Raw genomic sequence first — 57,671 nt, 5'->3', positions numbered from 1 at the left:
GCGAATCTTCACGTGCCACCCTCGGTAGCAGAAGTCGAGTTCGGTGTCGGGAGTCATGGCAGGCAAGGCGCCGTTCGCCAAGCGGGAATAGCTCGAGATTGGATTGATAGTAAATATATCAATGAGTAGCAATTCTATCTATCCGAATCGACCCTGAGGCTCGGTCTTGCGGCGCCAGCACGCCTTTCAACGGAAGCGCTTGCTGAATTCGCGCACCACCCCGATCACGCGCGCCACGCCGAGCGGCTTGATCGGGTAGCGCGGATTGAGGGGCCGCAGGTAGAACTCGCCCCCATCCCTGACCAGCTGCTTGAAGGTGGTCTGCGCGTGCTCGTTGAGCGCGATGACGTAGTCGCCGGGCAGCACCTCGAGGTCGGGTTCGACGACGATGATCGAGCCCTCGGGAAAGGAGTCGCCCATCTCGCTGGCCATGCTGTCGCCGTGCACGCGCAACGCATAGGTGTGGCGCTTGACCGGGACCGTCACGGGGACGGTCTCGAAATTGCCGCGTGGCTTGAAGTTATCGATGACCGTGTAGTTGCCGGCTTCGACCTCGGACACGAGCGGCACCTCAGCGCGCATGACCGTGCCCTGACTGATGTTCGGCCCGCCCGAGAGCAGTTCGCCGACGGAGATGCCGAGCAGTTCGGCAACGCGCGGCTGGTTGGCGCGCTTGGGTGCGGTGCCCCCGGCTTTTTCCCATTGCTGGACTGCACCCCGACTCACACCGACGGCGTCAGCAAACTGCTGCTCGCTCATCCCGAGCCGTCGGCGCCCTTCGCGAATCAGTCTATGAATGCTCATAGTCTAGAGGCTAGGTCCTCCGATGGATGGAAAATAAATCATAGCTAGACGTTCTGGCTAGCTCGACTTTCCATTCATGGGGGAACGAACCTCCGACACCGCCTGCACCGGGCATGCGGGCGGGATGCGGACGGCGCGGGCGGGTGCCGGATCAGCCGGCCAGATCGAAGCAGCAGCCCGCGTAATAGGCCTTGTCGCCGCCATCCACGAACGGGACCTCGATCGGCTTGCCTTCGTTGCGCCAGACATCGCGGCGACGGTAGCCGGCCTGTTTGAGCTGCGCCATCAGGTCGTCGTGATGCTCGATGCGATAGGGGCAGACCGCGAAGCCGATGCTGTTGAGCGTGTAGAGGGTGCGCTCGGGATGCAGCGCCGTGGTGTTCAGCACGATGCGCCGGGGCTTCACCGCGAGCGCGGCGAGGATCTCCGACAGCCGTTGCGGCAGGTATTGCAGGCTGCCCGAGGCATACAGCACGTCGCAGCCGCTGGCGTCGGCCAGCGCCGTGGTGAAGCCCAATTGGGCCGCCGCGTCGCGCTGCAACGCCAATGCCTCGCCGGCGCGCACCACGCCCGGCACGTCGCACACGGTCCAGCGCAGGCCATCGGGATAGGGCAGCACGCGGCGGAACGCGTAGTACTTGATCCCCACGTGGCCGCCGAGGTCGAAGATCCGCGTCATGCCGTCCTCGAGCGAGCGCCCGAGCCAGAACAGCGCCGGGTAGTCGTAGAAGTAGACCTGGTGGCTGTAGAGCTGCGTGGCCGCCTGTGCGTTGTCGTAGCCCACCGCCTTGGAGGGCGGCGCGCCCGCTTCGGCCGCGGCGAAGCTCTCGAACGAGCCCATGAAGAGGTTGTCGTCCTGGTTGTCGAGGAACTTGCGCCTATAGGCGTTCGCGCGGGGCAGCCGCGCCAGCAGATTCGAGAGCATTGCAGGCCCCTTTCGAAAGAATTGTTTTTCGGGTCGAGGCCGATGCTGCTTGCGATTTCCGGAAATTACAAATCCCCGGTCGATCTTTCGATTTCGCTTACGAATCGGATGAATTAATAACGCTCGCGCCGCGGATCGGGCAATTGAAATCGCGTCGAGCCGAATTGAAGATCCGATTCGCCCTTTTCCCGCGGGCCGTGGGAGCCACTGTTCCAGCCCGCTCGCACTCGCTGCGATGCTTCGAGAAAACGCGGATTTCCCCAGGGAAACCACCCTTGGAACCGGCCCGGCATACCCATCGCGAGAGCTATCGCCAGGCTTTTTCGGCCGAAAAGCCAAATGGCTACCTCGTTTAATCGAAATTCGGTAGTTCCCATCTGAAATAAACAAGTCCAAACGTAATTGGCCTTCCAAATAGAGCCCACGCACATCTTCAAACCTCCTACTATTTCGACACAAATTCATAACAAACAACCTCTTGCGTCGTCGAATCAATAGCCGTTCGAAGCTGTTTTTTCGCTGTCTTTTGCAATTTCGAATCGGACGGTGATATGGACATTCAGACGATGTTTCCGGAGCTCCCGGAAAGCCGGAGCCTCGCATGGGAGGACCTGTTCGCGTCGCGCTCCGGGCTCGGCGCCGGTCCGAGGCTGGCGGCCACCCTGCCCTTGCCGATCGACGCGGCGCGGCATCCGGCCAACGCCCACCGATTCCCCGACGCACCGTGGGCCGCGGCCTGGGTGCTGCTGCAATCGCGCTGGCTGGGCCGGGCCGAGCCGATCCTTCATGAAGCCGCGAGCACCGGCGATGCATTCGCCTCGTCCTTCGCCTGGGATGCGGGACTGACCGCCGCCGAATGGATTGCCGCCATCGACCGCCAACGCGGCGAGGCAGGTGCGACGCCGCTGCCCATCGACCCGCCCGCCGTGCTGTGGCTGCGTGACCCCGCCGCGGCGCCCGCGCCGATCCGGCTGCGCTTCAACGCCCAGCCCCCCTGCCTGCATGCCGACGCCGCCGCCGGCTGGCTCGATGCCATCTCGCTGCAGCAACTGCTCGCGGCAGTGGCCGACACGGCGGCCGACCTCCTGTCGCGCCCCGACGCACCGATCGCCGAGATCCGCGGCCTGCCGCAGGCCGACCGCGAACGGCAGCTCGCCGAGTGGAACCGCCCCGTGGCGCCGCTGGACCGCGCGCTGACCGTGACGGGCCGCTTCCGCGCCCAGGCCGCCGCCGTGCCCGACGCCATCGCGCTGGTCCAGGGCCAGGCGCGCCTGAGCTATCGCGAACTCGACCGGCGCTCCGACGCACTCGCGCAGGGCCTGCAACAGCGCGGCGTGCAGGCTGGCGACACGGTCGCTCTCGTGCTCGAACGCTCGATCGACGCGGTGGTGGCGCAACTGGCGATCCTCAAGGCCGGTGCGGCCTACCTGCCGATCCCGACCGAGCAGCCGCGCGAGCGCATCGCCGCGATGCTGGCGCAGGCCGGTGCGCGGCTCGCGATCACGACCGAGGCGTTCGACGCGCTGCTGCCACCGTCGACCCCGCCGCTGCGCGTGAATGCATGCGCCGATGACGGCCCACGCGGCAGCTGGCGTGAGCCGGACGTCGACGGCGAATCGCTGGCCTATCTCATGTACACCTCGGGCTCCACCGGCACGCCCAAGGGCATAGCGATCTGCCATCGCGCGATCCTGCGCCTGGTCGTGGGCTCGGACTTCGCCGCCTTCGGCCATGGCCTGGTCATGCTGCATGCCGCGCCGCTGGGCTTCGACGCGGCCACGCTCGAGATCTGGGGGCCGCTGCTCAATGGCGGCTGCTGCGTGGTCCACGACGAACGGCTGCCCACCGGCGCGGGGCTCGCGCGCACCATTGCCCGGCACGGTGTGCATACGGCCTGGCTCACGGCCGCGCTCTTCAATGCGGTGGTCGACGACGATCCCGCCCACCTCGCGGGCCTGCGCCACCTGATCACCGGCGGCGAGGCGCTGTCGCTGCCGCATGTGCGGCGCGCGCTCGCTGCGCTGCCGGGGCTGGTGCTCAGCAACGGTTACGGCCCGACCGAGTGCACCACCTTCGCGGCCACCCACCGCATTCCCGCCGTGCTGCCCGACACGCTGCGCTCGGTGCCGCTCGGCCGCCCGATCCAGGACACGGTGCTGCGTGTGCTGAGCCCTTCGCTCGCGCTGCTGCCGGCGGGCCTGGTGGGCGAGCTCTGCATCGGCGGCCATGGCCTGGCGCGCGGCTACCTGGGCCAGCCCGCGCTGAGCGCCCAGCGCTTCGTCGCCGACCCCTTCGGCGCGGCCGGCGACCGCCTCTACCGCAGCGGCGACCTGGCGCGTTGGCTGCCCGACGGCACGATCGAGTTCGTCGGCCGCCGCGACGGGCAGGTCAAGATCCATGGCCACCGGGTCGAACTCGGCGAGATCGAGACCGCCCTGCTCGCGCATCCGGCCATCCAGTCCTGCGCGGTCGCCGCGCGCCCCGATGCGGGCGGCGCGCTGCGCCTGGTCGCTTACCTGGTCGCGCGTGCACAGCCGCTGCCCTGGGAGGCGCTGCGCGCCCACCTCGCGGCCCGGCTGCCCGCCGCGCTGCTGCCTTCGGCGCAGCTGTGGCTGCCCCGGCTGCCCCTCACGCCCAACGGCAAGCTCGACCGCCAGGCCCTGCCCGAGCCGGCCGGCGAACGCCCCGCGCTCGCGCAGGCCTACGAGGCGCCGCGCGATGCCGCCGAGCAGGCGGTGTGCGAGGCCTTCGCGCAGGCGCTGCAGCTCGCCGAGGTCGGCCGGCACGACAACTTCTTCGACCTCGGCGGCGACTCGATGCGAGTGCTGCAGGTATTGGCCGTGCTCCAGCGCGACCGGCGCGCGCCGCTGTCGACCAACCTGTTCTTCAGCCATCCCACGCCCGCGGCGATCACGGCCCGGCTGCGTCCGGGCGGCAAGGCGAAAGCCCGCGCCGCCATCGAGGCGCCGCGCGAACGCGCCGTGGCCGCCGACGCCGATGTCGACGCCATCGCCCTCATCGGCACCGCCGGCCGCTTTCCGGGCGCGGCCGATGTCGAGCAGTTCTGGGACAACCTCGTGGCCGGCCGCGACAGCATCAGCTTCTTCGACGATGCCACGCTCGACGCCGGCGTGAGCGAGGCGCTGCGGCGCGACCCGGCCTATGTGCGGGCGCGCGGCGTGATCGACGGCATCGAGGACTTCGACGCGGCCTTCTTCGGCATTGCGCCCAAGGAAGCCGCGCTGATGGACCCGCAGCAGCGCGTGTTCCTCGAGATCTGCTGGGAATGCCTGGAGCGCGCGGGCTACGTGCCCGATGCCGCGCCGGGCCCGGTCGGCGTGTATGCCGGCATGTACAACGCCAGCTACGCGCAGCGCCACCTGAGCACCCGGCCCGACCTGGTCGAGGCGGTCGGCGAGTTCCAGACGATGCTGGCCAACGAGAAGGACTACATCGCCACCCGCGTCGCGCACCGGCTCAACCTCACCGGGCCGGCGGTCAGCGTGCACACCGCCTGCTCGACCTCGCTGGTCGCGGTGGCCCAGGCCTTCCATGCGCTGCGCAGCGGCCAGTGCTACATGGCGCTGGCCGGCGGCGCCGCGGTCACCTGCCCGCCGCGCAGCGGCTACCTCTACAACGAGGGCGCGATGCTCTCGCCCGACGGCCATACGCGCAGCTTCGACGCGAAGGCGCAGGGCACGGTCTTCAGCGACGGCGCGGCCGTGGTGCTGCTCAAGCGGCTGGCCAACGCGCAGGCCGACGGCGACACCATCCATGCCGTGCTGCGCAGCGCCTGCGTCAACAACGACGGCGGCGCGAAGGCCAGCTTCACCGCGCCCAGCGTGGACGGGCAGGCCGCGGTCATCCGCGCGGCGCTCGCCGCGGCCCGGGTCGATGCGCGCAGCATCTCCTTCGTCGAGGCGCATGGCACCGCCACGCCGATGGGCGACCCGATCGAGGTCGAGGCGCTGGCCACCGCCTTCGCCGAGCACACCGATGCGCTGGACTTCTGCACGCTGGGCTCGCTCAAGAGCAATGTCGGCCACATGGTCACGGCCGCCGGCGCGGCGGGCCTGATCAAGACGGCGCTGGCGCTGCAGCATGAATGCATCCCGCCGACCGCGCATTTCACCGCGCCGCATCCCGCCATCGGCTTCGAGCGCACGCCCTTTCGCGTCAACCCGGATCCGAAGCCCTGGCCACGTGGCGCGCAGCCGCGCCGTGCCGGCGTGAGCTCATTCGGCGTGGGCGGCACCAATGCCCACGTCATCGTCGAGGAGGCGCCCGCGCGCGCGCCCTCGGCGCCCGACGAGGGCATGCACGTGCTGCCGCTGGCCGCGCGTTCCGAGGCCGCGCTGGCGCTGGCGACCGAGCGCCTCGCGGCGCACCTCGAAATGCATCCCGAGGATTCGCTGGCCGACGTGGCCCACACGCTCGCGGTCGGTCGCAAGGCGCATGCATTCCGGCGCGTGGTGGTGGCGTCCCGCGCGCACGACGCGGTGGCCGCGCTGCGCGACCCCGGCTCGCCGTGGCGCGCGAATGGCAGCGTGGGCGCGCGGGTGCCGCAACTGGTGCTGATGTTCCCGGGCCAGGGCGCCCAGTACGCCGGCATGGGCCGGGCGCTGCACGGTGGCGACCCGGTGTTCGCGGCCGCCTTCGACGACGCCCTCGCGGCCTTCGCGGGCGAACTCGATGTCGACCTGCGCGAGCGCATGTTCTCGGGCGATCCGCAGGCCCTGCTGCCGACCTCCGTCGCGCAGCCGGCCCTGTTCACGCTCGAATATGCGCTGGCGCGCCGCCTGCTGTCGCTCGGCGCCCGGCCGCAGCTGCTGATCGGCCACAGCGTCGGCGAGTTCGTCGCCGCCGTGCTGGCCGGCGTGATGCGGCTCGAGGAGGCGGCCCGCCTGGTCGCGCGCCGCGGCGCGCTGATGCAGGCGCAGCCGGCGGGCGCGATGCTGTCGGTGCGCCTCGGCGCGGCCGAGCTGCTCGCGCGGCTCGATCCCTCGCTGTCGCTCGCGGCGGACAACGGCCCCACGGCCTGCGTGGCGGCAGGGCCGTCGGAGGCCATCGCCGCCCTGCAGGCCTCGTTGCTGAAGGAGGACATTGCGAGCCGCGCGCTGCAGACCTCGCATGCCTTCCATTCCTCGATGATGGACGAGGTGGTCGCGCCCTTCGAGGCGCTGGTGCGGCAGGTGGTGCTGCGCGCGCCGCAGATTCCCATCGTCTCGACGCTCACCGGCCAGCCGCTCGGCGAGGTGGAGGCCACCAGCGCCGCCTACTGGGCCCAGCATGTGCGCGGCACCGTGCGCTTCTCGCCCGCGCTGCGCGACACCCTCGCGCGACTGTCGCAGCCGCTGTTCGTCGAGACCGGGCCGCGCAACACGCTGGCCACGCTCGCGCGCCAGCACGCGGGCACGGCGGTGTCGCTGCTGCATGGCGATCCGGCCGACGAGGTGGCGCTGCTGCGGCTGGCCTGCGCGCGGCTGTGGACCTGCGGCGCCGAGATCGAGCTCGCGCGCCTGTCGAACCGAACCGATGCGCGGCGCGTGCGCTTGCCGACCACGCCGTTCGAGCGCCAGCGCTGCTGGGTCGACATCGCACCCCCTCTTTCCGCTTCCGCCACGGCCGCCACGCCAGCCGCCGCACCCCTCGTCCCCCCGATCGCCCTGGAGTCCACCGTGACCGTTGCAACGCCCTCGCCTCTTCCTCCCGCTTCCGCGTCCACGCTGGACGCCCGCCTGCGCGCGCTGTTCGAGGACATCTGCGGCCTCGACATGGCGCAGGCCGACGGGCATGCGCCGTTCGCCGAACTCGGGCTCGACTCCTTGACGCTGACGCAGGCCGCGACGCAGATCCGCAAGCACTTCAAGGTCGAGCTGAGCTTCCGGCAATTGATGGAGAAGCACCGCAGCTTCGACGCGCTGGCCGCCTTCCTGCGCCAGAGCCTGCCGGACGAGGCGCCGAGCGCCGCCGCGATGCCTGTCATGCCCGCGATGGCGGTCCCGCGGCTCGATGAAAACGCGGGCGCATTCCAGCTATCACAACTGATTGCGCAGCAAATGGAAATCATGCGCCAGCAACTCACGCTGCTGTCCGGCGCCGCCTCGATCGCGCCTGCTCCCGCCGTAGTCCCGCAGCCCACCGCCGAGGCGGCCCCGACCGCGACCCCGCCGCAACGCTACGACGTGGCCAAGGCCTTCGGCGCCATCGCGCGCATCCACACCCAGCGCACGGCCGAGCCCAGCGCGCGGCAGCAGGCGCGGCTCGCGGCCTTCGTGCGCCGCTATGTCGAGCGCACGCGCCGCAGCAAGCAGTTCACCGAGGACAACCGGCCCCACATGGCCGATCCGCGCGTGGTCAACGGCTTCCGGCCGCTGACCAAGGAGATCGTCTACCAGGTCGTGGTCGAGCGCTCCAAGGGCTCGAAGCTCTGGGACATCGACGGCAACGAGTACGTCGACGCGCTCAACGGCTTCGGCATGAACATGTTCGGCTGGCAGCCCGACTTCGTGCAGGAGGCGGTGCGCCGGCAGCTCGACGCCGGCTACGAGATCGGCCCGCAGCACCCGCTGGCGGCCGACGTCGCCGGCCTGATCTGCGAGCTCACCAGCAGCGACCGCGCCGCCCTCTGCAACACCGGCTCCGAAGCAGTGATGGCGGCGCTGCGCATCGCGCGCACCGTCACCGGCCGCAGCACGGTGGTGGTGTTCACCGGCTCCTACCATGGCACCTTCGACGAGGTGCTGGTGCGCGCGGGCCGCAATGCCAAGGGCCTGTCCGCCGCGCCCGGCGTGATGAGCGGCATGTTCGGCGACATCCGCGTGCTCGACTACGGCACGCCCGAGGCGCTGGCCTTCATCCGCGAGCACGCCGGCGAGCTGGCGGCCGTGCTGGTGGAGCCGGTGCAGAGCCGGCGGCCCGATTTCCAGCCGCGCGAGTTCCTGCACGCGCTGCGCGCCATCACCGAGCAGCAGGGCTGCTGCCTGGTCTTCGACGAGGTCATCACCGGCTTTCGCGTCGCGCTCGGCGGCGCGCAGGCGCTGTTCGGCGTGCGCGCCGACCTCGCCACCTACGGCAAGGTCATCGGCGGCGGCTTTCCGATCGGCGTGGTCGCGGGCCGGCGCGCCTACATGGACGCGCTCGACGGCGGCGCCTGGCAGTACGGCGACGATTCCATCCCGGGCGTCGGCGTCACCTACTTCGCGGGCACTTTCGTGCGCCATCCGCTCGCGCTGGCCGCGGCCAAGGCCGCGCTCACGCACCTGAAGGAAGCCGGCGCGGCGCTGCAGGAGGGCCTGAACCAGCGCACCGGCGCCATGGCCGACGAACTGAGCGCCTGGTGCCTGGAGGTCGGCGCGCCGATCGCCATACGGCACTGCGGATCGCTCTGGCGCGTGCACTGGCTCGAGGAGCATCCGCTGCAGGACCTGCTGTTCGCCATGATGCGCAGCCGCGGCATCCACATCCTCGACAACTTCCCCTGCTTCCTGACCAGCGCCCACGGCGCACAGGACATCGCGGCCATCCAGGCGGCGTTCAAGGCCTCGGTGGCCGAGCTGCAGGAGTCGGATTTCCTGCCGCGCCGCGCGCCCAGTCCCTTGAGCTTCGACGTGCGCAAGAACGCGCAGGACGGCTCGGTGCTCGCCCGCGACGTCGACGGCCAGCCCTTCTGGTACGTGCCGGTCGCCGACGGCGGCGCGGTGCCCGCGGTGGCGGACCAGTCCCCGGCCGGTGGCGCGAACGCCAAGGCGGTCGCATGAACGCCGTGCTTCGCCCCACCCCCGATGCCGTCGACGCCATCGACACCGCGCTGGCCCGCGGCAGCGTCGAGTGCGTGATTCCCACCACCGAATCGCAGCGCGAGGTCTGGCTCGGCGCCATGCTGAGCGCCGAGGCCTCGCTGGCCTACAACGAATCGGTGCTGCTGCGGCTGCGCGGCACGCTCGATGCGCAGGCCCTGTCGCGCGCGCTGGCGCGGCTGGTGCAGCGCCACCAGTCGCTGCGCGCCACCCTCTCGCCCGACGGCCGCAGCATGCTGGTCGGCGGCGGCGACGCGCCGGTCCTCGAGCTGCGCGACCTGCGCACGCTCGATGCGACGGGCCGCGCGCAGGCGCTCGACGCCGCGCACCGAGACGCGGTGTGCACCCCGTTCCCGCTCGAGCACGGTCCGTTGTTCCGGGCTGCGCTGTACCGGCTCGGCGATGCCGAGCATGAACTCGTGATGTCGGCCCATCACGTGGTGTGCGATGGCTGGTCGTGGGCGGTCATCGCCGAGCAGCTCGGCCATCTCTATGCCGACGAGATCGGCGAAGGCCTGCCGCTGCGCGCCGCGCCGAGCTACGCGGCCTTCGCGGCCGAGGAAGCCGCCGAGGCGGCCGGGCCCGCCATGCAGGCGCATGTGGACCATTGGCTGGCGCGCTTCGCCGGCACCCTGCCGGTGCTCGAGCTGCCGACCGACCGGCCGCGTCCGGCGGTGCGCGGCTTCGATTCGCAACGCATCGAGCGCGGGCTCGATCGCGCGCTGGTGAGCGCGATGCGCGCCGCGAGCGCGAAGTCCGGCACCAGCCTGTTCGCGGGGCTGCTGGCCGCCTTCGCCGCCACGCTGCACCGCCTGAGCGGGCAGGACGACATCGTGATCGGCATTCCCGCCTCGGGCCAGCTCTCGCGCGACATGCCGGGGCTGGTCGGCCATTGCGTGAACCTGCTGCCGCTGCGCCTCGCGGTGGGCGGGCAACTTCGCTTCGACGCGTTGATGGGCGAATGCGGCACGGCCGTGCTCGATGCCTTCGAACACCAGTCGCTGACCTATGGCGCGCTGCTCGGCAAGCTCTCGCTCGAGCGCGACGCGAGCCGCCAGCCGCTGGTGAGCGTGATGTTCAACCTCGACCCCGACGTGGCCGGCAGCGCGCAGAACTTCGCCGGCCTCGCGGTCACGCAGGACACGGTGCCGCGCCGCTACGAGAACTTCGAGCTGTTCCTCAACCTGCGGCCGGCCGAGGGCGGCCTGGTGGTCGAGGCCCAGTACAACACCGGCCTGTTCGACGAGGCCAGCGTGCGGCGCTGGCTCGACATGTTCGAGTGCCTGCTGCGCTCGGCCGTGCAGGCACCGGACCAGCCCATCGGCCGGCTGGCGCTGCTCTCGCCCGAGGCGGCGCGCGAGCTGCTCGCGCTGCAGCCCGCGCCGAGCCCGCTGGCGGGCCTGCCGTTCGCGCATGCCGGCTTCGAGGCCAGCGCGCTGCTGCAGCCCGATCGCCCCGCGATCCGCGACGGCGCGCGCCGCTGCAGCTACGGCACGCTCGACGCGCAGTCGAACCGGCTCGCGCATGCGCTGCGCGAACGCGGCATGGGCCGCGGCCAGCGCGTGGGCCTGTGCCTGGAGCGCGGCATCGACATGGTCGTCGCGCTGCTGGCGGTGCTGAAGTCGGGCGCGGCCTACGTGCCGCTCGACCCGGGCTTTCCGCAGGCACGGCTCGATCACTACGCCGAGGATGCCGGCCTCGGCCTGCTGCTCACCACGTCCGACATCGCGACCGCGCCGCGCGGCTGGCGTGCCGATGCGGCCGAGCGCGTGTTCGAGCTCGACCGCGACACCGCCTGGCAGCGCGCGCCCGCGGGCGCGCTGCCGCCCAGCGGCGACGATGCCGGCCCCGAGGACGCGGCCTACGTCATCTACACCTCGGGCTCGACCGGCACGCCCAAGGGCGTGTGCGTGCCGCACCGCGCGGTGGCGAACCTGCTGCAGTCGATGCGCAAGGCGCCGGGCCTCGGCGAGGGCGACCGGCTGGCCGCGGTCACCACCTTGTCCTTCGACATCGCCGTGGCCGAACTGCTGCTGCCGCTGGCCGCGGGCGCCGAGATCGTGATGGTCCCGCGCGAGACCGCGATGGACGGCCGCCGCCTGCGCGCGCTGCTCGAGGAGGAGGACGTCACCGTGCTGCAGGCCACGCCCGGCATGTGGCAGCTGCTGCTCGACGCGCAGTGGCCCGGCGCGCCCGGCTTGCGCGGCTGGATCGGCGGCGAGCCGGTGCGCGGGCGGCTCGCGCTCGAGCTGCTCGAGCGCTGCGCGCAGCTGTGGAACGTCTACGGCCCGACCGAGACCACCGTCTGGTCCACGGCCTGGAACATGCGACGCGACACGATCGCCGCGCATGGCGTGTCGATCGGGCAGCCGATCGACAACACCAGCGTCTGGATCCTCGATGCCGCGCTGCAGCCCTGTCCCGTCGGCGTGCCGGGCGAGCTCTGCATCGGCGGCGAGGGCCTCGCGCTCGGCTACCTCGAGCGGCCCGAGCTGAGCGCGGAGCGCTTCGTCAGCGCGCGCATCCTCGGGCAGGCCACCGCCATCTACCGCACCGGCGACCGCGGCCGCTGGCGCAACGACGGCCTGCTCGAGCACCTGGGACGGCTGGACTTCCAGGTCAAGGTGCGCGGCTACCGCATCGAGCCCGGCGAGATCGAGGCGCGCTGCAACGAGGCGCCGGGCGTCTCGCGCAGCGTGGTCGTGGCGCGCGAGGACCGGCCCGGCGACGTGCGGCTGGTGGCCTACCTGGCGCTGCAGCCGGGCGCCGCGGGCGCGGCCTTCGAGCTCGGCGCGCTGATGCAGCACCTGCGCGAAAAACTGCCGGCCTTCATGCTGCCGCAGCACGTGGTCACCCTGCCCGTGCTGCCCACGCTGCCGAACGGCAAGCTCGACCGCGTCGCGCTGCCGCCGCCGGGCGCGCTGCCGCGCGCGGCGGTGCAGCGCGGTGCCGGCCCCGCCAACGAGGTCGAGCGCAAGGTGCTCGCGGCGATGGAGCAGGTGCTGAGCCTGCCGGGCATGGACATGGGCGACGACTTCTTCACCCTGGGCGGCCATTCGCTGCTGGCCGCGCGGCTGGCCACGCTGCTGAGCCGCGAGTTCGATCTGGCGCTGCCGCTGCGCACCTTGTTCGAGGCGCCGACGGCGCAGCGGCTGGCCGACGCCATCACCGCCCTGCGCGGCGCGGGCGAGACACGGCAGACCGCGCTGCCCTGCCGCTTCGAGCGCGAGCTGGCGCCGATGACGCCGTCGCAGGAGCGCATTCGTTTCATGGAGGAGCTGCACCCGGGCCGCTCGGTCTACAACGCGCCCTCGGCGCAGCGGCTGCTCGGCGCCTTCGACGCCGCGCGCTTCGAGGCCGTGCTGCGCGAGATCATCCGCCGCCAGCCCGCGCTGCGCACCTGCATGGGCGTGGATCCGGCCAACGGCGCGCCAGTGCAGTCGATCGCCCGCGCGGTCGACTTCTCGCTGCCGGTGATCGACCTGCGCGAGCTGCCGGCCGACCAGCGCGAGGCCGAGCTCGCCGAGCGCATGCAGGAGCTGGCCGACCGCCCGATCGACATCCACCGCGCGCCGATGCTGCACGCCGCGCTGTTCCGCATCGACGAGGACGCGCATGTCTTCGTGTTCGTGCCGCACCACCTGGTCTGGGACGGCTGGTCCTTCGACCTGCTGCAGGCCGAGCTGGCCGCGCTCTACGACGCGGCCGAGCGTGGCCGCCCGCACGCGCTGCCTGCGCTCGCGACCACGCACGGCGACTATGCCGAGTGGCTGGCCGGCTGGATGGCCACGCCCGATTTCGAGGCGCAGCGCGCGCTGTGGCGCGAGCGCGCCGCCGCCGTGGCCGCGCCGCGCCTGCCGCGCACCGACATGCCGCGCCGCGCCGGCAGGAGCGGCCAGGGCGGTTCGCAATGGATCGCGATCGACCTGCCCGCCACCCAGCGGCTGCGCGAGACCGCGCGCGAACTCGACGTGACGCTCAGCATGTTCACTTTCGCGATCCATGCGCTCGCGATGGGTTGCACCATCGGCAGCGACACCCTCGTGGTCGCCAACCCGGTGCGCGGCCGGCAGCAGCCCGAGACCGAGAACGTGATGGGCGTCTTCAACAACATGCTGCCGGTGTCGCTGCGCATCGACCTCGGCCTGACGCTGCCCGCGTACCTGCGCTACGTGAAGCAGGAGCTGCTCGCGCTGATGGCCTGCCAGCAGGTGCCGTTCGAGCGCCTGGTGGCCGAGCCCGGCGGCCCGGCCCGGGCGGCCGGCGCCTACCAGACGATGTTCTCGTTCCAGGATGCGCGCGAACGCGGTTCGCGCATCGGCAGCCTGCGCACGCAGCAGATGCACCTGCTGCAGCGCGGCGCCACCGACGACATCGGCGTGTGGCTGCTCGACACGCCGCACGGGCTCGAGGGCGCGCTGATCTACAACGCCGACATCTACCTGCGCGAGACCGGCGCCCGGCTGCGCGAGCGCTACCTCGAGCTGCTGCGCCGCGCGGCCGACCGCCCGCACGCGACGCTCGCGCAACTGGCCAGCGAGGAAGGCTCGCCCAGCGCCGCCTACCTGCGCAAGCTCGCGGCCGAGCCGCCGGAAGCGTTGGCACCGCAGGCCGCCGCGGCGGCGCTGCCGCTCGCCGACGTGCTGCCGCCCGAGCATGCGCGGCTGGCGCAGATCTGGGCCGACGTGATCGGCATCGACGTCAACGAGATCCGCGCCAGCGACAACTTCTTCGACCTCGGCGGCGATTCGCTGCTGGTGCAGCGCTCGGTCGAGCGGACCGCGCTGACCCTGGGCCACCGTGTCGAGCCGCGCCGCTACCTGTTCGAGAACCTGGCGCAGCTGGCGGCCTCGCCGCCCTCCGCGGATATCACGCCGGCCGAGGCCGGGGGCCCGAAGCGCGCGCCGACCCCCGGCCGCACGCTCGGCTTGCTGGGACGCACCCTCAGCGGCTGGCTGCGCGGGGACCGGGCATGAGCGCCGCGCCGGGCCGCCCCAAGCAAGCTCGCACCGCAGTGCGAAGCACGAAGGTACTTCGATGAACGGCTCCGGCTACGCCCTTTCGATCGACGCACCCGTGTGCCGCTACGTCGACCTCGACCTGCGGCTGGACCCGGACTGCGAACGCGAGCTGTCCGAGGAGGAGCGCGTGCGCGCCTCGCGCCTGCACTTCGGCATCGACCGCGAGCGCTTCATCGCCGCCCATGTCGCGCTGCGGCGCGCGCTGGCCGAGCAGAGCGCGCTGCGCGCCGACACGCTGTGCCTGGTCTGCGGACCGTTCGGCAAGCCGTGGATGCCCGAGCGCCCGCGCATCCGCTTCTCGCTGAGCCACAGCCATGCGCTGGCGCTGATCGCGGTCGGCACGCGCGGCCCGCTGGGCGCCGACGTGGAACACCTGCGCCCCGTGCCCGACGCGCTGACGCTGGCCGAGCGCCACTTCACGCCCCGCGAGTACGAGGCCTTGCTCGCGCTGCCGGCCGCCCGGCGCGGGCTCGCCTTCCTCACCTGCTGGACACGCAAGGAAGCCTGCCTCAAGGCCATCGGCCTGGGCCTGCGGGTGCGGCCCGACACGGTCGAGGTGGGTCTGTGGCCCGAGCTGCGCAGCGTCGAGGTCCCGCTGGGCGGCCGCATCCTGTGGCTGGTGGTGGGCCCGGCGCCCGCGCGGGCCGGCAGCGTGGCCTCGCTCGCCGAATGGCGCGCGCCCGAGACGCTGTTCGACACGCCCGAGGCGCTGTCGCAGATGCTCGCCATGCAGGCCCTGCGCGCCAACCCGGGCGCGGCCTTCGCCGGCGACCCGGTCCGCGGCGTGGAGGTGGCGCGATGATGGCCCGCCCGCTCATGTTCGGGCCGGCCTCGCGCCAGCTCTTCGGCCTGTTCCATCCCGCCGAACAGGCGCACCCGGGCGACACCGCGGTGCTGCTGTGCCCGCCCTTCGGCCAGGAAGGCCTGCGCACGCACCGCTTCTTCAAGGTGCTGGCCGAGCGGCTCGCCCGCTCGCGCATCGCCACCCTGCGCTTCGACTTCCACGGCACCGGCGATTCGCCCGGCGACGAGCGTTCGGGCGAACTCGACGGCTGGCGCCGCGACCTGTGCTCGGCGCACGAGACGCTGCGCGGGCTGGCGCCCGACGCGCGCATCGTCTGGGTCGGCGCGCGCCTGGGCGCCACCCTCGCCGTGCTCGCGGCGCGCAACGGGCGCTGCGACCCGGCCCGGCTGGTGCTGTGGGAGCCCGTGATCGACGGCCCGCGCTATGCACGCATGCTGCGCGAGCGGCACGTGGAGGCGGTCGACACCAGTTTCTGCATTCCCGACCTCGGCTGGCGGCGCGGCTACCTGCGCGATGCCCAGGCCGTGCCCGAGGAGGCGTTGGGCGTGTCGCTGTCGACGCAGCTGCGCGCCCAGCTCTCGGCGCTCGTACCGGCCTCGCTGCCGCTGACCGCGCTGCACGACACGCTGGTGCTCGCGCGTCCCGACGAGGCCCACACCGCCCAGTGGGCGGCCGAGCAGCAGTCGCGCCACATGCCGGTGCGCCTCGCCTACTTCCAGCACCGGCTCGACTGGACCGCCGATCCCTATCCCAACAGCGCCATGGTTCCGGCCGATGCGCTTCACCGCCTGCAAGGGGCCCTCCATGAGTGACATGACCCAAAGCCCGGTGCGCTTCGGCCACGGCGACGGCCTGCTCGGCATGCTGACCGAGCCCGTGCAATGCCAGCCGCTGCCGGTGTGCTGCCTGATGCTCAACATGGGCGCCAACCACCGCGTCGGGCCGCGGCGCATCAACGTCAAGCTGGCCCATGCGCTGGCCGCCCAAGGCATGAGCAGCCTGCGGCTCGATCTCGGCGGCATCGGCGACAGCGAGGCGCCCGGCGGCGCGAGCGCGGTGCCGCTGGCGCTGCGCGCGGTGCACGACCTGCAGGCGGCCATGGACCTGGTGGAAGCGCGGCTCGGCATCCGCCGCTTCGTGATCGTCGGCATGTGCTCGGGCGCCGAGCACGCGATGAGCGCCGGCATGGTCGATGCGCGCGTGATCGGACTGTCGCTGTTCGACGGCTTCGCCTTCCCGCAGCGGCGAGCGCGCTGGGAACGCACGCTGCGCCGCGCGCTGGCCGCGCCCGCCCACCCCGCCTTCGCGGGCAAGGTGCGGCGCTGGATCGGGCGCGGCCTGTCGCGCTGGCTGTCGCGTTCCGGCGCGGCGCGACCGCTGCCGGGCTTCTTCAGCGAGGAGCTGCCGCCGGTCGTCGCCGAAGCCTGGTTCCGCGCCACCATGCGGCGCCTCTGGGCGCGCCAGGTGGCGCTGCACTTCCTCTACTCGGGTTCGTTGCATGTCAGCGACCGCGGGCGCGACCAGCTCGGCGCGTTCCGCGACGAACCCTTCCTGCAGGCCGCGCAGTACGACTTCCTGCGCGACCTCGATCACACGGTCTGCACGGCCCGGGGGCAGCAGCTGTTCCTCGGCGCCGTGGGCGACTGGGCGATCGCCCGCGCCCGCGGCACCGCCGCCGAGCGCCGCAGCCCCGGCACCGCCGCGGCCCCGCTCGAGCCACCCATCGCGGGCGCGCTCGCGCCGCAGTAACCCCTCACGGAATTCCAAGGACTCCCCATGACGCCCCTCGTTTCAACCGCCCCCGCCGCACAGCCGGGGCACCGCGCGCGCCTCGGCGTCGCGGCCGTGGCCGCACTGCTCGCGCTCGGCCTGGCCGGCTGCGGCATCCCGGGCTTCAGCTCGCCCGACAGCGGCACCTGGCGTAGTTCGGGCAGCACGGGCGGCAGCGGGCCGACCGGCGCGCGCGGCGAGCCGCGGATCGTGCCGATCACGCCCGCGCTGGTGCGCGAGCTGGCCGCGCGCCAGCCGACGGGGCCGTCGCCCGAGGTCCGCGAGCTGTTCGGCAAGTCGCCGGCCTACACGATCGGCGCCGGCGACGTGATCGGCATCGTGGTCTACCGCCATCCGGAGCTGATGCCCAGCCAGGGCGCCGTGATCTCGCAGCAGACCGACGCCACCGGCGTGAGCGTCGCGCCGGGCTTCATCGTGGACGGCGAAGGCGAGATCAGCTTTCCCTACATCGGCCGCACCAAACTGGAAGGCCTGACCGAGAGCGCCGCCTCGGAGATGATCGCCAGGCGCATCGCGCCCTTCGTCAAGGACCCGCTGGTCAGCGCGCGCATCCAGACCTTCCGCAGCCGCCGCGTCTACGTCGAGGGCGACGTGCGCATGCCGGGCCTGCAGATCTTCACCGACGTGCCGATGACGCTGGCCGAGGCCCTGAGCCGCGCGGGCAGCACCAACGCCAGCGCCGACCGCTCGCGCATCGTGCTCACGCGCGGCGGGCGCGCGCTGACGATCGACCTGCCGGCGCTGCAGGTCCAGGGCTACGACGCGGGCCGCATCCCGCTGCGCAGCGGCGACGTCGTGAACGTTGGCACGCGCGACGACAGCCGCGTCTACGTGATGGGCGAGATCCTGCGGCCCTCGGCCCTGCTGATGCGCAACGGCCGGCTGAGCCTCAACGAGGCGATCGGCGACGCCGGCGGCCCCGAGCTGCAGACCTCCTCGCCCGGGCAGATCTACGTGGTGCGCAACGCGAGCGGCGACGTGCCCGACGTCTACCACCTCGACGCCAAGAACCCGGTGGCGCTCGCGCTGGCCGACCGCTTCGAGCTGCGGCCGCGCGACGTGGTCTACATCGACCCGGTGCCGCTGGTGCGCTGGAACCGCGTGATCAGCCTGATCCTGCCCGCCGCCCAGGTCGTGAACCTCGGCGGCACGGCGAGCCGCCGCTGATGGCGCGCCGCTCGCCAGGCTCCCCCGCTCCCGCCCCCGACAGACCACGAGGTGAACCCATGAATGCCCGATCGCTCATCGCGGCCCCCGCGCCCGCGGACCCGCCGGCCGATGCTCCCCTGGCGCGCTCGCGCCTGCGGGAACACATCGACCTCTTCCTCGACAACCGCTGGACGATCGCGAAGTTCGTCGCGGCCGCGCTGCTGCTGGGCGCGCTCTACACCCTGTTCGGTCCGCGCGTGTACGAGGCCAACGTGCTGCTGCAGGTGGAAGACGCCGAGCGCTCGGGCGGCACCCTGCTGGGCGAGTCGGCGAGCAGCGCGCTCAACGCCAAGACGCCGACCGCGGGCGAGGCCGAGATCCTCAAGTCGCGGCTGGTGCTGGGCCAGGCCATCGAGGACACCAAGCTCTACATCGAGGCCCGGCCGCTGTACCTGCCGCTGATCGGCGCCTGGCTCGCGCGCGGCACCAGGGAACTGTCGCAGCCCGGCCTGCTGGGCATGGGCGGCTACGTCCATGGCGCCGAGCGCATCGTCGTCGCGCAGATGGACGTGCCGCCCGAACTCGAGGGCTCGCGCTTCCTGCTCACGGCGGGCACGCGCAGCAGCTTCACGCTGACGCATCCGAAGCTGGCCGAACCGATCGTCGGCACGGTGGGGGCGCCGCTCGACGTGGAGACCGCGCTCGGCCCGCTGCACCTGCTGGTGGGCTCGATGGCCGGCCTGCCGGGCGCGCAGTTCGAGCTGGTGCGCCAGTCGAAGCAGCTCACGCTGCTCGCGCTGCAGCGCGACCTGCGCGTGATCGAGAAGGGCAAGCAGTCCTCGGTGATGGACCTGAGCTGGCAGCACGGCGACCGCATGCAGCTGGCCACCCTGCTCAACGAGGTGGCGCGGCTGTACGTGCGGCTCAACATCGACCAGAAGACCGCGCAGGCGCAGCGCGCGCTCGACTTCCTGGGCGGCGAGCTGCCCAAGCTCAAGTCGCAGCTCGAGCAGTCCGAGGAAGCCTACAACCAGTACCGCAACCAGAACGGCACCATCAGCCTGGACGACGAGGCACGCAATGCGCTGACGCAGAACGTGACCCTGCAGGCCAAGCTCTTCGACGCCACCCAGAAGCGGCTCGAGCTCACCGAGCGCTTCACCGCGCGCGATCCCAGCGTGCAGACCATCGACGCGCAGATCGCCGCGTTGCGCAAGGGGCTCGGCACGGTCGAGCTCAGCATCCGGCGCATGCCGCAGCTGCAGCAGAACGCGCTGCGCATGCAGCGCGACATCAAGGTCAACACCGACCTCTACGTGGCGCTGCTCAACAGCTCGCTGCAGATGCGGCTCGCGAAGGAAGGCCGCATCGGCAACGTGCGCGTGCTCGACCCCGCGCTGCAGCCCGAGAAGCCGATCCGCCCCAGGGCGGCGATCGCGATGGGCCTGGCGCTGGTGGCGGGGCTGTTCGCGGGCCTGGGCGCGGTGCTGCTGCGCCGCGCGTGGCGCGCCACGGTCGCGAGCCCGGCCGAGATCGAGGCCCACACCGGCCTCGAGGTCTACAGCACGGTGGCGCTGAGCCGGCATCAGCGCCTGCTCGACCGCGCGGCGCAGCACGGCCTGCCCGGCGTGCACGTGCTGGCCATGCAGCACCCTGAAGACCCGGCGCTCGAGGGCGTGCGCCGGCTGCGCACCGCGCTCAAGTTCGCGCTGCCGGGCGCGCGCAACAACCGCATCATGGTGTCGAGCGCCACGCCGGGCGCCGGCAAGAGCTTCGTCTCGGCCAACCTGGCGGTGGTGCTCGCCGCCGGCGGCCGGCGCGTGCTGCTGATCGACGCCGACCTGCGGCGCAGCAGCCTGGGGCCGTACTTCGGATTGGCGCCGCAGGACGGCCTGGCGGAGCTGCTGCTCGGCGAGATCGACGAACGGGCCGCGATCCACCGCGCCGTGCTGCCGCAACTCGACGTGATGGCCAGCGGCGTGCCGCCGCGCGACCCCACCGGCCTGCTGTGCGGCGATGCCTTCGCGCGGCTGCTCGATCGGCTCTCGCAGCGCTACGACACGGTGATCGTCGATGCACCGCCCACGCTGCTGGCCTCGGAGGCGCCCGAGATGGCCGTTCACATGGGCACGCTGCTGATGGTGGCGCGCGCCGGCGACAACGAGCTCGGCGACCTCACGCAGAGCATGAAGGAGCTGCGGCATGCGGGCGCGCGCTTCCAGGGCGTGGTGCTCAACGCGCTCGATGCGCGGCAGCGCTACTACGGCAGCCATGCCTACCGCTATGGCGCCTACCGGGTGCGCGCGCACGAGTATCCGGCCCTCACGCCGCCGCTGGCCGTGCCGGGCGCAACGGGGGCGGCCGCATGAGCCTGCTGCAGACCGCGCCGGCCGCGCCTTCGCTCGAGGGGCGCGCGCTGATGGCCGCCAAGCGCGGCGTCGACATCGCCATGGCGGGCAGCTTCTTCCTGCTGTTCGGCTGGGCCTATGCGCTGGTCTGGATCGGCGTGCTGCTGAGTTCGGGCCGGCCCGCGATCTACATGCAGCCGCGCTACGGCAAGAACGGCCGCGTGTTCCGCTTCTACAAGTTCCGCTCGATGGTGGCCGACGCCGACGGGGTGCTGGCACGCCACCTGCGCGAGGACGCGGCGGCGCGGCTGCAGTGGGCCAAGTACCAGAAGCTGGACCGCGACCCGCGCATCACGCCCTTCGGCGCGATCCTGCGCAAGTACAGCATCGACGAGCTGCCGCAGTTCTGGAACGTGCTCAAGGGCGACATGAGCATGGTCGGCCCGCGCCCCTGCATGTTCTCGCAGAAGGACCTGTACGGCGGCTACTGGGGCCACTACTGCGCGGTGCGCCCCGGCATCACCGGCCTGTGGCAGATCAGCGGCCGCAGCGAGGTGAGCTACCGGCGCCGCGCCGCCATGGACGCCGACTACGTCGCGACGCTGTCGCTGCGCCACGACGTGGCCATCCTGTTCAAGACCTTCGCCGTGGTGGCCGGCGCGCGCGGTTCGGGCTAGCGAAGCCGCCGCAGTCATCGATCCCGGATTTTGAACTTCACGAAAGAACCTATGCGTATCTACGTTGCAGGCCATCGCGGCATGGTGGGCCAATCGCTCTCGAGGCGCTTGCGCGCCATGGGCCACGAGGTCGTCACGCGCGACCGCGAGGCACTCGATCTGCTCGACCAGGAAGCGGTGCGCCGCTTCTTCGCGAGCGAACGCATCGACCAGGTCTACCTGGCCGCGGCCAAGGTCGGCGGCATTCACGCCAACATGAGCTACCCGGCCGAGTTCATCTACCAGAACCTGATGATCGCGGCCAACGTGACGCACCAGGCTTTCCTCGCGAACGTCACGCGGCTGCTGTTCCTCGGCTCGAGCTGCATCTACCCGCGCCTGGCCGACCAGCCGATCGCCGAGGAGGCGCTGCTCGGTGGCCGGCTCGAGCCGACCAACGAGCCCTACGCGATCGCCAAGATCGCCGGCATCAAGCTGTGCGAGAGCTACAACCGGCAGTACGGCGCCTCGCACGGCATCGACTACCGCAGCGTGATGCCGAGCAACCTCTACGGGCCCGGCGACAACTACCACATCGAGAACAGCCACGTGGTGCCGGCGCTGATCCGGCGCTTCCACCTCGCCAAGTCCACCGCCGCGCCCAGCGTGCTGATCTGGGGCACGGGCCGCGCGCGCCGCGAGTTCCTCTACGTCGACGACATGGTCGACGGCTGCATCGCGGTGATGAACCTCTCGCGCGCCGTCTACGACACGCACACCGAGCCGATGCGCGCCCACATCAACCTCGGCACCGGGGACGACCTGTCGATCGCCGAGCTGGCCGATCACATCCGCGAGGTGGTCGGCTACCGCGGGCGGATCCAGTTCGACACCTCGCAGCCCGACGGCGCGCCGCGCAAGCTGCTCGAGGTGTCGCGCGCCGCCAGTATCGGCTGGCACGCCACGATGCCGCTGACCGACGGGCTGCGGCGCACCTATGCCGACTACAGCCGCGCGGTGCGGCCGGTCGAGACCCTGGCACCGGCCTGAGCGCCGCCGCCCTCGAACGAACGAACGGCGAGACGCCCATGAGAACCCTGTGCTTCTGGTGCGGCCTCGCCGCGGCGATGCTGTGCGGCCTGCTCGACCCGGTGTGGGGCTACGCGGCGGTGTTCCTGCTGTCGCTGCTGCAGCTCGCGCTGCTCGGCGGCCCGGGCGCGAGCGTGTTCCTGCTCGTGCACTACACCACCCTGCTGACCTACTTCTCGCTCGCGCCGGCGATCCAGATCGCGCAGGACCTGAGCTTCTGGGAAGCCGGCGTGATCGGCACGGTGGCGCACACGCAGGCGCTGATGCTGCTGCTGCTGTACATGGCCGGCGTGGAGGCGGCGCGCTTCGGCGTCGTCGATCCACCGTTGCACCACATCGCGGGCATCGCGGGCACCGCGCCGGCGCCCGGCGCGGCGCATCCGCTGCTGCTGCTGGGCCTGCTGGGCGCGGCCTTCGCGGTGCTGCTGGCGCGCGCGGACCTCAACTTCGTGGCGCGCGGCCTGCCCGGCGAGATCGAGAACCCGCCGCTGGACTTCATCGTCTACTCGACGCTGCCCAAGCTGGTGGTGCTGATGTGCTTCGTCGCGCTGGCGATCCATGCGCTGCGCCAGCGCACGGCCACTGCCTGGTGCCTGGCCGCGCTGGCGCTGGCCGCGGCCGCCATCGCGGCGAACCCGGTCAACACCGCGCGCCAGATCCTGCTGATCGGCCTGCTGCCGCTGTTGATCCACTGTCTCGGCCGCTCGCGGCGCTGGACCCTGGCCTTCGTCGTCTTCGCCGCCATCGCGGGCCTGGGCCCGGTGTTCAACCTGCTATCGCGCGGCAGCATGTGGGGCGAGTCGCTCGCGACCTTTCCCTACAGCCCCGACTTCGATGCGATGTACGTGGTGGCCGCCCTGCTGGAGCGCGCACCGTCGCCCGATCTCGGCTTCGGCCGCTACCTGCTGTCGGGCTTCTCGTTCGTGCTGCCGCGCGACATGAAGCTGTTTCCCGACTTCGACCCGCTGGGCTGGCCCGCCGTGCTCGGCAACTTCTCGCAGAGCAACCTGTCGCTGGCGCAATTCGCCACCGTCTTCTTCGACTTCGGCCTGCCGGGCCCGCTGGTGTTCGGCTTCCTGCTCTCGAGCCTGTTCCGCCGGGTCGACCGCGCGATCGACACGCACGGCCCGCTCTCGCGCGGCTACTTCGCGGCACTGGTGCTGCTCGCGGCCTACGTGCCCTTCATGCGCGGGCCGATCCTGGGCTGGGGTCCGTTCGCGGCCTCGGGGCTGATCGCGGCGCTGCTGGTCGGTGCCCTGTGCACCGGCTTCGGTCCCGCGCGCCGCGCGCTCGTACCCCGTCCTGCCGCCAACACATGAACTCCTCGATGCCCGACTACCTCTTCTACGACACGCTGCGGCTCAACCGCGGCGCCGGCGGCGTGCTCAACGTCTGCGAGGTGCTGCTGCGCAGCATGCGGCTGTCGGCCGGCGAGGCGATCGCCTCGGCCAGCGAGCGGCACCCGCGGCTGTTCGAGCTCGCGCGCCGCAGCGGGCTCAGCCGCTTCGTGCTCGAGACGCTGCTCTACAACCTCCACCAGCTGCATGCCTGGCGCGCGGAACGGCGGCTGTGCTCGCTGTTCCCCAACTACTTCCTGCCCTTCGCTCTGTTCGGCCGGCACCGCGACGCGATCGTGATCGTGCACGACCTGCAGTACAAGGCCCATCCCGAGCATTTCAGCCGCGCCAAGCGGCTCTGGCTCGACTGGAACCTGCGCCGGCTCGCGCGCAGCCACGCGCAGGTGGTGTTCATCAGCCGCAGCAGCCAGCAGGACTTCGAGCGCCATTTCGGGTCTTGCGCGCATTCGACGGTGATCTTCAACCCGGTCGACGCGGTCGCCATGCAGACCCCGCCCGAGGCCGCGCCCGCGGGCGAGCGCTACCTGATCGCGGCCTACCACTACTACCCGCACAAGAACTTCGGCGGCACCTTGCGGCTGTTCGAGCGCATGAAGCGCGCGGGGCTGGTCGACCGGCTCGACATCACGGGCAACGGCGCGGCCGAGGTGGCGCGCATGGTCGCGGCCGAGGTGCCCTCGCTGCGCGGCTGCGTGCGCCACCGCGGGCTGGTGTCGCGCGAGGAGCTGATCGGCCTCTACCGCGGCGCGCAGGCCTTCATCTCGCTGTCGCGCTTCGAGGGCTTCAACCTCTCCGCCGCCGAGGCGGCAACGCTGGGCGTGCCGCTGCTGCTGTCGGACATCCCCGTGCACCGCGAGCTGTTCGGCGGCTATGCCTTCCTCGTCGACGAGCAGTGCTGCGACCTGGACGCGCTGGCGCGCCACCTCGCGGCGCACCGGCAGGCACGCCCGGCATGGGCGAATGCGCCGGCCTGCGCGCCCGCGGCGGTGGCGGCGCGCTATCTCGGGCTGCAGCGCACGGCCGCTTCCCTGGAGGGCGTACTGCCATGACCCGCACGCTTCGCTTCTTCCTGGCTCGGATCGTGGCGGCGACGCTGTTCGCCTCCACGGCGGCCGTCGCCCAGACCACCGTTCCCGCAGACCCGAGCCTCGCCGCGCAATGGCCCGCGCTGGCACCGCCCGGCTTCGGCGTGATGGTCCACTACCTGCCCGACCGCCGCTCGATCGCCGACATGGCGCGCTTCGACGTCGAAGCCTTCGCGACCCAGTTGGCCGAGATGCGCGCCTCCTACCTGGTGCTCACGCTGGGGCAGAACAGCGGCCAGTACATCGCGCCCAATGCCGCGCTCGAGGCGCTGTGCCCGGCCAGCGCACGCGACCGCCCGCCGCGCGACCTGCCGCTGGAGATCGGCCGCGCGCTGCGCCGCCGCGGCATCGCGATGGTGCTGTACCTGCCGTTTCGCGCGCCGCAGGACGATCGCTACCTGATGGGCTGCCTAGGCGACGTCTCGGAACAGCAGCCGCCGCCCGCGCGCTTCATCGCCGGCTGGTCGCAGGTGATCGGCGAGTGGTCGCAGCGCTACGGCACGCTGGTGCGCGGCTGGTGGTTCGACGGCACCTACAACACGCGCGACATGACGCCCTCCGACTGGAACGCGCTGTGCGGCGCCGCGCGCAGCGGCGCGAGCGACCGCTGGCTCGCCTTCAACGCGGGCGAAGGGCCGCAACGTTTCAGCCTCAAGGCCGCGCCCTGCCAGAACCTGATGGCCGGCGAGTTCATGGACCCGCCCGCGCAGCTGGCCGCGCCGCCCTCGGACCTGATGTTCCACGTGCTGACGCCGCTGGCCGCCTCGTGGGGCCGCGTCTCCGCGCCGCGCTTCGCCGCGGCCCAGCTGCGCGGCTGGATCGCCGAGGCGGTCGCGCGCAAGGGGCTGTTCACGCTCGACCTGCCGCTCGACGCCGACTTCCGCTTCCTGCCCGCGCATGTCGCGCTGGTGCGCAGCGCGACGGCGCCCGCTCCCTGAATTCACCGCTCCCGCCCCAGGCCTCGCCGACCATGACCCAACCGCTTCTTTTCATCGTGGTGGAAGACCGCCAGAACAAGACCCTGGCGCTGTGCCGCGAATCGGCGGCCCGCGCGCGGGAGAACCTGCTGGTGCTCGCGGGCACCGAGGCCGGCGCGGACTACGAGCGCCTGTGCCGCAGCTACGTGCACCTGTCGAGCAACACGCCCGCGTTCGAGAAGATCTGCTTCCGGCGCTACTTCCTGCTGGCGGCCCACCTCGAGGCGCGGCCCGAATGCCGCGAGTTCGTGCTGCTCGACAGCGACGTGCTGCTGTTCCGCGGCCTCGGTGCGCACGTGCGTCGGCTGGTCGGAGAGGCTGACTTCTCGGGCTCGTTCATCGAGCCCCTCGATGGCTGGGACCCGTGCCAGATATCGCCGCACGTGAGCTACTGGAGCGCCGCGGGCCTCGCGGGCTTCGTCGCCTTCGTGCTCGACACCTACACGAGCCGCGCGGGGCGCGCGACGCTGCGCGAGATAGCCGCGCGCTTCGCGGCCCGGGGCGAGCGCGGCGGCGTGTCGGACATGACGCTGCTGCATCTGTGGGCCCAGGCGAGCGGCAATGCGCGGCCGATCAACCGCGTGTTCGGCGGCTGCGTGATCGACCACAACATCAGCAGCGCCCACAACCTGCGCGCCAACGAATTCCGGCTCTTGGGCGGTGCCAAGCACCTGACCTACCGCGACGGCCAGCCCTGCCTCACGACACAGGCCGGCGAGACCGTGAACGCGCTGGCCCTGCATTTCCAGGGCCGCGCGAAGCTGGCGATGGCGCATGCGCTGCGCGGCGGCACGCGCCGGGTCGCGCTGCTGACCTACGGGCTGCAGTTCGCGCGCCGGGCCAAGAACCGGGCCTTCGGCATGGGCCTGCTCGCGCGGCGCGCCCCCGCCGCGGATCGGCTCGCCGACCTGCCGCCCTCGAAGTAACGCGCCGATCGCGACACCCGCCATGCCGATCCGACCGCTCCGCCTGCCGCCCGTGCTGCGCAGCCTGCCCGCCGCGGGGCTGCTGCGCGCGTTGCCGCTGCACGGGCTGGGCGCGCTGGCGTCGCGCTTCTATGTCTATCTCTCGGGCTTCCTCGCCGTCTTCCTGCTGGCCGCCCACGTGGCGCCCGCGCGCTTCGGTGCCTACTCGATCTACCAGTCGGTGCTCGAGGCAGCGCTGGTGATCGGCACGCTCGGCAGTTCGCTGCTGTTCTCGCGCCACGCCGCCGGCCCGGGCCCGCGCATCCAGCGCGGCGACCTGGTGCGCACGCTCGCGATCGGGCTGCCGATCGCGCTGCTGCTGGCGCTCGGCATGCTGGCGCTGCAGCGCGTGCCCGCGTCCGCCACGGCGCTGGTGCTGGTCGCCGCCACGCTCGCCGTCTTCTCGTTCAACAGCCTGCGGCTCGCCTACAGCCGCGGGCTCGGCCACGCGGGGCTGCTGAACCTCGAATCCGGTGTGCGCTCGAGCATCCTGGTGCTGGGCGTGGCGGGCCTCGCCGCGCTGGGCCACGCGGGCGACGCCCTGGACGTGCCGCAGCTGCTGGCCATCAACCTGTTCGCCTTCGTGCTGGTGGCCGCGGCCATCGTGCGCGCGGGCCGCGCCGGCCGGCCACCGCGCGGGGCCGCCACCTTGGCGCTCTCGGCCCAGGGCGGCGCGACCGTCTATTCGCTGCTGCTGTTCCTGCTGCGCAAGTCCGACCTGCTGGTGGTGGCCTTCTTCATGCCGCTGGGCTACGTGGGCGCCTTCAAGCTCGCGTTCCTGCTGGCCGAGGCGCCCTCGCAGTTTGTGCAGGCCTTCCTCTACACCAAGACCCCGGCGATGCGCACGGCGAGCGCCGAGGCGCTCGATGCCTCGGTGTTCAAGCTCGCACGGCAATCCTTTCTGCTGGGCTGCGGCCTGTTCGCGGGGCTGGCCGCGCTGATCGTGCTGGCCGCGCCGCTGCTGAAGGTCGGCCGCGAGGCGCTCGAGATCTTCCTGTGCATCGCGCCCTACTTCCTGCTGCGCACCTACACCGTGCACCACGAGATGCTGCTCGCGCTGCGCGTGCCGGTGGCCTCGCTGGCACGCTGGGCGATGCTCGAGGTGGCGCTGCGGCTGCTGTCGTACGCCGTGGTGATCCGGGCCTTTCCGGGCCAGCCGCACTACGTGTTCCTGCTCGCCTGCGTCAGCGACTTCGTGCTCTACGAGCTGCGCATGCGGCTGGAGTTCGGCATATTTCCCATCGTGCGCATGGCGCGCGGCGCATGGCGGAGCCGGCCATGAAGATCCTGCTGCACTCGATGAACTTCGCGCCCGAGCTGGCCGGCGTGGGCAAGTACTCGGGCGAAATGGCGCGCTGGCTGAGCGCGCGGGGCCACGCAGTGCGCGTGATCGCGGCGCCGCCCTTCTTTCCGCAGTGGCAGGTGGCCGAGGGCCATTCGGCCTGGGCCTACCGCCGCGGCGACTGGCACGGCGTCGATGTCTGGCGCGCGCCGACCTGGGTGCCCGCGCGTCCGCGCACGCTGGCCCGCCTCGCGCACCTCGCGTCGTTCATGCTGTCGAGCCTGCCGCTGCTGCTGGCGCAGGCGCGCTGGCGGCCCGACGTGGTGATGGTGGTGGAGCCGCCGCTGTTCTGCGCGCCCGGCGTGCTGCTGCTGTCGAAGCTGTTGCGCTGCAAATCGTGGCTGCATATCCAGGACTACGAGGTGGACGCGGCCTTCGGCCTGGGCCTGGTGCGCGGTGGCCGCGTGCGGCGCATGGCGCTGGCGGCCGAGCGCTGGTTGATGGGCCGCTTCGACCGCGTCTCGACGATCTCGGCCGCGATGCTCGCCAAGGCCCGCGACAAGGGCGTGGCGCCCGAGCGGCTGGTGCTGTTCCCGAACGGCGTCGACCTGCGCGCGATCCGGCCCGCGCCTCCACGCGGTCCCGAGGCACCCAACCCCGCCGGCGGCTACCGCGCCGCGCTCGGCATCGCGCCCGGCGCGGTGCTGGTGCTCTACGCGGGCAGCCTGGGCCACAAGCAGGGCATCGAGCTGCTGGCCGAAGCCGCCGCGCTGCTGGCGGATGCGCCGGCGCTGCACTTCGTCATCTGCGGCAACGGACCGAGCCGCGCGGCGCTGATGGATGCCTGCCTGCGGCTGCGCCACGTGCACTTCCTCGACCTGCAACCGGCCGAGCGGCTCGACGAGCTGCTCGGCAGCGCCGACATCCACGTGCTGCCGCAACGCGCCGACGCCGCCGACCTGGTGATGCCCTCGAAGCTGACCGGCATGCTCGCGAGCGGCCGGGCCGTGATCGTGACCGCGCATCCCGACACCGAGCTCGGCCGCGCCGTGACGGGCCGCGGCGTGGTGGTGCCGCCGGGCGACGCGCGCGCGCTCGCCGACGCGATCGCGCAGCTCGCGGCCTGCCGTTCGCGGCGCGAGGCCCTGGGCGCGGCCGGCCGCGCCTTCGCCGAGGCCGAGCTGGACCAGGACGCGATCTTCCGGCGCCTCGAGGCCGAGCTGCTGCGCTGCCTCGCGAACCGCAGCGAGCAGCCCGCATCGCCATGAACGCCGCCTTCTCCCCTCCCAAAATCCTCGTGACCGGCGGCGCGGGCTTCATCGGCAGCCACGCCTGCGTGGCGCTGATCGCGGCGGGCTACCTGCCGGTGGTGCTCGACACGCTGGTCAACAGCAGCGCGCGCTCGCTGGAGCGGATCGCGGCCATCACGGGCGTGGCGCCGCTCCTGGTGCGCGCCGATGTGCGCGACGCCGCGGCGCTCGAACGGGTGTTCGCCGCGCATGCCTTCGGCGCGGTGCTGCACCTGGCGGGGCTGAAGGCGGTCGGCGATTCGGTGGACGACCCGCTCGGCTACTACGAGGTCAACGTGGCGGGCACGCTGGCGCTGGTGCGCGCCATGGACGGCGCCGGCGTGCGCCGGCTGGTGTTCTCGTCCTCGGCCACGGTGTACGGCGACACGGCGCGCTCGCCGATCCCCGAGAGCGCGCCGCACGCCGCCGTCAATCCCTACGGCCGCACCAAGGCCATGGTGGAGACGGTGCTGCTCGACCTGGCGCACGCCGACGCGCGCTGGGGCATCGCCTGCCTGCGCTTCTTCAATCCCGTGGGCGCGCACGAGAGCGGCCTGATCGGCGAACACCCGAACGGCCGCCCCAACAACCTCATGCCCTACATCTCGCAGGTGGCGGTGGGCACGCGCGCGCACCTGGTGGTGCACGGCACCGACTACGACACCGCCGACGGCACCGGCGTGCGCGACTACGTGCACGTGATGGACGTGGCCGAGGGCCATGTGGCCGCGCTGCGCCACGTGACGCGCGAGCCGGGGATCCTGATGGCCAACCTCGGCACGGGGCGCGGCGCCTCGGTGCTCGAGGTGGTCTCCGCCTTCGAGCGCGCCAGCGGCCGCGCGATCGCGCTGCGCCTGGGGCCGCGGCGCCCCGGCGACGCGCCGGCCTACTGGGCCGACGCGGGCAGCGCCCAGGCCCGCTTCGGCTGGCGCGCGCGCCGCAGCCTCGACGACATGTGCGCCGACAGCTGGCGCTGGCAGGTCGGCAATCCGCACGGCTTCGACGAGGCCGCGCCGCCGCCGCCGCCGCCGTCACCCCCAACGCTCCCGCTACCCAGAACGCCTTCCACTCAACCAGGGATCTCTTCATGTCCGATACCGTTCCTTCCTCTCTAGAGACGCCGGAGTCCGGCCGGACCTTCGCGCGCCGCGCGAGCTACACCACGGGCGTCTGCCCGCCGGCCGAGCCGCAGTGGCCGCACTTCCTGACCGGGCAGGAGAACGCACCGGTGCGCGTGCTGCTGGTGGACGACGACGAGTTCATGCGGCGCGTGATCGCGCAGGAGCTGCTGTCGGACATGCGCATCCAGCTGCAGGCGCAGGCCGGCAGCGTGCGCGAGGGGCGGCGCCTGCTGGCGTCGCAGGAGTTCGACGTGCTGATGCTCGACCTGCACCTGGGCGACGGCACCGGCTTCGACCTGATCCGCGAGGCACGCAAGCAGCACAGCTACTGCGAAATCATCGTGGTCTCGGCGCTCGAGGACGATGCCCACGTGATGCGCGCCTTCGAGCTCGGCGCGACCGGCTACCTGCTGAAGAACGCCTGGCTGCAGAGCTTCGCGCAGGCCGTGCTGCAGGTGGTCAACGGCGGCGCGGCGATCACGCCGCGGCTGTCGCGCCGCCTGCTCGCGCGCCTGAGCCAGCAGGCCGGCGATCCACCACCCGATGCGCCGCAGCGCGAGGCCACGCTGACCACGCGCGAGCGCGAGGTGCTGCGCTGCGTGGCGCGCGGCTGCGTCTCCAAGGAGATCAGCGAGCGGCTGGGCATCTCGGGCCAGACCGTCAATGCCCACATCAAGAACATCTACAAGAAGCTGCAGGTGCACTCGCGCGCGCAGGCCGTGAGCTTCGCGACGCACACCGGCCAGCTCTGAGCCGCCTCCCTTCTCTTCCTCTCCCTTTCCTTTCATCGGACACGCCATGACCACTTCCATCATCCATCCCGTCGTGCTGTGCGGCGGCAGCGGCACGCGCCTGTGGCCGCTGTCGCGCAAGGCATTGCCCAAGCAGTTCGCGCCGCTGGTGGGCGGCAAGAGCCTGCTGCAGCTCACGCTGGAGCGCCTGCGCGGCCTGCATGGCGAGATCACCTGCATCGCCGCGGAGGAACACCGCTTCCTGGTGCGCGAGACGGTGGATGCCGCCCGCGTCGGCGGGTGCCAGATCCTCGAGCCCGTGGGGCGCAACACCGCGGCCGCGATGGCGGTGGCGGCGCTGCAGGCCGGGGCCGACGAGCTGCTGCTGTTCGCGCCCGCCGACCATCACATCCCCGATGCCGAGCTGTTCGCGCACACCGTGCGCGCCGGCGTCGAGGCCGCGCGCGCCGGTCGCATCGTGACCTTCGGCGTGGCGCCGACCTTCGCGAGCACGGCCTACGGCTACATCGAGGTGGGGACCGCCTCGGCCGACGGCCGCAGCCATGCGGTCGCGCGCTTCCTCGAGAAGCCCCAGGCCGAGGTGGCGGCGGCCTTGCTCGCGCACGGCGGCTTCTGCTGGAACGCGGGCATCTTCCTCGTGCGCGCCGGCACGCTGGTCGCGGCCCTGCGCGCGCATGCACCCGACGTGCTGCTCGCCTGCGAGCGCGCGCTCGCGACCTCGTCGATCGACGGCAGTTTCCGCCGCCTCGGCGCCGAGGCCTTCCAGGCCTGCCGCAGCGAGAGCATCGACTACGCGGTGCTCGAGAAGCACCCCGACATCGCGATGGTGCGCTTCGAGGGCGCGTGGAGCGACGTGGGCAGCTGGAACGCGGTCGCGACACTGCACGCCGCCGACGAAGCAGGCAACCGCACGAGCGGCAAGGGCCGCAGCCTGCGCGCGCGCAACACCTTCATCCATGCGCCGCACCGCCCGGTGGTGGCGCTGGGCACCGAGAACCTGATCATCGTGGACACGCCCGATGCGCTGCTGGTCGCGAGCACGGGCTGCGTGGAGCAGGTCGCGGAGGTGGTGCGCATGCTGGCGCTCGAGGGCCGGCCCGAGGCCACCGAGCACCGGCGCACGGTGCGGCCCTGGGGGGCGTACGACAGCATCGACAACGGCGAGCGCTTCCAGGTCAAGCACATCACGGTCAAGCCCGGCGCCAAGCTGTCGCTGCAGATGCATCACCACCGCTCGGAGCACTGGATCGTGGTGCAGGGCACGGCCAAGACCACCTGCGACGGGAAGGTCAGGCTGGTGCGCGAGAACGAATCGATCTACCTGCCGCTCGGTTGCGTGCACCGGCTCGAGAATCCGGGCAAGACCACGCTGGAGGTGATCGAGGTGCAGACCGGCAGCTACCTGGGCGAGGACGACATCGTGCGTTTCGACGACAGCTACGGGCGCTGCGGCATCGTGGCGGATCGCGGCGATGCGCAGAACCAGGCGCTGCTGTCGGTCGCCGGCGAAGGCGCCGTCGCGACGCCGACGGTGGAGTGGAACAGCCCGCGTCCCCTGCCCGAAGCGCAGCCGGCCTGAGACGGCGCGGCGCTCAGAACGAGAAGCCGGCCTCGTTGCGCCGCAGGTCGGCGTCCACCATCATCTGGCAGAGTTGCTCGAGCGTGGTCGTGGGCGCCCATCCCAGCTGGTCCCTGGCCTTGCTGGGGTCGCCGATCAGCAGGTCGACCTCGGCGGGGCGGTGGAATTTCGGATTCACGCGCAGCACCGTCTTGCCGGTGGCCGTGTCGACGGCGGTCTCCGCCTCGTCGACGCCCCTGAATTCCACCTCGATCCCCGCGCCCCGGAACGCCAGGCGAACGAAGTCGCGCACGGTCACGGCACGGTTCGTCGCCAGCACGTAGGTGTCGGGCTCGCTCGTCTGCAGCATGCGCCACATGCCCTCCACGTACTCCCGCGCAAAGCCCCAGTCGCGCTGCGCATTGAGGTTGCCGAGCTCCAGCACGTCGAGCTTGCCCAGCTTGATCCGGGCCACGGCATCGGTGATCTTGCGCGTCACGAACTCGCGCCCGCGCAGGGGGCTTTCGTGATTGAAGAGGATGCCGCAGCTGCCGAAGATGTCGTAGCTCTCGCGGTAGTTGACGGTCATCCAGTGCGCATAGAGCTTGGCCACGCCGTAGGGGCTGCGCGGATAGAACGGCGTGCCCTCGACCTGGGGCACGGCCTGCACCTTGCCGAACATCTCGGAGGTCGATGCCTGGTAGAAGCGGATCCGCCGGTCGATGAGGCGGATCGCCTCGAGCAGGTGCAGCGCCCCGATGCCGGTGATGTGCGCCGTGGCCACGGGCTGGTTGAAGCTGACGCCGACGAAGCTTTGCGCCGCGAGGTTGTAGATCTCGTCGGGCTCGGTCTGCTGAACCAGGCTGAGCGAGCTTCCCTGGTCGGTGAGGTCGTACTCGACCAGATGCAGATCGGGATGGTCCTGGATGCCGAGCTCCTGGATGCGCCAGAAATTGACCGAGCTGGTGCGGCGGTAGGTGCCATGGACCACATAGCCCTTGGCCAGCAGCAGTTGCGCCAGATAGGCGCCGTCCTGGCCACTGATGCCCGTGACGATCGCAGTCTTCTTCTTCATCACGGTTCCTTGGTTGACTCGTGATGCAGCGTACAGGAGTTCCGCCGTCGCGGTGGGCAACTTGGGCCTTTCGACTACGTACCCATCACCCCTCGCTTGCGGTATCGACAGCGCCCTGGCCTACATTCAAAGCAATTAGAAAGTACTCCATTCGTGGATTCCGCGACCCCATAAAACATTCAGGTCGCTTTGACACAAGGGAGTTACTCATGACCGACGAAACATCGTCCGATTCCGAGACGTTCGCCAGGCTCGACGGCGGCCGCATCACCCGCTACCGAACCCGTGACGGAACCGGGGTCTGCCGGCCCGGCGAGCCGCAGTGGCCGCATTTCATGACCGGGCAGGACGACGCCCCCGTGCGCGTGCTGCTGGTGGACGGCGACGAGGGCATGCGCCGCGTCATCGCGCAGGAGCTGCTGTCGGACATGCGTATCCGGCTCCAGGGCCAGGCCGGCAGCGCGCGCGACGCGCGGCGCCTGCTCGCGTCGGAAGAGTTCGACGTGCTGATGCTCGACCTGCGCCTGGCCGACGGCTCGGGCTTCGAACTGATCCGCGATGCGCGCAAGCAGCAGAGCCACTGCGAGATCATCGTGGTCTCCGCGCTCGAGGACGACGCCCACGTGCTGCGCGCCTTCGAGGTCGGCGCCACGGGCTACCTGCTGAAGAACGCCTGGCAGCAGAGCTTCGCGCAGGCCGTGCTGCAGGTGGTCAACGGTGGCGCGGCCATCACGCCCAGGCTGTCGCGGCGGCTGCTGGCGCGCATGGGGCGGCATTCGGTGGACGGGCCCGCCCCCGAACCCCACCCCCTGGACATCGTGCTCACGACGAGGGAGCGCGAAGTGCTTCATTGCGTGGCGCGGGGGCAGGCATCGCGGGTGGTGAGCCTGGCGCTCGGCATCTCGATGCAGACCGTCAATGCCCACATGAAGAACATCTACAAGAAGCTCAACGTGCATTCGCGCGCACAGGCCGTGAGCCGCGCGACCCTGACGGGGCTGCTGTGAGCCGGGCGCCGGCGAGAACGCCTGGCCGGCGGCTCAGGCGCTCATGCGCTTCCCGATCCGCACCACCGCCTTCGCGGGCAGCGCCTGCCAGTCGATCCAGTCGCCCTCCACCGCATGGTGGGTGGCGGCGGCAGCGCCCTGCGGCGCGCCCCATTGCAGCGTGAACGCGCGCTCCCCGAGCCGCAGTTCGATCTCGAAGGCCGGCCAGTGCGCGGGCACGCGCGGCGCGAGCGACAGCGCGTGCCCCTTCACCGTGAGGCCCAGCAAGGTCTCGACCGCCGCGCGGTGCAGCCATGCGGCCGAGCCCGTGTACCAGCTCCAGCCACCGCGTCCCACGTAGGGGGCGGCGCCGTAGATGTCGCCGGCCATCACGTAGGGCTCGAGTTCGTAGGCCGGACCGCGCCGCGGATCGCTGGCGCGATGGGCCGGGCTCAGGCCTTCGAAGCTCGCCCAGGCCGCCTCGCGGTCGCCGAGCAGCGCCTGCGCCATCAGTCCCCACACGGCGCCATGCGCGTACTGCCCGCCGTTCTCGCGCACGCCCGGCGGATAGGCTTGGATGTAGCCGGGGTTGTTGGTCGACTGCACGAACGGTGGCGCGAGCAGGCGCAGCAGCCCGGCCGTGTCGTCGTGCAGATGCGTCTTCGCGGCGGCCATCGCGGCGTGGGTGTGGCCCTCGTCCGAGGCGCCCGACAACACCGACCAGGCCTGCGCGATCAGGTCGATGCGGCACTCGTCGTTGGCGGCCGAGCCCAGCGGCGCGCCGTTGTCGAAGAAGGCACGGCGGAACCAGGCGCCGTCCCAGCCCGCGTCGTGCAGCGCGGCGATCCAGCCCTCGCGCGCACGCAGCCAGCGCGCGCTGCGTTCGGTCTCGCCGCGGGCCTGCGCAATCGGCGCATAGCGCTCGACCACGCTGCAGAGGAACCATGCGAGCCAGACCGATTCGCCGCGGCCCTCGTGGCCGACCCGGTTCATGCCGTCGTTCCAGTCGCCGGTGCCCATCAGCGGCAGGCCATGCGCGCCGGTCGCGAGGCTGCGGTCGATGGCCAGCGCACCGTGCTCGTACAGGCTGGCGACACGGCCGGCATGCTGCGGCGTGTAGTAGGCGTCCTCGGCGCCGGCCGGGATCGCCGCGCCCTCGATGAAGCCCACGCTCTCGTCGAACAGCGTGGTGTCGTCCGTCACCTGCGCATAGTGCGCGGCCGCGAAGGGTAGCCACAGCAGGTCGTCGGAGAAATGCGTGCGCACGCCGGCGCCACCGGGCATGTGCCACCAGTGCTGCACATCGCCCTCGGGGAACTGGCGCGCCGCGTTGAGCAGGATCTGCGCACGCAGCCGCTTCGGATCGGTGAGCGCGAAGGCCATCGCGTCCTGCAGCTGGTCGCGGAAACCGAAGGCGCCGCCGGCCTGGTAGAAGCCGGCCTTCGACCACAGCCGGCAGGCCAGGGTCTGGTAGACCAGCCAGCGATTGACCATCGCATCGAACAGCGGATCGGGCGTGCGCACCCGCAGCCGGCCCAGCAGCTCGTCCCAGAAGCCGCCGACCTGCGCGAGCGCGGCCGGCACGTCGCGTTCGCGCCAGCGCCGCGCGAGCGCGATGGCGGCCTCGGCGCTGTCGGCATGGCCCAGCACGAAGGTAAAGCTCGCGCCCTCGCCCGCGGCCAGCCGGAATTCGCCATCGACGGCCGCGCAGGCATCGAGCCCGCTGCCGCCGCGGCGCCCGAGGCTGTCGGGCACCTCGACGATGCCGCGGCCGCGGAAGAACTCGTTGCGGTCGCAGGTCCACTGGGTGGCGCCCGGCAGGCCCGCGAGCATCAGGAAGGCGGTGCCGCCGCCGAAGCCGCCGCTCGATTCGCGCTGCTCGCCGAACACGGCCGGCAGGTCGTCCTGCTTCCAGGTCCGCACGCTGCGGCGCTCGCCGCGCGCGGCGCCCAGCTGCCATTCGGCCATCGCGAGCGCGCGCAGCCGGCGCGTGCCGCTGCCTTCGTTACGCAGGCGCACGTGCACCAGCTTCACGGCATCGTCGCGGTCGGCCAGGAAGGTGGTGCTCAATGACAGCCCGCCCAGCCGGCATTCGAAGACGGTGTAGCCCTGGCCATGGCGAACGCGGTGCAGCAGGTCGTCGGGCGCACCGTCGCCACCACCTCGTCCAGCCGGCGTGAGCGGCAGCAGCTCGCGCGTCGCCAGGTCCTGCAGCAGGTAGTGCTCGAAGGCCGGGTCCTGCACCGGGTCGTTCGACCACGGCGTGAGCTGGTGCATGCGGCTGTTGCCGGCCCAGGTGAAGCCGTTGCCCCACTCGGAGACCTGGAAGCCGAAGCCCGCGTTGGCGATCACGTTGATCCATGGGCGCGGCGTGCGGCGCGCGAGGCCCACCTCGAAGCGGAACTCGCCGCTCGCGGCATCGAACTCGCCCGCGACGGTTTCGGTCGGCAGGGTCGACGCGACGCCGGCCGCCAGCGGCACGGCCGGCGGCAGCACGGCCTCGGGCGCCCACGGCCCCATGCCGCGCGCCTCGCGCAGCGCGGCCACCTGCACGTCGAGCGCACGCCCGTCGGCGGTGAACACCACGCGCGCCATGCTCGACAGCGCCGCGCGCTCGGCGGCCGACACCTCCTGCTCGTGCAGCAGGTAGAAGCCGGCCGTGTCGTTGCGCGGAAAGCTGTTGCGGGTCTGCTGCAGCACGCGCTGGCGCAAGGTCTCGATCTCGCGCTGTAGCGACAGCAGGTAGGAGGCCGGCTCGCCGTTGATCACCACCAGGTCGCAGGCCACGCCGCCGAAGCCCCACCACGGCTGCGCGCGCAGCAGCGCGTTGACCAGGCCCATGCCGCTCACCGAGTGGATCAGCACCAGCACGATCGGCTTGTCGCCCGAGATGCCGAAGCGCCAGATCTGCCGCAGGTCGAACAGGCCGCGCTCGCCTATCGGACGCGGCGTGGTGTAGGTGAGGATGGTGGTGAGGTCCTGCAGCGCCACGTTCTGCGCCGGCGTGATCGTCAGGTCGCGCAGCCGCACCTGCGCCAGCGTGGCGGCCATGCGCTTCGTGCGTTCCACGTGCATCGGCTCGAGGTAGCGGTCGATGGTGGGCATCAGCGCCTCGATGCTGTCGTCGGCCGCGGTGGCGAAGCCCAGCCGCGCGGTGGCGCCCGGCGCGATCGACAGCCGCACGCGCAGGCAGGCGATGGGATCGAGGCCGTTGATGGGCGCGCCGGTGGCATCGAGCGGCTGCATGTCGATCGCCGGCGCCGCCAGCGTGCGGTTGCGGCCGACGAAGGCGCGCCGGTCGGTCATGCAGTCGATGGCGATCACGTGGGCATCGACCGAGGCCACGAAATGCACGGCCGCCACCGCCGGATCGCCCTGCAGCCGCGGCCGGCGCGACATCAGCAGCGCGCGCAGGTCCGGACGCCAGCGCGACTCGACGAACAGGTTGGCGAAGGCCGGATGGGCCTCGTCGGCCTTGGGGTTCGAGAGCACCGGCTCGAAGTACGAGAACAGCTCGAGCGTGCGCGTGCGGTCACTGGTGTTCTGCAGCGTGATGCTGCGCAGCTCGGTGTCGTCCTCGGGGCTGATCAGCACCGTGGTGCGCACCTGCAGGCCCGGCCCGCTGGCATCGAACTGCACCTGGTCGGCGAGGAAGCGGGTGCGGTAGTCCCAGTCGATGCCGGGTGCGGGCAGCGCGGTCAGCGAGATGGGCGTGTCGTTCGCGTCGTCGCGCAGGTAGAAGAAGGTGCCGTAGCCGTCGCGCAGCGGGTCGTCGCGCCAGCGCGTCACGTTGAACGAGCGCCAGCGGCTCACGCCGGCGCCGCTGGCGCGCAGCGCCACCGTGTAGCGGCCGTTCGACAGCAGGTGCGTGGGCTGCGGGCCCGGTGCCAGCGGATCGACCAGCCGCGGCTGGAACATCGGCGGCAGCTCGCCGCGGCTCGGCTCGGGCGGCGAGCGCGGGTCGGCGCTGCCGATGATCTGGCGCGGCGTGCGCTCGTGCAGCAGCGAGAGATGCGCCTCCACCACGGCCGCGCTGCCGAACCAGCGGCGCGGCGCGTCGTCGCGCAGCACGTTGCACAGCGCCACCAGGGTCATGCCCTGGTGGTGCGCCATGAAGTTGCGCACCACGGTGAAGGCCTGGCCCTCGTGCTGGCGCGAGGCGGTGAAGTCGACCGCGTCGTGGAAGCCGTAGGCGCCGCGCGCGCCCAGCGATTCGAGCAGCCGCAGGTTGTCGGTCGCCTCGGCCGGCGCGAGCACCGCGGCCAGCGCGCTCGCATAGGGCGCCACCACGCGGTCGGTGGGCGGCGTGCGGCGCAGCGCGAGCCGCGGCACGCCGAAAGGCGCGTACTGGTAGGCCAGCGAATGGTCGCGGCCGTGATAGGCCGACTCCGACACGCCCCAGGGCAGGTCCTGCGCGCGCGCGAAGGCCCGGTGCTCGGCGATGGCGGCGGCGTTGGCCACCTGCAGCAGGCCGTCGTCGGGCTCGGGCATCACCAGCGAGGGCATCAGGTACTCGAACATCGAGCCCGACCACGACTTGAGGCCGGGCCGGAAGCCCACCAGCAGGAAGGGCCGGCCCAACGCCATCCAGTGGCGCCGCGGCACGTCGGCCTTGGCGATCGCGAGGAAGCTCAGCAGCCGCGACTCCGAGGCCATCAGGTCGTAGTAGCTGGCGTCGAGCACGTCGTCGTCCACGCGCAGCCCGATGTGGAACAGGTGCCGCTTCGGGTCGTAGAGGCCGCGGAAGTCCATGCCGTCGCTGAGCGCCTCGCAGCGCCGCGCGAGCGCCTCGAGGGCCTCGCCGTTCGGTGCCCCGGCCGCGCCGCCGCCGGCCGCATCCTGCGCCGCGAAGGCACGGCAGGCCTGCGCCACCGCGATCAGGTGGCCGGCCAGGTTGCCGCTGTCCACGCTCGAGACATAGGCCGGCGCCAGCCGCTCGAGCGTCTGCGTGTCGTACCAGTTGCACAGGTGGCCCTGGTGCTTGTGCAGCCGGTCGACGCTGCCGAGCGTGGCCGTCAGCCGCGCCACCAGCTCGGTGCTGCCGATCCAGCCGAACTCGCGCGCGCAGGCGGCCGCCAGCAGGTACATGCCGATGTTGGTCGGCGAGGTGCGGTGCGCCAGGGCCGGCTCGGGATCGGTCTGCAGGTTGTCGGGCGGCAGGTGGTTGTCCTGCGCGCCGACCACGTGCTCGAAGAAGCGCCAGGTGTCGCGCGCCAGCGCCTCGAGGTAGTCGCGCTGGCCGGTGTCGAGCGCATCGGGACGCCCGGTCTCGACCCGGCTGCCCCACCAGGCCGCGACCGGCGCCAGTGCCCACAGCACGAACAGCAACGGGGCCAGCACCGGCCAGTCGCTGTAGTGCGCGGCCACGGCCAGCAGCAGGCAGGTGCCCCCGACCGCGCCGCCACCGCGCAGGAACGCGGCCAGGCGCTGGCTCGACTGAGCCTGCGACTGCGCGGCGGTGGTCCATTGCAGCAGGCGCCGCCGGCTCACCAGCAGCCGCCAGAGCGCGCGCGCCATCGCGTCGAGCAGCATCCGCGCCTGCGCGGCGAGCTGCACGAACTGCCAGGCCGCGCCGGCCAGGGCGCGCAGCAGCTCGACCGCGCCGACGTCGAAGAAATGGCGCAGCTCGATGGCGCGCCGCGTCGGCACCAGCCCGGCCAGCGCGCCGAGCACCGGGCCGATGGTGAGCCCCGCGGCCACGGCCAGCAAGGTCCAGCCCAGCGGCAACGCATGCGTGAACACCACCAGCACCAGCAGCGCGAACGAGGCCGGCACCACCATCGAACGGCGCAGGTTGTCGCCCATCTTCCAGAGCCCCACGCCGTCGATGCCGTAGTGGCGGGCGCGCCGCATCAGCGGCAGCAGCTGCCAGTCGCCGCGCACCCAGCGGTGCACGCGCGAGGCGAACACGCCCGCGTGGTGCGGGAAGTCCTCCACCAGCACCAGGTCGTTCACCACCGCGCAGCGCGCCATCGAGCCTTCGAGCAGGTCGTGGCTCAGCACCGCGTCGTCGGGCAGCCGCCGGTCGAGCACCGCATGCACGGCACGCACGTTGAGCAGGCCCTTGCCGGTGAACGAGCCGCTGCCGAAGACGTCCTGGTACACGTCGGAGGCGCTGTTGCTGTAGGGATCGAGCCCGCAGGCGCCCGCGAAGATCCAGCGGAACAGCGAGCGCTCCTCGCGCGGCCCGAAGGGCGTGACGATGCGCGGCTGCAGGATGCCGTAGCCGCTGACCACGCGGCGGCGCGCGGCATCGACGCGCGGCGCGTTGAGCGGATGCGCGGCGACCGCGACCAGCTCGCGCAGCGCGCCGGGCGGCAGCACGGTGTCGCTGTCGAGCGTGAGCACGTAGGGCGTGCGGCCGGCCGCGAAGCTGCCGGGCGCCAGCGGCAGGAAGCCGTCGGCCTCGCCCTGCGCGAGCAGGCGCAGCAGCATCTCGAGCTTGCCGCGCTTGCGCTCCCAGCCGATCCAGCGCTGCTCGGTGTCGCTCCAGCTGCGCGGGCGGTGCAGCAGCACGAAGCGCGGCAGTGCGCCCTCGGCCGCGGGATGGCGCGCGTTGAGCGCCGCGATGCGCGCGAGCGCGTCCTCGAGCAGCGGCGCGTCGCCGGGCAGCGTCGCCAGCGGCGCATCGACCCAGTCGGTCAGCAGCGCGAACTGGGCGTGCGCCTCGCGGTTGGCGAGCCAGTGCAGCTCGAGCCGGTGCGCGAGCTGCGCGTTGCCCTCGGCCGAGACCAGCATGGCCGGCACTGCGACCAGCACCCGGTGCCGCGCGGGAATGCCGGCCGCGAAATCGAGCCGCGGCAGCGCCTGCACGCGCACCGATTCCGCGACGATGCGCTGGACCAGCGCGGTCACCGCTTCCGACAGCGGCCAGGCGAGCAGCACGAGCGCCAGCACCGACAACCAGTCCCCGCGGTGCGGCAGCCCGCGCGCGGCGGCCAGCAACAGCAGGCCGGTGACCAGCACGACCGCGAAGGCGTACAGCGGCAGCCGCCACGAGCGCGCGCCGTGCCGCGCGGCGCGGCGTGCGCGAGGGCCCGCGGCATCGGCGCGCGGGCGCAGCAGCGCATCGAGCGCGGGCAGGCCCTGGCCGAACAGGTAGTAGCCGGCGGTCTCGTCCGCGGGGTCGACGTCGGGTTCGCGCGTATAGCTGCCGTCGTGCGCGGCCGCCATGGCCAGCTGCACCACGGCCTGCGCCACGTCGCGCTCGGAGCGCCGGCTCTGGCGCGCCACCTGCTCCATCGCATGCGTGATCTGCTGGCGCGTGGGCTCGCTCTCGGCGGCGAAGCTCGGCAATTCGCGCAGCACGCGCAGCGAACGGCTCACGGGCTCGATCAGGTCGTTCCACTCCACCTGGCCGACCATGCGCAGCGTGGTGATGATGTTGCCGACCGTCAGGTTGGCGGCCACCTGCGCGTCCTGCGCATCGCGGATCAGCGCCGCGCCGTTCGGGCAGTGCAGCTCGGTCCAGCGCACCAGCGCGGGCATGTTCTCGCCATGCTCGCCGGGCAGGCGCTGCCACAGCTGCGTGAGGTAGCTGTGCTGCAGGCCGTGGCTGTGCAGCGCGCGGAACAGCACGTCGAGGTCGGCCGCGTCGAGCCGCGCGGCCGCGTCCCAGGCCGCGTGCGCGATCTCGCCCGCCACCTTGTGCTCGGCGATGCTCTCGGCCACGCGGCGCAGGTTCTCGAGCAGCACCACGCGCAAGGTGGTGGGCAGCGCCCAGAGTTCACCCAGCGTGAGCTCGTCGACGTCCTGGTAGGCATCGAGGAAGGCGGTGAACAGCGCCTGGTTGAGCACGCTGTCGGTGTGGGCCACGTAGGCCCAGGCGATGCCGTAGACGCGCGGCAGGCCGGCCAGCGGCGCGCGCGCGAGCTTGGGCAGGCGCGCGTAGTAGCTGCGCGGCACGCCGTCCTGGATCTGCTGCAGCTGGGCCTCGACCAGGTGGAAGTTGTCGAGCAGCCATTCCGCGGCCGGCGACACGTAGCGCCCGCTCTGCGAGATCAGCGCGATGTAGTCGAAGGCGCTGCGCAGCGACTCGAGGTTCTCGTGCACGCGCGGGAAGAACGGCGCGCGCTCGCGTGCGTGGCGCGCGCGGTCGTCGTCCGCCACCACCGCCTGCGCGCGCGCGAGGCTGCGCCCGTGCTGTTCGAAACGCTGCGCGCCGAACAGCTCCGCGCGGATCGGCGGCGCCACCGGATCGTGCGGGTGCAGCAGCAGGTTGCGCGCGTAGGCGCTCAGTCCGTCGAGCCTGTGGACGATGGCCGCGGCGCTCAAGCCGCGAGGAACAGGCCGATGCCGAGCACCACGGCGGCGCATGCCAGGGTGACGATGCGGCCGGCCGCGAGCGCGTGCAGCTGCTGCAGGCGGCCGCGCAGCGAGGACCAGCGGCCGTGCGCGCGCGCGCAATGGCGCATGTGGGAGGCGAGGGAATCGACGTCGCTGCCGATGAGGTCGGCGTGCGAAGGGATGGACGAGAGGGGGGCTGACATGGCTACGGCTCCTTGTGACGGATCAAGAGCTGCCGCGCGATCGCGAGAACTGTGAACGTCTGCCGACCGTACTCTCTTTCGGCCACCCGTGCTCGTTTCATCGGCCTGCGCGCGAGAAAGGCCTGTTGGCCTACAAGGCGGCGCGCGATGCGACTGCACGGCTGCGACGCGCACGAAAGTCGAGCCCTTGGGAGCAAACAGGCGTAGCGTGGGCCCGCTGCCCGGCGCAGCGGACACCCGAACCGGATGCACCGCTCGACGCCATGGCTTGCAATGAAAGCGTTCCCATGAAAAAGCCCCTCCCCGTCCTTCCCGCCGCCGTGGAGCTGCCGGTCGTCGCGTCCGCGCCCCCCGAGATGGGATCGCTGCGCGCCGCCCTGATCCTCGCCGGCGTGCTCTACGTCGCCGTGCTGCTCGTGCTCTGGGCGATCGATGCGTATTTCTAGGCATCGAAGCCGCTGCCGCGGGCACGCTATGCGAGTTGGCGCACAGACAACGGCGCGTCGTGAGGGCTAGAACCGGGTGTCGCGCATTCGCGCAGCAGCTCGGCTCGGCATCCCATGATCCCCACCCCCTTCGTTCCCCGCTTCCGCGGCGCCGCGCGGAACTCGGCGAACCCGCCGCCACCGCCCCCGGGCTGCGATGCCTTCGAGCACCGCATGGCGCTGCTGCAGGCCCTCAATGTCCGGCTGCGCTCGGCCGTGCGCACGGGTTCGGCGGAGGCAACGGCCGCGAGCGCCTGTCGCCTCCAGCAGGTGGTGCTGGAGTGCTCGGTGGACCTCGATGTGCTGCATCGCGGCCTGCGTGCGGAAAGCGCGCGCGGGCGCTGGCTCGAGGAAAAGACATGCAGCCACCGGCAGTTCGGTGCGCCAGCGAACGGACAGGCGCGCATCGATGGCGCACGCTGAAGTCCCACCTGCCCGGAACGCTCCATGACACTGGCCCACGACATCGCCGCACTCGAACAGCGCATCGCGCAGGAAGAAGAAAAGCGCGACGCGTGGCGCGCCGTCGGCGCCAACGAGAAGTACATGGAGGCCTACGGCATGGTCGAGGCCCTGGAACTGCAACTCGAACGGAAACTGCTGCAATCCGGCAGCTACAAGGAATGAGCATGCCGATGACCCAGACCCCCGGGTGGCCGCAGCTGCGGCCACCGGCGCGAGCGAAGTTCTCGACCGGCGACGAGATGGACATCCAGTTGCTGGTTCGCCTGGGCCGCATGATGCCGCCCCGGATGCTGGCCCTGTCGGCGGATATCGCCGCGGCCAGGCGGCTGGTCGGGGCCGGAATGATCGAGGTCACGGGCCAGCTCCGGTCCGAAAAGCGGATACCGGCCATGTATGCCGTGTACGTGCGCCAGATCACGCCGGCGGGGTTGTCGGCCATCGCGGCCGAGAAAGAGCGGGCCCGCGGCCCGTCGGGGTTCGGCCTGTGACGACGCGGCGCGCTGCCCGCGGGAGCTAGCACGATGTCCGACACCCCTTTCTTCCACGATGCCTCGAACGCGGTGCGCTTCTTCGTGACGGTCGACGGTCGCTCGGTCGACGCCAGCATCGGCAAGACGACCCTGCACTACCACTTCCGCACCGGCGACAACGCCGATCCGCTCGAGACCTATGCATCGCATGCCGAGGAGATCGATGCCGCCGTGCGGCGCCGGCTGGCCCAGGGATCGACGCCGCCCGTGATGCTGCGGGAGCACGACCTGCGCAGCACGGGTTAGCGGCGCGAGCCCTCAGGGATCAATTCCGAATAGCTGCGCCGGTGGGCCCGGTAGCAATCGCACGCGGCCTGCTCCAGGCCCGCGCGGTCGGTGATCGTGATCACGCCGCGCCGGTAGTCGATCAGATGCCGCGCATGCAGCGCGGTGGCGGCGTTGGTGATGCCGACCCTGCGCACGCCCAGCATGTGGCCCAGCGCCTCATGGGTCAGCGCGAGCTGCGTGGAATGCGCGCAATCCTGCGTGGTCAGCAGCCAGCGCGCCAGCCGCTGCTCGATCGCATGGAAGCGGTGGCACAGGCCCGAGCGGCCGAACTCGGTCAGCAGCACGCACACGTAGCGATGCAGCACGCGCGCGAGCGGCGTGCTGCGCGACAGCTCCCTGGCGAAGGCGTGCGCCGTCAGGCGCCACGCCAGGCCCGGGCCCTGCACCAGCGCGCGCAGCGGCGCACGCTGCACGCCCAGCGACAGCTCCCAGCCCAGCGCGCCCTCGTTGCCCACCATGCCCGCCTGCAGGCCATCGTGGCCGTCGGCGGTGGACACCAGCGAGACGAAGGCGCTGGTGGGGAAATGGATGTGATCGATGACGTCGCCCGGCTCGTAGAGGACCTGGGGCGGCGCGAGCGGCACGCTGTCGCAGCGTTCGAGCAGGTGCGCCCTGTCGCTCGGCGGGAGCGCCTCGAGCAGGCGATTGAGCACGGGGCGGGTCGGGTCTGGTGTCACTGAGCCGCCTGTAGCGAAGTGCCGCGCGGGAATGCGCGAGCGAGCGCATTCTGTCCGAGGGCCGCGGCCGCGTCTGTGCGAAGGCGCACACGGGCGCAGTGCGCGCCCGCGCGCTCAGGTCGCCAGGCGGCGCGGCAGCAGGCGATCGGTCTCGCGCTTCACGACCTCGTAGCACTCGCACACCTGCTGCTCGAGGCCCGGGCGGTCGAGCACCGTGATGCGGCCCCGCGCGTATCGGATCAGCTTCAGGCGCTGCAGCTTGCCGGCCGCTTCGGTGACCCCCTCGCGCCGCACGCCGAGCATGTTGGCGATCAGCTCCTGGGTCATCACCAGTTCGTTGCCGGGCAGCCGGTCGAGGCTCAGCAGCAGCCAGCGGCACAGTTGCTGCTCCAGCGAATGGTGCCGGTTGCACACCGCCGTCTGCGACATCTGCGTGATCAGCGACTGCGTGTAGCGCAGCAGCAGGTGAAGCAGCGGACCGCCCTGCTCCGTCAGCGCGCGGACATGGCTCGCGCCCAGCCGCAGGGCGTGGCCCGCGCTCTGCACCACCGCGCGGTTGGGCGTGCTGCCGCCGCCCATCAGCAGCGACACGCCCACCATGCCTTCGAGTCCGACGACGGCGATCTCGGCCGACTGCCCGTTCTCGAGCACGTACAGCAGCGAGATGATGCAGTCGATCGGGAAGAAGACATGCTGCTGCACGACGCCCGATTCGTAGAGCACCTCTCCCAGCCGCAGCGGCACGCGCTCGAGAAAGGGCTCCATCCGGGCCATCACCTCGGCGGGAATGGCCTCGAGCAGGCCGTTGCGCGGGGCAGCCGCATTCAATGAAGACGAACGCGGCGACGATGCCATGGCGGAGCGCTTCCAAAGTTCGCATCATTCTGCGCCAGGGCGGCCGGTGTCTGTGCGGCAGCGCACCAACCGACCGGCATCGAGGCCCTGCCCATCTCCTGCGTCGCGATGCGTCGAACACCTACGGCACCAGGGCGGGCCCGCTCCGCAGACTCGCGGCCTGCATCGGCAGCGGTCGAACAACCTTCAGGAGGCCCTATGGCAGACGATCCCACAAAGCTTCGCGACGCGGTGAAGGCCGCCGGGAGGCTGCAATGAGCCGGCTGCGCCGCATCGCGGTGTTCGTCGAGGAAGTGGAGCCAGGTCATTTCCACTGGGTGCTGCACGAGCAGGGCGACGACGCCTCCGAGTGGGTGGAGCTGTCGGCCAGCCCCATGGCCTACGACCTGTGGCTCGACGCCTTCGAGGACGGGTGCGCCGAACTCAAGCGCATGGTCCGCGACGAGAACATCGGGCCGCGCACTCCCGGCGAGGACGAGGATGCACCGCCCGTCGGTCCGCTGGGCGGTGGGGACTGACCAGGCCTTTCAAGCGACAGCGGCGGCGCCCGAGGGCCCACCCGCCGCTTCGGCCAGGCGCTGCGCCACCGCATGGAGCAGCGCGGTGGCGAAGCCACCCTCCGCGCGCGCATCGGTGCGCGCACTGGTCACGACGCGCGGCAGCGCGCTCCATGCGATCGAGCATCCGGCATCCGCCAGCGCCCGCACCAGCGCGACGTCCTCGCTGCAGGCCAGATGCCGAAAGCCGCCGGCCCGGCGATAGGCCGCGGCCGAGACACCCAGGTTGGCGCCATGCACGTGGCGATGGCCCTCGCGATCGGCGTAGGTCGCGCCGAAATGCGCTGCGAGCAGCCCGGCGTTGCCGCCATGGGGCGACCAGTCGGCCACCGAGACCGTGCCGCAGACCACCTCGGTCTGCAGCGCCAGTTGCGCGGCCAGCCAGTCCTCGGACACCAGCGTGTCGGCATCGGTGAACGCGAGCCAGCGTGCGCCGCGCGCCAGCAGGGCCTCGGCACCGACGGCGCGCGCCATGCCCACGTTGCGCGCGCGGATCGTCACCGTCAGCGCATCGCAGCAGGCCGCCACCACGCCGGTCGCGTCGGTGCAGGCGTCGAGCACCACGATGGTCTCGACCTTTTCGCCCGCCAGCGCGGGATGCAGCGACGCCCGGCGCGTCGCCGCGAGGCAGGCGCGGATCGTCGCCTCCTCGTCGTGGGCGGGGACGACGATGCCGATCATGTCGTGCCTCGCGCGGCGACGGCGTGGCGGTTCGGTGTGGCGGGCAACCGCGCGTTCTTCGGTGGCTGGGTCATGGCGGTGTTCGCGTACGGTGTGGGGGTAGACGCTGCAAGCTAGCCCGTCCGTTCACCGCCCCTTGTAGGACACGCCGCTTCGCTGGCGTCGTTGCACCGGTCGCCGACAGCTCCCGGCGCGGCCGCGTCTCTCAGTTCGTCTGCGACAACTGATCGAGGATGGCCGGGTTCTCGAGCGTGGAGGTGTCCTGCGTGATCGCCTCGCCCTTGGCGATGCTGCGCAGCAGCCGCCGCATGATCTTCCCGCTGCGCGTCTTCGGCAGGTTGTCGCCGAAGCGGATGTCCTTGGGCTTGGCGATCGGCCCGATCTCCTTGGCCACCCAGTTACGCAACTCGGTGGCGATCTGCTTGGCCTCCTCGCCGGTCGGCCGCGCGCGCTTGAGCACCACGAAGGCGCACACCGCCTCGCCCGTCACGTCGTCGGGGCGCCCCACCACCGCGGCCTCGGCCACGAGGTCGGTCTTGGACACCAGCGCCGACTCGATCTCCATCGTGCCCAGCCGGTGGCCCGAGACATTGAGCACGTCGTCGATGCGGCCCGTGATGCGGAAGTAGCCGCGGTCGGCGCTTCGCACGGCGCCGTCGCCGGCCAGGTAGATCGTCCCGCCCATCTCCTCGGGGAAGTAGCTCTTCTTGAAGCGCTCGGGGTCGTTCCAGATGGTGCGGATCATCGAGGGCCAGGGCCGCTTGATCACCAGCATGCCGCCCGCGCCGTTGGGCAGGTCCTTGCCGGTCTCGTCCACGATCGCGGCCATGATGCCCGGCAGCGGCAGGGTGCACGAGCCCGGCACCAGCGGCGTGGCGCCCGGCAGCGGCGTGATCACGTGGCCGCCGGTCTCGGTCTGCCAGAAGGTGTCGACGATCGGGCAGCGCTCGCCGCCGATATTGCGGTGGTACCACATCCAGGCCTCGGGATTGATCGGCTCGCCGACCGAGCCGAGGATGCGCAGGCTCGTGAGATCCCAGTTCTTCGGATGCACCTTCTCGTCGCCCTCGGCCGCCTTGATCAGCGAGCGGATCGCGGTCGGCGCGGTATAGAACACGCTGACCTTGTGCTTCTCGATCATCTGCCAGAAGCGCCCCGCGTGCGGGAAGGTGGGGATGCCCTCGAACACCACCTGGGTGGCGCCGGCCGCGAGCGGGCCGTAGGCGACGTAGGTATGGCCCGTGATCCAGCCGATGTCGGCGGTGCACCAGAACACGTCCTCGGGGCGGATGTCGAAGGTCCAGTCCATCGTCATCTTGGCCCACAGCAGGTAGCCGCCGGTGGCGTGCTGCACGCCCTTGGGCTTGCCGGTGGAGCCCGAGGTGTAGAGGATGAACAGCGGATGCTCGGCATTCACCGGCTCGGGCGCGCACTCGGTGCTCTGGCCGGCCAGCGCCTCGGCGAAGGTCTTGTCGCGGCCCTCGACGCGGTGCCAGGCCGAGGGCGTGCGCTCGAACACGAACACGGTCTTGATCGACTCGCAGCCGCCGAGCGCGATGCCGTCGTCGACGATGGCCTTGAGCGGCAGCTCCTTGCCGCCGCGCAGCTGGAAGTTGGCGGTGATGACCGCGACCGCGCCGGCGTCGATGATGCGTTCCTGCAGCGCCTTGGCCGAGAAGCCGCCGAACACCACGCTGTGGGTGGCGCCGATGCGCGCGCAGGCCTGCATCGCGATCACGCCCTCGACCGTCATCGGCATGTAGACGATGACGCGATCGCCCTTCTGGATGCCCTGCGCCTTGAGCGCATTGGCGAACTGGCTCACGCGCGCGAGCAGTTCCTTGTAGGTGACCTGGGTGACGGTGCCGTCGTCGGCCTCGAAGACGATGGCGGTCTTGTTCTCGACCGGGGTGCCGATGTGGCGGTCGAGGCAGTTGGCGCTGGCGTTGAGCTCGCCGTCGCCGAACCATTGGTAGAACGGCGCGTTCGATTCGTCGAGGATCTTGCTGAAGGGCTTGGTCCACTGCAGGTGGCTCGTGGCCTGGCGACTCCAGAAGCCTTCGAAGTCTTCCTCCGCTTCCTTGCACAGGGCTTCGTAGGCGGCCATGCCGGAAATGCGGGCGCCTTGCGTGGCGCGGGCATCGGGCGGGAACACGCGGTTCTCGACCAGGACGGATTCGATGTTCTTCGAGGGATTGCTCATGGGTATCGGGTTCGAGGGATGGAGGTATCGGTGCGGCCTTCAGTGGCCGATCGGCAGCATCGGCAGGACCACATGCCAACCGGCCAGCCCGAGGGCACCGGCGACGGCGATGCACAGCATGGCCGTGCACAGCTTCGTGGTCAGGCGGCGTTCGCGCGTGCGCAGCACGAAGGACATGCTGAAGGCAATGCTCGTGAGCGAGGCCAGCACCGCGCCCGTGCCCGCCGTGGTGGCCGACAGGCTGCCCTGCGACGCGAGCGCGGCGGCCGCGGCCACGGCGCTCGCGCTCGACATCAGGCCGCCGACCACGCTCACGAAGTAGAAGCCCGCATCGCCGAACTGCCGCTGCGTGAGGCCGCCGACGATGTGCAGCACCAGGAACACCACGCCGTACTTGAGCGCCAGCGGCAGCGAGAACGGCAGGTCGAGCTTGATCTCGGGCACATCGGGCACGGGCCCGCGCGTGGCGCGCCGGTAGCTCCACAGCACCAGCACCGCGCTCGCGAGCATCATCAGCGCGAAGGCGCCCGAGGCGCCCAGCAGCGCGAGCGGCGCCAGGATCAGCAGCAGCCCGGCATTGCGCACCACCATCGCGGTGGTCGCCAGCAGGATGCCGCGGTAGGCCGTGCCCACGTAGGCGCCGCGCGTGGCGACGACGCGCGAGGCCATCTCGATCACCGTGAAGTTGCTGTTCACCAGCCCGCCGAGAAAGCCCGAGAGCTCGGTGCCGCGCGTGCCGTAGAGCTTCCAGAGGATGTAGTTCACGAAGCCGATGCCCGCGATCAGGATCACCGTGACCCAGGCGGCGCGCGGCTCCACCAGGTGCCACGGTCCCACGGCCCCGGCCGGCAGCGCCGGATAGATCACGATCGCGAGGATGGCCAGCAGCAGCGCCGAGCGCATCTCGCTTTCGGTCAGCCCGGCCGAGAAACCGGCCAGCCGTTCCTTCCACGCCAGCAGCGCGGTGGCCAGCACCATCACGGCCGCGGGCGCGATGGTGTGGCCCTGGCCGCAGAGCACGCCGGCCAGGCAGGTCACGAGCATGGCGGCCGAGGTCGTGAGCTCGGCGCCCTGCCCGGCGCGCAGCGTCTGCACGTTGAGCAGCACCGCGAGCACGCCCACCAGCGCCAGGCACAGCAGCGCCACCGGCATGCCGAGCAGGCCGCCGAGCGCGCCCAGCAGGCAGATGAAGCCGAAGGTGCGCAGCCCCGCCTCCTTGCCGCGTCGCTCGCGCTCCAGCCCGATCAGCAGGCCGAGCGCCAGGCTCAGCGCCAGCCGCACCAGGATTTCCAGGTAGGGCCACTCGGCCCCGGTGGTCATGGGGATGGTCTTGTCTGGCATGGGGTCAGACCGCCCGGGGACCCGGCACGCAGTCGTCGACCGCGAAGCGCGCCAGCGTCGAGATGCCGCTGTCGGGCAGCGCCACGTCGTCGAGCACGCGCAGCGAGGTGAGCCAGCGCCCGGGCGTCACGTCGGCCACCGCATAGCCGCGCCTGTCGGAACGCGCGAGCAGGATGTGCGGGTTGTTGTCGGCGATCTCCTGCGCGCGGCTCTGCGCCGTGCCGCTGGCCGAGGCGATCGAGGTGCCGCAGAACTCGCTCGCGATAACCGGCGACTGCGGCCGCGAGAAGTCGGCCAGCACGCGGCTCACGTAGTTCTGGTGGATGTCGCCGCCGAGGAACACTGTGTTGCGCGCGCCCGCGCCCTGCACCGCGTCGAGCACGCGCTGGCGGCTCGCGGGATAGCCGTCCCAGGTGCTGGGGTGGTAACTCTCGGCCGGCAGCGGCTTGTAGTTGCGCTGCGCGAAGATGGTCTGCTGCGCCACCACGCTCCAGCGCTCGCCCAGCGCGGCGTCCTGCGCCAGGCCCTGCTCGAGCCAGCGTTCCTGGTAGCTGCCGAGGATCGAGCGCGCGGGGTCGCGCAGTTCGGGGCAGCCGGTGGGCGTCACCGAGCTCGGCGATTCCTCGCCGGGCACGCGGCAGGGCTGGCGGTCGCGGTACTGGCGCGTGTCGAGCATGTGGAAGCGCAGCAGCCGGCCCCAGGCATGCCGCTCGTAAATGCGCAGGCCGTCGAGCGTGCCGAGCCCGCCGATGCCCTGCGTGAGCACCGAGGCGCGCAGCGGCATGTTCTCGTAGAAGGCCTGGTAGCCGGCGCCGCGCCGCGCGAGGAAGTCGCCCGCCGCGCCGGTGCCTTCGAGGCCCGCGTAGTCGTTCTGCACCTCGTGGTCGTCCCAGGTCACGAGCCAGGGGCAGGCGCGGTGCGCGGCCTGCAGCTGCGCGTCGGTCTTGTAGAGCGCGTAGCGGTCGCGGAAGTCCGCGAGCGTCTTCGCGGCCGGCAGCGTGTGCGTGCGCACCAGCTGGTAGCTCGGCGGCTTCTTCGGCATCGCGTATTCGTACACGTAGTCGCCGAGGAACACGACCAGGTCGAGGTTCTCGTCGAGCATGTGGCGGTAGCCCGCGTAGTGGCCCTGCTCCCAGCGCTGGCACGAGACGAAGGCGAAGCGCGTGCGCCCGGGCATGGCGTGCGGGGCCGGCGCGGTGCGCGTGCGCGCCGTCTGCGTGACCGCGTCGCCGTGCATGAAGCGGTAGAAGTACCAGCGGTCCGGCCGCAGCCCCGACACCTCCACGTGCACCGCGTGCCCGAGCTCGGCCAGCGCGTTCGCCTGGCCCGCGCGCACGATGCGGCGGAAGGCCTCGTCCTCGGCCACCTCCCAGCGCACCGTCAGCGCGGCGGGCAGCGGCAGGCGCGGCGTGTCGAAGGGCACGGTGCCGGGCACCGGGCCGTCGAGCAGCCGGGTCCACAGCACGAAGCCGTCGGGGGTCGGCGACCCGCTGGCGACGCCGAGCGGGAACAGGTCGCGCTGGGCCAGCGTGTTCGACCAGCTCCAGCGCGGCAGGGAGGTGGCGGCCGCGGCGGCCGAGGCCAGGCGGATGAGATCGCGACGGTGCATGCTTGTCTCCAATCGTGGATTGTGGGGGTGGTTGCGCGGGACGGGCGCGCTCAGAACGCGTGCCGGATGCCGAAGTTCTGGCCGCTGGCCGCGTGGTCGGCGAGACCCGCGACGTCGCCGCCGACGGTCAGCGCGGCACCGCGGCGGTTGCGCACATGGGCAACGGTCGCATAGAGCGCGGTGCGCTTCGACAGGTGGTGCACGTAGCCGAGCGCGATCTTGCTGGCGCGCGAACGGTCGCCCGGGTAGCGGAAGGCCACCTGCCCGTAGCTCGCGCGGATCTCGCCGGGGCCGACCGGCACCGTCACGCCGACGGTCGCGCCTTCGAAGCGCTTGGAGCCCAGCGGCATCTGCACCCGGTCCTGCGCGTAGAGCGCCTCGACCGATGCCACGCCGAAGTCGTAGGCGACACCGAGGCTGGCCGAGCGGATGTCGCGCGGGCGCGTGGTCGGCGCCTTCGGCCCGCCCAGGGTCCGGCTGTAGGCCGCGCCCACGCGGAACGCGCCCTGCCGATAGCCGAGGCGCCCGCCGAGGTAGCGCTCCGCGTCGCCGCCGTCGACCGCCTCGGGCAGGCCGTACTGGAACTGGCCCGAGAAGCCGCCCAGGTCGCGCGGCAGGAAGTAGCCGACCGAGTTGCTCACGCGCACATGGGAGCTCTGACCCGCGTTGGCGCTGCCGTAGAGGACGGCGCGGCCGCGGTAGACGATGCTCTCGCCGACGCCGTTGGTGACCCAGGGCCCCGAGAAGTCCGACTGGATCAGGTAGGTCGGCGTGTAGTCGCGGCCCAGCCGCAGCTCGCCCCAGGGGCCGGCCAGGCTCACGGTCGAGCGCCGTGCGAGGTCGAAGGAGGTCGGGTTGTCGACCGCGAGCGAGCCCTCGAGCCAGAAGCCCGCGCTCAGGCCGCCGCCGAGGTCCTCCTGGCCGCGAAAGCCCAGACGGCTGCTCGCGAGCCCGTCGGAAGCCAGCGCGGTCTGGCTGCCCTTGCCGTGCACGCGGTAGTGGGCGACGCCGGTGTCGATCAGCCCGAACAGGGTGACGGTCGACTGCGCGTGACAGGCGCCGATGGCGAGCATGGCGCCGCCGGCGATGACGGGGGTGAATCTTCTTTGTCTCTTCATCTTTTTCTTCGAGTGGTGGGGGTGACCCAGGGATGGCGACGCGCAGGCGGGCCCCTCACGCACATGCGTGACGAATCCATCCGGCGTCGGGGGAGCGAAAGACGCGGCGCGTCTACTGCAATGCGCGTCCCTGCATGCCGTCCGCCGCGACGCCGAGGTGGCGCAGCACGGTCGGCGCGATGTCGATCAGCGACGCGGGTTGGCGTCGCTCGCCGGGACGAAGCCCTCCCCCTCTCAGGTAGAGAAAGGGATGCTGTTCGTGTTCGCCCAGTCCGCCGTGCTGCGCGCAGCCGACGGGCGATGAATCGCTGAACGGGCTCAGCAGCGAGACGCTGCGACCCGGCACGCCATGGGGATTGGCGCTCGCGTCATGGCGCAGCGCCAACGCCAGGCCGAGCGGGCCTTCGGTCGGCAAGCCGATCTCCGCGAGGGCCTGGCCGGCGAACACGCGCTCCGTGAAGTCCTGGTCCTGCAGCCAGCGCACGAGCGCGGGAATGGCGTCGCGCGCCTCGTCGGCGAAGTAAAGCAGCGCGGCATTGCCGTTGGGCGCCACCACCACCTCCTGCGATTCGCGCGATTGCTTCCAGCCGGCCTCGACCAGCAGCGCGTCGAGGTCGATCTTGCGTTCCACCGTCTCCATGCCGTGGTCGGAACAGGCGACCAGCAGGATCTCGTCGCCGGCCGGATCGAGCGCCTCCACGGTGCGCCGCACCTGGTCGACGCAGGCATCGGCGTGGGCGATCATCGCCAGGTGCTCGCCCGATCCGAGCGGCACGCTGTGCGCCGTGTGGTCGGGCTCCGAGAGCCACAGCACGGCCAGCGCGGGCGCGCGTTCGCGCAGCACCTCGCGGCAGAAGCGATCGGTCATCGCCCGGTCGCCCGCGGCGCCCACCTCGATGGCCAGGCCGTCCGCCAATGCGACACCGCCCGGTCCGCGCGAGCCGGCGCGGTGGTAGACATGGCCGAAGCCGTCGGGGTCCTGCAGGTAGGCCGCGCCCGGCGACACGTTCGACATGACGATCGCGCCGCCCTGCTGCGCCAGCCGCTCGGCCCAGGTCGGGCGCCGCAGGGTGCGGCCCGTGGCGCGGCGCAGGCGTTCGAGGAAGTCGGGCTTGCCCACCGACAGCCGCACCAGCGCGCCCTGCTCGCGCAGCACCATGGTGTTGCCCAGCAGGCCGTGGGCGGCCGGCAGGCAGCCGGTGGCCATCGAGGCCGAGCTGGTGCGCGTGGTCGAGGGAAAGACGCCGCGCGCCGAAACGAAGTCGGCGCCCTGCGCGCGCAGCGCCGCGAGCGCGGGGGCCACGTCGGGCGTGACCAGGTCCGCGCACAGGCTGTCGCAGACCACCACGACGGCGCGCCGCCGGCCGCTCATTTCGAAGCGTCCCGGGGCGCCGGGAGCGTGGACTTGTCGAGGTAGTCGTGGAAGTGGACCGTGACCTGGTCCGCCGCGAGGAACACCACCGCATAGGCCGGCGGCTCGTGGCTCTTGGGCACCGGCGAAATGGTGTGCAGGTCGAACGGCACCTGGTGGTTGAGGCCGCGCAGGGTCGAGAACGGAATGCCGCGCCAGCTGCCGCAGACCGGCCGGTGCACGTGGCCGAAGAACAGGTGGCGCAGGTTGCGCCGGCTCGCCAGCAGCCGCGCGAAGGGCTCGGGGTTCGCGAGGCCGATGCGGTCGAGGCACGGGATGCCGATGTCGAACGGCGGGTGGTGCATGAACAGGTAGGCCGGCCGCTCGCCGAGCCGGTCGAGCTCGGCCGCGAGCCAGGCCAGACGCTGCTCGCAGTAGAGGCCGCCGTTGCGGCCCTCGTCGAGCGTGTCGAGCAGCAGGAAGCTCGCGTCGGCCAGGTCGAAGCGGCCCTGCACGAAGCCGTTGCCGTCGCTCGGCCCGCCCGGGCATTGCGCCGCCAGCAGCGCGCGGATGTCGTGGTTGCCCACCAGCGGGAAGCACGGCATGGGCAGCCGCGCGAGCTGGGTGCGCAGCGCCGCGTAGGCAGCGCTCTCGCCGCGGTGCGCGAGGTCGCCCGTAATCACGCAGCAGGCCGCGTCGCGGTGGTGCTCGAGGATGTCGTCGATGCAGGCGGCGAGCCGCGCGTACGGGTCCAGGCCGTGCAGGATCTCGCCGGGCGCGACGAGGTGGGGATCGGTGATGTGGATGAACTTGGTCATGCGGCAAGGGTTTCGGGTGAGGCGGTCACGGAATGCAGGGCGGTGGCCTGCAGCAGCAGGCGCGTGTAGTCGTCGGCCGGGGCGTCGAAGACCTGGCGCGTGGCGCCGGCCTCGCGGACCTCGCCATGGCGCAGCACCACGACGCGGTCGGCCATGCGCCGGACCACGCCGAGGTCGTGGCTGATGAACAGGTAGGCCGTGCCGGTCTTGCGCTGCAGTTCGAGCAGCAGCTCCAGCACCTGGGCCTGCACCGACACGTCGAGCGCCGAGGTGATCTCGTCGCAGACGATCAGGTCGGGCTCGGCCGCGAAGGCGCGCGCGATGGCGACGCGCTGCTGCTGCCCGCCCGAGAGCTGGCGCGGGTAGCACTCGAGCAGCGCCGGATCGAGGTGCATCGCCCGCATCAGCGCCTGCGCGCGCTCGCGCAGCGCGGGGCCGCGCAACCCGGTGAACAGGGTCAGCGGCCGCTCGAGGATGGCGGCGATGCGCTGGCGCGGATTGAGCGAGGACAGCGGGTCCTGGAACACGATCTGCACCCGCCGCCGCAGCGTCGGCGAGCGGTCGGTGGCCTTCGCAGCCAGCGGCTGGCCGTCGAAGTGCAGCGAGCCGCCCGAGGGCGCCATCAGCCCCGCGACCAGCGAGGCCGCGGTGGACTTCCCGCTGCCCGACTCGCCGACCAGGCCGAGCGTCTCGCCGCGCCCGATCGCGAAGGACAGGCCGGCCAGCGCGGGCCGCGCCGTGGCCTGCGGGGGCTGGAACCAGGCGCGGCGGCGCGCCGGGTACGAGAACGCGAGGTCCTTCGCCACCAGCAGCGCGCCTTGCGCCTGTGGTTGCTGATCGCGCGCCGGCGGCTCGGCATCGATGCGCGGAATGGCCGCGATCAGCTGCCGCGTGTAGACATGCGCGGGCGCGCCGAAGATGCGCGCGGCCGGCCCCTGCTCGACGATGCGGCCCTGGTGCATCACGATCACCTGGTCGCACATGCGCGAGATCACGCCGAGGTCGTGGCTCACGTAGATCAGCGAGGTGCCGAAGCGCTCGCGCAGCGTGCGCACCAGTTCCAGCACCTGGACCTCGGTGGTCTTGTCGAGCGCGGTGGTCGGCTCGTCGAGCACCAGCACGCCGGGGTCGCCGGCCAGCGCCGCGGCGATCACCACGCGCTGGCGCTGGCCGCCCGAGAGCTCGTGCGGAAAGCGCGCGCAGATGCCCTTCGGATCGGGCAGGTTGGTGGCCTCGAACAGCTCGAGCGTGCGCGCCCGCGCCTCGGCGGCACCGCAGCCGCGCAGGTGGCGCACGGCCTCGTCGACCTGGTCGCCGATGCGCATGTGCGGCGTCAGCGAGCTCAGCGGGTTCTGCGGCACGAAGGCGA

At 71.8% G+C, this 57,671-nt stretch carries 41 protein-coding genes (2 of these 41 only partly in view); 25 read left to right on the top strand and 16 right to left on the bottom strand.

Annotated elements, in window-relative coordinates; translation table 11 throughout:
• The 3 genes from AC07RV_RS02415 to AC07RV_RS02405 form a co-directional block, all read right to left on the bottom strand.
• Positions 1 to 57 carry the beginning of a hypothetical protein gene (locus tag AC07RV_RS02415; protein WP_093350050.1) on the bottom strand. It extends 180 nt beyond the left edge of the window, so 57 of the gene's 237 nt are visible here — the first part of the coding sequence; it begins with the start codon at positions 55 to 57; its stop codon lies beyond the left edge, outside the window.
• A 129-nt stretch (positions 58 to 186) separates the two neighbouring features.
• Positions 187 to 804 carry a LexA family protein gene (locus tag AC07RV_RS02410; RefSeq protein ID WP_296775761.1) on the bottom strand — a complete coding sequence of 206 codons (618 nt, stop codon included), beginning with the start codon at positions 802 to 804 and terminating at the stop codon, positions 187 to 189.
• Positions 805 to 955: 151 nt separating this feature from the next.
• A complete protein-coding gene (locus tag AC07RV_RS02405; RefSeq protein ID WP_296775759.1) occupies positions 956 to 1,729 on the bottom strand; it encodes a TIGR04325 family methyltransferase in 774 nt (257 codons plus the stop codon).
• A 566-nt stretch (positions 1,730 to 2,295) separates the two neighbouring features.
• Between AC07RV_RS02405 and AC07RV_RS02400 the strand changes: the two genes are divergently transcribed.
• The 18 genes from AC07RV_RS02400 to AC07RV_RS02315 all read left to right on the top strand — a co-directional run bounded on the left by AC07RV_RS02400 (position 2,296) and on the right by AC07RV_RS02315 (position 32,795).
• Positions 2,296 to 9,489 (top strand): hybrid non-ribosomal peptide synthetase/type I polyketide synthase, encoded by a 7,194-nt coding sequence (locus tag AC07RV_RS02400; RefSeq protein ID WP_296775756.1) that lies wholly within the window; start codon positions 2,296 to 2,298, stop codon positions 9,487 to 9,489.
• Positions 9,486 to 14,504: a non-ribosomal peptide synthetase gene (locus tag AC07RV_RS02395; protein WP_296775754.1), complete on the top strand. Its 5,019-nt coding sequence runs from the start codon at positions 9,486 to 9,488 to the stop codon at positions 14,502 to 14,504. The genes AC07RV_RS02400 and AC07RV_RS02395 overlap by 4 nt, the downstream gene beginning before the upstream one ends.
• Positions 14,505 to 14,565: 61 nt before the next feature.
• Positions 14,566 to 15,351: a 4'-phosphopantetheinyl transferase family protein gene (locus AC07RV_RS02390; RefSeq protein WP_296775751.1), complete on the top strand. Its 786-nt coding sequence runs from the start codon at positions 14,566 to 14,568 to the stop codon at positions 15,349 to 15,351.
• Complete coding sequence (locus tag AC07RV_RS02385; RefSeq protein WP_444814157.1) at positions 15,348 to 16,166, top strand: serine aminopeptidase domain-containing protein; 819 nt, start codon at positions 15,348 to 15,350, stop codon at positions 16,164 to 16,166. Before AC07RV_RS02390 ends, AC07RV_RS02385 begins: the two co-directional genes overlap by 4 nt.
• Positions 16,159 to 17,103 (top strand): alpha/beta hydrolase family protein, encoded by a 945-nt coding sequence (locus tag AC07RV_RS02380; protein WP_296775746.1) that lies wholly within the window; start codon positions 16,159 to 16,161, stop codon positions 17,101 to 17,103. The genes AC07RV_RS02385 and AC07RV_RS02380 overlap by 8 nt, the downstream gene beginning before the upstream one ends.
• Before the next feature lie 27 nt (positions 17,104 to 17,130).
• Positions 17,131 to 18,312 (top strand): polysaccharide biosynthesis/export family protein, encoded by a 1,182-nt coding sequence (locus AC07RV_RS02375; protein ID WP_296775743.1) that lies wholly within the window; start codon positions 17,131 to 17,133, stop codon positions 18,310 to 18,312.
• A gap of 59 nt (positions 18,313 to 18,371) precedes the next feature.
• Positions 18,372 to 20,663: a polysaccharide biosynthesis tyrosine autokinase gene (locus AC07RV_RS02370; protein ID WP_296775741.1), complete on the top strand. Its 2,292-nt coding sequence runs from the start codon at positions 18,372 to 18,374 to the stop codon at positions 20,661 to 20,663.
• Positions 20,660 to 21,319, top strand: a complete 660-nt coding sequence (locus AC07RV_RS02365) for a sugar transferase (RefSeq protein WP_093350076.1) — start codon at positions 20,660 to 20,662, stop codon at positions 21,317 to 21,319. Before AC07RV_RS02370 ends, AC07RV_RS02365 begins: the two co-directional genes overlap by 4 nt.
• Positions 21,320 to 21,370: 51 nt before the next feature.
• On the top strand, positions 21,371 to 22,348 hold the full coding sequence (locus AC07RV_RS02360) for a GDP-L-fucose synthase family protein (RefSeq protein ID WP_296775737.1): 978 nt from the start codon (positions 21,371 to 21,373) through the stop codon (positions 22,346 to 22,348).
• Between the two features lie 38 nt (positions 22,349 to 22,386).
• Entirely contained in the window at positions 22,387 to 23,706 is a 1,320-nt protein-coding gene (locus AC07RV_RS02355) for a hypothetical protein (protein WP_296775734.1), read from the top strand.
• Positions 23,703 to 24,794: a glycosyltransferase gene (locus AC07RV_RS02350; RefSeq protein ID WP_296775731.1), complete on the top strand. Its 1,092-nt coding sequence runs from the start codon at positions 23,703 to 23,705 to the stop codon at positions 24,792 to 24,794. Before AC07RV_RS02355 ends, AC07RV_RS02350 begins: the two co-directional genes overlap by 4 nt.
• A complete protein-coding gene (locus tag AC07RV_RS02345) occupies positions 24,791 to 25,768 on the top strand; it encodes a hypothetical protein (RefSeq protein ID WP_296775727.1) in 978 nt (325 codons plus the stop codon). Before AC07RV_RS02350 ends, AC07RV_RS02345 begins: the two co-directional genes overlap by 4 nt.
• Before the next feature lie 32 nt (positions 25,769 to 25,800).
• On the top strand, positions 25,801 to 26,733 hold the full coding sequence (locus AC07RV_RS02340) for a hypothetical protein (RefSeq protein WP_296775724.1): 933 nt from the start codon (positions 25,801 to 25,803) through the stop codon (positions 26,731 to 26,733).
• 22 nt (positions 26,734 to 26,755) lie between these two features.
• The gene (locus AC07RV_RS02335) at positions 26,756 to 28,054 is read left to right on the top strand and encodes a lipopolysaccharide biosynthesis protein (protein WP_296775721.1); all 1,299 of its coding nucleotides are present in this window, start codon (positions 26,756 to 26,758) and stop codon (positions 28,052 to 28,054) included.
• The gene (locus tag AC07RV_RS02330) at positions 28,051 to 29,322 is read left to right on the top strand and encodes a glycosyltransferase WbuB (RefSeq protein WP_296775718.1); all 1,272 of its coding nucleotides are present in this window, start codon (positions 28,051 to 28,053) and stop codon (positions 29,320 to 29,322) included. The genes AC07RV_RS02335 and AC07RV_RS02330 overlap by 4 nt, the downstream gene beginning before the upstream one ends.
• Positions 29,319 to 30,458 (top strand): UDP-glucose 4-epimerase GalE, encoded by a 1,140-nt coding sequence (galE, locus tag AC07RV_RS02325; protein WP_296775716.1) that lies wholly within the window; start codon positions 29,319 to 29,321, stop codon positions 30,456 to 30,458. The genes AC07RV_RS02330 and galE overlap by 4 nt, the downstream gene beginning before the upstream one ends.
• Positions 30,431 to 31,216 carry a response regulator transcription factor gene (locus AC07RV_RS02320; protein WP_296775713.1) on the top strand — a complete coding sequence of 262 codons (786 nt, stop codon included), beginning with the start codon at positions 30,431 to 30,433 and terminating at the stop codon, positions 31,214 to 31,216. Before galE ends, AC07RV_RS02320 begins: the two co-directional genes overlap by 28 nt.
• A gap of 46 nt (positions 31,217 to 31,262) precedes the next feature.
• Entirely contained in the window at positions 31,263 to 32,795 is a 1,533-nt protein-coding gene (locus AC07RV_RS02315) for a mannose-1-phosphate guanylyltransferase/mannose-6-phosphate isomerase (RefSeq protein ID WP_296775711.1), read from the top strand.
• 13 nt (positions 32,796 to 32,808) lie between these two features.
• On the opposite strand, the gene gmd is transcribed toward AC07RV_RS02315, so the two are convergent.
• Positions 32,809 to 33,849 (bottom strand): GDP-mannose 4,6-dehydratase, encoded by a 1,041-nt coding sequence (gene gmd / locus AC07RV_RS02310; RefSeq protein ID WP_296775708.1) that lies wholly within the window; start codon positions 33,847 to 33,849, stop codon positions 32,809 to 32,811.
• 335 nt (positions 33,850 to 34,184) lie between these two features.
• On the opposite strand from gmd, the gene AC07RV_RS02305 reads away from it, so the two are divergent.
• On the top strand, positions 34,185 to 34,856 hold the full coding sequence (locus AC07RV_RS02305; RefSeq protein WP_296775834.1) for a response regulator transcription factor: 672 nt from the start codon (positions 34,185 to 34,187) through the stop codon (positions 34,854 to 34,856).
• A gap of 33 nt (positions 34,857 to 34,889) precedes the next feature.
• On the opposite strand, the gene AC07RV_RS02300 is transcribed toward AC07RV_RS02305, so the two are convergent.
• Entirely contained in the window at positions 34,890 to 43,109 is an 8,220-nt protein-coding gene (locus tag AC07RV_RS02300) for a glycoside hydrolase family 94 protein (protein WP_296775705.1), read from the bottom strand.
• On the bottom strand, positions 43,106 to 43,324 hold the full coding sequence (locus AC07RV_RS02295) for a hypothetical protein (protein ID WP_093350115.1): 219 nt from the start codon (positions 43,322 to 43,324) through the stop codon (positions 43,106 to 43,108). The genes AC07RV_RS02300 and AC07RV_RS02295 overlap by 4 nt, the downstream gene beginning before the upstream one ends.
• Before the next feature lie 287 nt (positions 43,325 to 43,611).
• On the opposite strand from AC07RV_RS02295, the gene AC07RV_RS02290 reads away from it, so the two are divergent.
• The 5 genes from AC07RV_RS02290 to AC07RV_RS02270 all read left to right on the top strand — a co-directional run bounded on the left by AC07RV_RS02290 (position 43,612) and on the right by AC07RV_RS02270 (position 45,050).
• Positions 43,612 to 43,770 (top strand): hypothetical protein, encoded by a 159-nt coding sequence (locus tag AC07RV_RS02290; protein ID WP_296775701.1) that lies wholly within the window; start codon positions 43,612 to 43,614, stop codon positions 43,768 to 43,770.
• A 114-nt stretch (positions 43,771 to 43,884) separates the two neighbouring features.
• The gene (locus AC07RV_RS02285; protein WP_093350118.1) at positions 43,885 to 44,232 is read left to right on the top strand and encodes a hypothetical protein; all 348 of its coding nucleotides are present in this window, start codon (positions 43,885 to 43,887) and stop codon (positions 44,230 to 44,232) included.
• Between the two features lie 24 nt (positions 44,233 to 44,256).
• Positions 44,257 to 44,436 (top strand): hypothetical protein, encoded by a 180-nt coding sequence (locus AC07RV_RS02280; RefSeq protein ID WP_093350121.1) that lies wholly within the window; start codon positions 44,257 to 44,259, stop codon positions 44,434 to 44,436.
• An 8-nt stretch (positions 44,437 to 44,444) separates the two neighbouring features.
• Complete coding sequence (locus AC07RV_RS02275; RefSeq protein ID WP_256222818.1) at positions 44,445 to 44,762, top strand: hypothetical protein; 318 nt, start codon at positions 44,445 to 44,447, stop codon at positions 44,760 to 44,762.
• 33 nt (positions 44,763 to 44,795) lie between these two features.
• On the top strand, positions 44,796 to 45,050 hold the full coding sequence (locus tag AC07RV_RS02270; protein WP_296775693.1) for a DUF1488 family protein: 255 nt from the start codon (positions 44,796 to 44,798) through the stop codon (positions 45,048 to 45,050).
• On the opposite strand, the gene AC07RV_RS02265 is transcribed toward AC07RV_RS02270, so the two are convergent.
• On the bottom strand, positions 45,047 to 45,745 hold the full coding sequence (locus AC07RV_RS02265) for a Crp/Fnr family transcriptional regulator (protein WP_296775690.1): 699 nt from the start codon (positions 45,743 to 45,745) through the stop codon (positions 45,047 to 45,049). The two genes, AC07RV_RS02270 and AC07RV_RS02265, sit on opposite strands and share 4 nt — an antisense overlap.
• A 138-nt stretch (positions 45,746 to 45,883) precedes the next feature.
• Positions 45,884 to 46,624 carry a Crp/Fnr family transcriptional regulator gene (locus AC07RV_RS02260; RefSeq protein WP_296775688.1) on the bottom strand — a complete coding sequence of 247 codons (741 nt, stop codon included), beginning with the start codon at positions 46,622 to 46,624 and terminating at the stop codon, positions 45,884 to 45,886.
• Positions 46,625 to 46,878: 254 nt separating this feature from the next.
• Between AC07RV_RS02260 and AC07RV_RS02255 the strand changes: the two genes are divergently transcribed.
• Positions 46,879 to 47,142: a hypothetical protein gene (locus tag AC07RV_RS02255; RefSeq protein ID WP_093350133.1), complete on the top strand. Its 264-nt coding sequence runs from the start codon at positions 46,879 to 46,881 to the stop codon at positions 47,140 to 47,142.
• Positions 47,143 to 47,151: 9 nt separating this feature from the next.
• Here the strand turns inward: AC07RV_RS02255 and AC07RV_RS02250 are convergent, their stop codons facing one another.
• The 8 genes from AC07RV_RS02250 to AC07RV_RS02215 all read right to left on the bottom strand — a co-directional run.
• Positions 47,152 to 47,862 carry a glycosyltransferase family 2 protein gene (locus AC07RV_RS02250; protein WP_296775684.1) on the bottom strand — a complete coding sequence of 237 codons (711 nt, stop codon included), beginning with the start codon at positions 47,860 to 47,862 and terminating at the stop codon, positions 47,152 to 47,154.
• 205 nt (positions 47,863 to 48,067) lie between these two features.
• Positions 48,068 to 50,065: an acetate--CoA ligase gene (acs, locus tag AC07RV_RS02245; protein ID WP_492713611.1), complete on the bottom strand. Its 1,998-nt coding sequence runs from the start codon at positions 50,063 to 50,065 to the stop codon at positions 48,068 to 48,070.
• A 39-nt stretch (positions 50,066 to 50,104) separates the two neighbouring features.
• Positions 50,105 to 51,406, bottom strand: coding sequence for an MgtC/SapB family protein (locus AC07RV_RS02240; RefSeq protein ID WP_296779922.1), 1,302 nt, complete (start codon positions 51,404 to 51,406; stop codon positions 50,105 to 50,107).
• A gap of 4 nt (positions 51,407 to 51,410) precedes the next feature.
• Positions 51,411 to 53,015 carry an alkaline phosphatase D family protein gene (locus AC07RV_RS02235; protein WP_296779919.1) on the bottom strand — a complete coding sequence of 535 codons (1,605 nt, stop codon included), beginning with the start codon at positions 53,013 to 53,015 and terminating at the stop codon, positions 51,411 to 51,413.
• Positions 53,016 to 53,065: 50 nt separating this feature from the next.
• Positions 53,066 to 54,133, bottom strand: a complete 1,068-nt coding sequence (locus AC07RV_RS02230) for a porin (protein WP_296779916.1) — start codon at positions 54,131 to 54,133, stop codon at positions 53,066 to 53,068.
• A gap of 112 nt (positions 54,134 to 54,245) precedes the next feature.
• A complete protein-coding gene (locus AC07RV_RS02225) occupies positions 54,246 to 55,505 on the bottom strand; it encodes an alkaline phosphatase family protein (protein WP_296779914.1) in 1,260 nt (419 codons plus the stop codon).
• Positions 55,502 to 56,302: a phosphodiesterase gene (locus AC07RV_RS02220; RefSeq protein ID WP_296779911.1), complete on the bottom strand. Its 801-nt coding sequence runs from the start codon at positions 56,300 to 56,302 to the stop codon at positions 55,502 to 55,504. The genes AC07RV_RS02225 and AC07RV_RS02220 overlap by 4 nt, the downstream gene beginning before the upstream one ends.
• Positions 56,299 to 57,671, bottom strand: the 3' portion of a protein-coding gene (locus AC07RV_RS02215) for a dipeptide ABC transporter ATP-binding protein (RefSeq protein ID WP_296779909.1). It continues 331 nt past the right edge of the window; the window shows 1,373 of its 1,704 coding nt (coding positions 332-1,704); its start codon lies off the right edge, out of view; its stop codon occupies positions 56,299 to 56,301. Before AC07RV_RS02215 ends, AC07RV_RS02220 begins: the two co-directional genes overlap by 4 nt.

It is taken from the genome of Variovorax sp. GW821-FHT09B01 (assembly GCF_059418345.1).
This window is presented reverse-complemented; position numbering and strand designations above follow the sequence as displayed.

Bases quoted from the DNA above. Each gene is read 5' to 3' on its own strand.
- gmd (WP_296775708.1), bottom strand. From the start codon at position 33,849: ATGAAGAAGAAGACTGCGATCGTCACGGGCATCAGTGGCCAGGACGGC.
- AC07RV_RS02275 (WP_256222818.1), top strand. From the start codon at position 44,445: ATGACCCAGACCCCCGGGTGGCCGCAGCTGCGGCCACCGGCGCGAGCG.
- AC07RV_RS02395 (WP_296775754.1), top strand. From the start codon at position 9,486: ATGAACGCCGTGCTTCGCCCCACCCCCGATGCCGTCGACGCCATCGAC.
- acs (WP_492713611.1), bottom strand. From the start codon at position 50,065: ATGAGCAATCCCTCGAAGAACATCGAATCCGTCCTGGTCGAGAACCGC.
- AC07RV_RS02405 (WP_296775759.1), bottom strand. From the start codon at position 1,729: ATGCTCTCGAATCTGCTGGCGCGGCTGCCCCGCGCGAACGCCTATAGG.
- AC07RV_RS02370 (WP_296775741.1), top strand. From the start codon at position 18,372: ATGAATGCCCGATCGCTCATCGCGGCCCCCGCGCCCGCGGACCCGCCG.
- AC07RV_RS02225 (WP_296779914.1), bottom strand. From the start codon at position 55,505: ATGAGCGGCCGGCGGCGCGCCGTCGTGGTGGTCTGCGACAGCCTGTGC.
- galE (WP_296775716.1), top strand. From the start codon at position 29,319: ATGAACGCCGCCTTCTCCCCTCCCAAAATCCTCGTGACCGGCGGCGCG.
- AC07RV_RS02295 (WP_093350115.1), bottom strand. From the start codon at position 43,324: ATGTCAGCCCCCCTCTCGTCCATCCCTTCGCACGCCGACCTCATCGGC.
- AC07RV_RS02400 (WP_296775756.1), top strand. From the start codon at position 2,296: ATGTTTCCGGAGCTCCCGGAAAGCCGGAGCCTCGCATGGGAGGACCTG.
- AC07RV_RS02290 (WP_296775701.1), top strand. From the start codon at position 43,612: ATGAAAAAGCCCCTCCCCGTCCTTCCCGCCGCCGTGGAGCTGCCGGTC.
- AC07RV_RS02355 (WP_296775734.1), top strand. From the start codon at position 22,387: ATGAGAACCCTGTGCTTCTGGTGCGGCCTCGCCGCGGCGATGCTGTGC.
- AC07RV_RS02220 (WP_296779911.1), bottom strand. From the start codon at position 56,302: ATGACCAAGTTCATCCACATCACCGATCCCCACCTCGTCGCGCCCGGC.
- AC07RV_RS02375 (WP_296775743.1), top strand. From the start codon at position 17,131: ATGACGCCCCTCGTTTCAACCGCCCCCGCCGCACAGCCGGGGCACCGC.
- AC07RV_RS02350 (WP_296775731.1), top strand. From the start codon at position 23,703: ATGAACTCCTCGATGCCCGACTACCTCTTCTACGACACGCTGCGGCTC.
- AC07RV_RS02330 (WP_296775718.1), top strand. From the start codon at position 28,051: ATGAAGATCCTGCTGCACTCGATGAACTTCGCGCCCGAGCTGGCCGGC.
- AC07RV_RS02235 (WP_296779919.1), bottom strand. From the start codon at position 53,015: ATGCACCGTCGCGATCTCATCCGCCTGGCCTCGGCCGCCGCGGCCGCC.
- AC07RV_RS02305 (WP_296775834.1), top strand. From the start codon at position 34,185: ATGACCGGGCAGGACGACGCCCCCGTGCGCGTGCTGCTGGTGGACGGC.
- AC07RV_RS02410 (WP_296775761.1), bottom strand. From the start codon at position 804: ATGAGCATTCATAGACTGATTCGCGAAGGGCGCCGACGGCTCGGGATG.
- AC07RV_RS02360 (WP_296775737.1), top strand. From the start codon at position 21,371: ATGCGTATCTACGTTGCAGGCCATCGCGGCATGGTGGGCCAATCGCTC.
- AC07RV_RS02260 (WP_296775688.1), bottom strand. From the start codon at position 46,624: ATGGCATCGTCGCCGCGTTCGTCTTCATTGAATGCGGCTGCCCCGCGC.
- AC07RV_RS02285 (WP_093350118.1), top strand. From the start codon at position 43,885: ATGATCCCCACCCCCTTCGTTCCCCGCTTCCGCGGCGCCGCGCGGAAC.
- AC07RV_RS02380 (WP_296775746.1), top strand. From the start codon at position 16,159: ATGAGTGACATGACCCAAAGCCCGGTGCGCTTCGGCCACGGCGACGGC.
- AC07RV_RS02390 (WP_296775751.1), top strand. From the start codon at position 14,566: ATGAACGGCTCCGGCTACGCCCTTTCGATCGACGCACCCGTGTGCCGC.
- AC07RV_RS02335 (WP_296775721.1), top strand. From the start codon at position 26,756: ATGCCGATCCGACCGCTCCGCCTGCCGCCCGTGCTGCGCAGCCTGCCC.
- AC07RV_RS02240 (WP_296779922.1), bottom strand. From the start codon at position 51,406: ATGCCAGACAAGACCATCCCCATGACCACCGGGGCCGAGTGGCCCTAC.
- AC07RV_RS02320 (WP_296775713.1), top strand. From the start codon at position 30,431: ATGTCCGATACCGTTCCTTCCTCTCTAGAGACGCCGGAGTCCGGCCGG.
- AC07RV_RS02270 (WP_296775693.1), top strand. From the start codon at position 44,796: ATGTCCGACACCCCTTTCTTCCACGATGCCTCGAACGCGGTGCGCTTC.
- AC07RV_RS02365 (WP_093350076.1), top strand. From the start codon at position 20,660: ATGAGCCTGCTGCAGACCGCGCCGGCCGCGCCTTCGCTCGAGGGGCGC.
- AC07RV_RS02250 (WP_296775684.1), bottom strand. From the start codon at position 47,862: ATGATCGGCATCGTCGTCCCCGCCCACGACGAGGAGGCGACGATCCGC.
- AC07RV_RS02345 (WP_296775727.1), top strand. From the start codon at position 24,791: ATGACCCGCACGCTTCGCTTCTTCCTGGCTCGGATCGTGGCGGCGACG.
- AC07RV_RS02280 (WP_093350121.1), top strand. From the start codon at position 44,257: ATGACACTGGCCCACGACATCGCCGCACTCGAACAGCGCATCGCGCAG.
- AC07RV_RS02255 (WP_093350133.1), top strand. From the start codon at position 46,879: ATGAGCCGGCTGCGCCGCATCGCGGTGTTCGTCGAGGAAGTGGAGCCA.
- AC07RV_RS02230 (WP_296779916.1), bottom strand. From the start codon at position 54,133: ATGAAGAGACAAAGAAGATTCACCCCCGTCATCGCCGGCGGCGCCATG.
- AC07RV_RS02340 (WP_296775724.1), top strand. From the start codon at position 25,801: ATGACCCAACCGCTTCTTTTCATCGTGGTGGAAGACCGCCAGAACAAG.
- AC07RV_RS02315 (WP_296775711.1), top strand. From the start codon at position 31,263: ATGACCACTTCCATCATCCATCCCGTCGTGCTGTGCGGCGGCAGCGGC.
- AC07RV_RS02385 (WP_444814157.1), top strand. From the start codon at position 15,348: ATGATGGCCCGCCCGCTCATGTTCGGGCCGGCCTCGCGCCAGCTCTTC.